At 35.9% G+C, this 57062-nt stretch carries 60 protein-coding genes, 1 tRNA gene and 3 pseudogenes (2 of these 64 cut by a window edge); 28 read left to right on the top strand and 36 right to left on the bottom strand.

Features of this window, described 5'->3' with window-relative positions:
• The 3 genes in view from fahA to hisC are tightly spaced (at most 8 nt apart) and all read left to right on the top strand, a layout consistent with a single transcriptional unit that may run on beyond the window.
• A protein-coding gene (gene fahA / locus ACFSQJ_RS16965) for a fumarylacetoacetase (protein ID WP_377768128.1) crosses the window boundary here: on the top strand, positions 1-67 show its 3' portion. 1160 nt of this gene lie to the left of the window's left edge; only the last 67 of its 1227 coding nucleotides appear in the window; the start codon falls outside the window, past its left edge; its stop codon occupies positions 65-67.
• 8 nt (positions 68-75) lie between these two features.
• Entirely contained in the window at positions 76-951 is an 876-nt protein-coding gene (locus tag ACFSQJ_RS16960; protein WP_377768115.1) for a flavin reductase family protein, read from the top strand.
• A complete protein-coding gene (hisC, locus tag ACFSQJ_RS16955) occupies positions 951-2042 on the top strand; it encodes a histidinol-phosphate transaminase (protein WP_377768114.1) in 1092 nt (363 codons plus the stop codon). The genes ACFSQJ_RS16960 and hisC overlap by 1 nt, the downstream gene beginning before the upstream one ends.
• 46 nt (positions 2043-2088) lie before the next feature.
• On the opposite strand, the gene ACFSQJ_RS16950 is transcribed toward hisC, so the two are convergent.
• From ACFSQJ_RS16950 to ACFSQJ_RS16940, 3 genes are all read right to left on the bottom strand, one after another.
• Positions 2089-2580, bottom strand: a complete 492-nt coding sequence (locus ACFSQJ_RS16950; RefSeq protein WP_377768113.1) for a lipocalin family protein — start codon at positions 2578-2580, stop codon at positions 2089-2091.
• Positions 2581-2652: 72 nt separating this feature from the next.
• The gene (locus tag ACFSQJ_RS16945) at positions 2653-5277 is read right to left on the bottom strand and encodes a DUF5916 domain-containing protein (protein WP_377768112.1); all 2625 of its coding nucleotides are present in this window, start codon (positions 5275-5277) and stop codon (positions 2653-2655) included.
• A gap of 91 nt (positions 5278-5368) precedes the next feature.
• On the bottom strand, positions 5369-8032 hold the full coding sequence (locus ACFSQJ_RS16940) for a DUF5916 domain-containing protein (protein WP_377768111.1): 2664 nt from the start codon (positions 8030-8032) through the stop codon (positions 5369-5371).
• 237 nt (positions 8033-8269) lie between these two features.
• Between ACFSQJ_RS16940 and rplM the strand changes: the two genes are divergently transcribed.
• The 4 genes from rplM (at position 8270) to tsf (ending at position 11348) form a co-directional block, all read left to right on the top strand.
• Positions 8270-8725: a 50S ribosomal protein L13 gene (gene rplM / locus ACFSQJ_RS16935; protein WP_377768110.1), complete on the top strand. Its 456-nt coding sequence runs from the start codon at positions 8270-8272 to the stop codon at positions 8723-8725.
• The gene (gene rpsI, locus ACFSQJ_RS16930; RefSeq protein ID WP_377768109.1) at positions 8725-9111 is read left to right on the top strand and encodes a 30S ribosomal protein S9; all 387 of its coding nucleotides are present in this window, start codon (positions 8725-8727) and stop codon (positions 9109-9111) included. Before rplM ends, rpsI begins: the two co-directional genes overlap by 1 nt.
• Before the next feature lie 240 nt (positions 9112-9351).
• A complete protein-coding gene (gene rpsB / locus ACFSQJ_RS16925) occupies positions 9352-10452 on the top strand; it encodes a 30S ribosomal protein S2 (RefSeq protein ID WP_377768108.1) in 1101 nt (366 codons plus the stop codon).
• Between the two features lie 71 nt (positions 10453-10523).
• Complete coding sequence (gene tsf, locus ACFSQJ_RS16920; RefSeq protein ID WP_377768107.1) at positions 10524-11348, top strand: translation elongation factor Ts; 825 nt, start codon at positions 10524-10526, stop codon at positions 11346-11348.
• A 67-nt stretch (positions 11349-11415) separates the two neighbouring features.
• Here the strand turns inward: tsf and ACFSQJ_RS16915 are convergent, their stop codons facing one another.
• Genes ACFSQJ_RS16915 through ACFSQJ_RS16900 form a run of 4 tightly spaced genes read right to left on the bottom strand, consistent with a single transcriptional unit; the run spans position 11416 to position 14473 of the window.
• Positions 11416-12228 (bottom strand): DUF4097 family beta strand repeat-containing protein, encoded by an 813-nt coding sequence (locus tag ACFSQJ_RS16915; RefSeq protein WP_377768106.1) that lies wholly within the window; start codon positions 12226-12228, stop codon positions 11416-11418.
• A gap of 1 nt (position 12229) precedes the next feature.
• A complete protein-coding gene (locus tag ACFSQJ_RS16910; protein ID WP_377768105.1) occupies positions 12230-13099 on the bottom strand; it encodes a DUF4097 family beta strand repeat-containing protein in 870 nt (289 codons plus the stop codon).
• A gap of 21 nt (positions 13100-13120) precedes the next feature.
• Positions 13121-13915, bottom strand: coding sequence for a HEAT repeat domain-containing protein (locus tag ACFSQJ_RS16905; RefSeq protein ID WP_377768104.1), 795 nt, complete (start codon positions 13913-13915; stop codon positions 13121-13123).
• Positions 13916-13918: 3 nt separating this feature from the next.
• Positions 13919-14473 carry an RNA polymerase sigma factor gene (locus tag ACFSQJ_RS16900; RefSeq protein ID WP_377768103.1) on the bottom strand — a complete coding sequence of 185 codons (555 nt, stop codon included), beginning with the start codon at positions 14471-14473 and terminating at the stop codon, positions 13919-13921.
• 150 nt (positions 14474-14623) lie between these two features.
• Between ACFSQJ_RS16900 and pyrH the strand changes: the two genes are divergently transcribed.
• The 6 genes from pyrH to ACFSQJ_RS16870 all read left to right on the top strand — a co-directional run bounded on the left by pyrH (position 14624) and on the right by ACFSQJ_RS16870 (position 22002).
• Positions 14624-15331, top strand: a complete 708-nt coding sequence (gene pyrH, locus ACFSQJ_RS16895) for a UMP kinase (protein ID WP_377768102.1) — start codon at positions 14624-14626, stop codon at positions 15329-15331.
• Positions 15332-15374: 43 nt separating this feature from the next.
• Positions 15375-15929 carry a ribosome recycling factor gene (frr, locus tag ACFSQJ_RS16890; RefSeq protein ID WP_377768101.1) on the top strand — a complete coding sequence of 185 codons (555 nt, stop codon included), beginning with the start codon at positions 15375-15377 and terminating at the stop codon, positions 15927-15929.
• Positions 15930-16008: 79 nt separating this feature from the next.
• Positions 16009-18405, top strand: coding sequence for an efflux RND transporter permease subunit (locus tag ACFSQJ_RS16885; protein ID WP_377768100.1), 2397 nt, complete (start codon positions 16009-16011; stop codon positions 18403-18405).
• A 65-nt stretch (positions 18406-18470) separates the two neighbouring features.
• Entirely contained in the window at positions 18471-19904 is a 1434-nt protein-coding gene (asnS, locus tag ACFSQJ_RS16880; protein WP_377768099.1) for an asparagine--tRNA ligase, read from the top strand.
• A gap of 38 nt (positions 19905-19942) precedes the next feature.
• The gene (gene rpoN / locus ACFSQJ_RS16875) at positions 19943-21400 is read left to right on the top strand and encodes an RNA polymerase factor sigma-54 (RefSeq protein ID WP_377768098.1); all 1458 of its coding nucleotides are present in this window, start codon (positions 19943-19945) and stop codon (positions 21398-21400) included.
• Complete coding sequence (locus ACFSQJ_RS16870) at positions 21400-22002, top strand: hypothetical protein (protein ID WP_377768097.1); 603 nt, start codon at positions 21400-21402, stop codon at positions 22000-22002. Before rpoN ends, ACFSQJ_RS16870 begins: the two co-directional genes overlap by 1 nt.
• On the opposite strand, the gene ACFSQJ_RS16865 is transcribed toward ACFSQJ_RS16870, so the two are convergent.
• From ACFSQJ_RS16865 to ACFSQJ_RS16820, 10 genes and pseudogenes are all read right to left on the bottom strand, one after another.
• Positions 21997-22704: a porin family protein gene (locus ACFSQJ_RS16865; RefSeq protein WP_377768096.1), complete on the bottom strand. Its 708-nt coding sequence runs from the start codon at positions 22702-22704 to the stop codon at positions 21997-21999. The two genes, ACFSQJ_RS16870 and ACFSQJ_RS16865, sit on opposite strands and share 6 nt — an antisense overlap.
• A 73-nt stretch (positions 22705-22777) precedes the next feature.
• Complete coding sequence (locus ACFSQJ_RS16860) at positions 22778-23155, bottom strand: ExbD/TolR family protein (protein ID WP_377768095.1); 378 nt, start codon at positions 23153-23155, stop codon at positions 22778-22780.
• 119 nt (positions 23156-23274) lie between these two features.
• Positions 23275-23882, bottom strand: a pseudogene (locus ACFSQJ_RS16855) (ExbD/TolR family protein).
• Between the two features lie 185 nt (positions 23883-24067).
• Entirely contained in the window at positions 24068-24550 is a 483-nt protein-coding gene (locus tag ACFSQJ_RS16850) for an ExbD/TolR family protein (protein ID WP_377768094.1), read from the bottom strand.
• 10 nt (positions 24551-24560) lie between these two features.
• Positions 24561-25187 carry an ExbD/TolR family protein gene (locus tag ACFSQJ_RS16845; RefSeq protein ID WP_377768093.1) on the bottom strand — a complete coding sequence of 209 codons (627 nt, stop codon included), beginning with the start codon at positions 25185-25187 and terminating at the stop codon, positions 24561-24563.
• 11 nt (positions 25188-25198) lie between these two features.
• Complete coding sequence (locus tag ACFSQJ_RS16840) at positions 25199-25639, bottom strand: hypothetical protein (RefSeq protein WP_377768092.1); 441 nt, start codon at positions 25637-25639, stop codon at positions 25199-25201.
• 26 nt (positions 25640-25665) lie between these two features.
• Positions 25666-26391, bottom strand: coding sequence for a MotA/TolQ/ExbB proton channel family protein (locus ACFSQJ_RS16835; protein ID WP_377768091.1), 726 nt, complete (start codon positions 26389-26391; stop codon positions 25666-25668).
• A 77-nt stretch (positions 26392-26468) separates the two neighbouring features.
• A tRNA-Ser gene (locus ACFSQJ_RS16830) sits at positions 26469-26556 on the bottom strand.
• A 154-nt stretch (positions 26557-26710) separates the two neighbouring features.
• Positions 26711-27742: an asparaginase gene (locus ACFSQJ_RS16825; RefSeq protein ID WP_377768090.1), complete on the bottom strand. Its 1032-nt coding sequence runs from the start codon at positions 27740-27742 to the stop codon at positions 26711-26713.
• A gap of 8 nt (positions 27743-27750) precedes the next feature.
• Positions 27751-28518, bottom strand: coding sequence for a TatD family hydrolase (locus tag ACFSQJ_RS16820; RefSeq protein WP_377768089.1), 768 nt, complete (start codon positions 28516-28518; stop codon positions 27751-27753).
• 128 nt (positions 28519-28646) lie between these two features.
• On the opposite strand from ACFSQJ_RS16820, the gene ACFSQJ_RS16815 reads away from it, so the two are divergent.
• Positions 28647-29090, top strand: coding sequence for a retropepsin-like aspartic protease (locus ACFSQJ_RS16815; protein WP_377768088.1), 444 nt, complete (start codon positions 28647-28649; stop codon positions 29088-29090).
• A gap of 52 nt (positions 29091-29142) precedes the next feature.
• Here the strand turns inward: ACFSQJ_RS16815 and odhB are convergent, their stop codons facing one another.
• Entirely contained in the window at positions 29143-30360 is a 1218-nt protein-coding gene (gene odhB / locus ACFSQJ_RS16810) for a 2-oxoglutarate dehydrogenase complex dihydrolipoyllysine-residue succinyltransferase (RefSeq protein WP_377768087.1), read from the bottom strand.
• Between the two features lie 26 nt (positions 30361-30386).
• Positions 30387-33188, bottom strand: a complete 2802-nt coding sequence (locus ACFSQJ_RS16805; protein ID WP_377768086.1) for a 2-oxoglutarate dehydrogenase E1 component — start codon at positions 33186-33188, stop codon at positions 30387-30389.
• Between the two features lie 118 nt (positions 33189-33306).
• On the opposite strand from ACFSQJ_RS16805, the gene ACFSQJ_RS16800 reads away from it, so the two are divergent.
• Positions 33307-33822 (top strand): alpha-ketoglutarate decarboxylase, encoded by a 516-nt coding sequence (locus ACFSQJ_RS16800; RefSeq protein WP_377768085.1) that lies wholly within the window; start codon positions 33307-33309, stop codon positions 33820-33822.
• On the opposite strand, the gene ACFSQJ_RS16795 is transcribed toward ACFSQJ_RS16800, so the two are convergent.
• The 4 genes from ACFSQJ_RS16795 to ACFSQJ_RS16780 all read right to left on the bottom strand — a co-directional run bounded on the left by ACFSQJ_RS16795 (position 33819) and on the right by ACFSQJ_RS16780 (position 37772).
• Positions 33819-34181, bottom strand: a complete 363-nt coding sequence (locus tag ACFSQJ_RS16795; protein ID WP_377768084.1) for a hypothetical protein — start codon at positions 34179-34181, stop codon at positions 33819-33821. The two genes, ACFSQJ_RS16800 and ACFSQJ_RS16795, sit on opposite strands and share 4 nt — an antisense overlap.
• 16 nt (positions 34182-34197) lie before the next feature.
• Positions 34198-35469, bottom strand: a complete 1272-nt coding sequence (locus tag ACFSQJ_RS16790) for a metal-dependent hydrolase family protein (protein ID WP_377768083.1) — start codon at positions 35467-35469, stop codon at positions 34198-34200.
• A 90-nt stretch (positions 35470-35559) separates the two neighbouring features.
• Entirely contained in the window at positions 35560-36576 is a 1017-nt protein-coding gene (gene galE, locus ACFSQJ_RS16785) for a UDP-glucose 4-epimerase GalE (protein WP_377768082.1), read from the bottom strand.
• A 38-nt stretch (positions 36577-36614) separates the two neighbouring features.
• Positions 36615-37772: a DegT/DnrJ/EryC1/StrS family aminotransferase gene (locus tag ACFSQJ_RS16780; RefSeq protein WP_377768081.1), complete on the bottom strand. Its 1158-nt coding sequence runs from the start codon at positions 37770-37772 to the stop codon at positions 36615-36617.
• A gap of 89 nt (positions 37773-37861) precedes the next feature.
• Here ACFSQJ_RS16780 and ACFSQJ_RS16775 point away from each other — a divergent pair, with 89 nt between their 5' ends.
• The 12 genes from ACFSQJ_RS16775 (at position 37862) to ACFSQJ_RS16720 (ending at position 47851) form a co-directional block, all read left to right on the top strand.
• The gene (locus tag ACFSQJ_RS16775) at positions 37862-39097 is read left to right on the top strand and encodes a 3-deoxy-D-manno-octulosonic acid transferase (RefSeq protein ID WP_377768080.1); all 1236 of its coding nucleotides are present in this window, start codon (positions 37862-37864) and stop codon (positions 39095-39097) included.
• A 33-nt stretch (positions 39098-39130) separates the two neighbouring features.
• Positions 39131-40513, top strand: coding sequence for a sugar porter family MFS transporter (locus ACFSQJ_RS16770; protein ID WP_377768079.1), 1383 nt, complete (start codon positions 39131-39133; stop codon positions 40511-40513).
• Positions 40514-40604: 91 nt separating this feature from the next.
• The gene (locus ACFSQJ_RS16765; protein WP_377768078.1) at positions 40605-40760 is read left to right on the top strand and encodes a hypothetical protein; all 156 of its coding nucleotides are present in this window, start codon (positions 40605-40607) and stop codon (positions 40758-40760) included.
• A gap of 152 nt (positions 40761-40912) precedes the next feature.
• Positions 40913-41035, top strand: coding sequence for a hypothetical protein (locus ACFSQJ_RS16760; protein WP_377768077.1), 123 nt, complete (start codon positions 40913-40915; stop codon positions 41033-41035).
• 463 nt (positions 41036-41498) lie between these two features.
• Positions 41499-42713, top strand: coding sequence for a site-specific integrase (locus tag ACFSQJ_RS16755; protein WP_099543772.1), 1215 nt, complete (start codon positions 41499-41501; stop codon positions 42711-42713).
• Positions 42714-42870: 157 nt separating this feature from the next.
• A complete protein-coding gene (locus tag ACFSQJ_RS16750; RefSeq protein WP_099543774.1) occupies positions 42871-43242 on the top strand; it encodes an ArsR/SmtB family transcription factor in 372 nt (123 codons plus the stop codon).
• Between the two features lie 127 nt (positions 43243-43369).
• Positions 43370-43855, top strand: coding sequence for an asparaginase domain-containing protein (locus tag ACFSQJ_RS16745; RefSeq protein ID WP_099543776.1), 486 nt, complete (start codon positions 43370-43372; stop codon positions 43853-43855).
• A 9-nt stretch (positions 43856-43864) separates the two neighbouring features.
• Positions 43865-44782, top strand: a complete 918-nt coding sequence (locus tag ACFSQJ_RS16740) for a helix-turn-helix domain-containing protein (protein ID WP_099543779.1) — start codon at positions 43865-43867, stop codon at positions 44780-44782.
• Positions 44783-45039: 257 nt separating this feature from the next.
• On the top strand, positions 45040-45876 hold the full coding sequence (locus ACFSQJ_RS16735) for an RteC domain-containing protein (protein WP_099543781.1): 837 nt from the start codon (positions 45040-45042) through the stop codon (positions 45874-45876).
• Positions 45877-46197: 321 nt separating this feature from the next.
• On the top strand, positions 46198-46482 hold the full coding sequence (locus ACFSQJ_RS16730) for a helix-turn-helix domain-containing protein (protein WP_099543784.1): 285 nt from the start codon (positions 46198-46200) through the stop codon (positions 46480-46482).
• A 3-nt stretch (positions 46483-46485) separates the two neighbouring features.
• On the top strand, positions 46486-47205 hold the full coding sequence (locus ACFSQJ_RS16725) for a hypothetical protein (RefSeq protein ID WP_099543786.1): 720 nt from the start codon (positions 46486-46488) through the stop codon (positions 47203-47205).
• Positions 47189-47851, top strand: coding sequence for an ATPase (locus ACFSQJ_RS16720; RefSeq protein WP_099543788.1), 663 nt, complete (start codon positions 47189-47191; stop codon positions 47849-47851). The genes ACFSQJ_RS16725 and ACFSQJ_RS16720 overlap by 17 nt, the downstream gene beginning before the upstream one ends.
• Positions 47852-47857: 6 nt before the next feature.
• On the opposite strand, the pseudogene ACFSQJ_RS16715 reads toward ACFSQJ_RS16720, so the two are convergent.
• The 13 genes and pseudogenes from ACFSQJ_RS16715 to ACFSQJ_RS16655 all read right to left on the bottom strand — a co-directional run.
• Positions 47858-48136, bottom strand: a pseudogene (locus tag ACFSQJ_RS16715) (cation transporter); the annotation flags it as partial.
• Positions 48137-48208: 72 nt separating this feature from the next.
• Entirely contained in the window at positions 48209-48586 is a 378-nt protein-coding gene (locus ACFSQJ_RS16710; RefSeq protein ID WP_099543790.1) for a YHS domain-containing protein, read from the bottom strand.
• 18 nt (positions 48587-48604) lie between these two features.
• Positions 48605-49045 (bottom strand): hypothetical protein, encoded by a 441-nt coding sequence (locus ACFSQJ_RS16705; protein WP_240531703.1) that lies wholly within the window; start codon positions 49043-49045, stop codon positions 48605-48607.
• A 33-nt stretch (positions 49046-49078) separates the two neighbouring features.
• A pseudogene (locus ACFSQJ_RS16700) lies at positions 49079-49977 on the bottom strand (dihydrolipoyl dehydrogenase family protein); the annotation flags it as partial.
• A gap of 73 nt (positions 49978-50050) precedes the next feature.
• Positions 50051-51784 (bottom strand): mercury(II) reductase, encoded by a 1734-nt coding sequence (gene merA / locus ACFSQJ_RS16695; RefSeq protein WP_099543797.1) that lies wholly within the window; start codon positions 51782-51784, stop codon positions 50051-50053.
• A gap of 52 nt (positions 51785-51836) precedes the next feature.
• Positions 51837-52445, bottom strand: coding sequence for an organomercurial lyase (gene merB / locus ACFSQJ_RS16690; protein ID WP_377768076.1), 609 nt, complete (start codon positions 52443-52445; stop codon positions 51837-51839).
• A gap of 60 nt (positions 52446-52505) precedes the next feature.
• The gene (locus ACFSQJ_RS16685) at positions 52506-53135 is read right to left on the bottom strand and encodes a DUF2652 domain-containing protein (RefSeq protein WP_099543801.1); all 630 of its coding nucleotides are present in this window, start codon (positions 53133-53135) and stop codon (positions 52506-52508) included.
• Between the two features lie 54 nt (positions 53136-53189).
• Positions 53190-53417, bottom strand: a complete 228-nt coding sequence (locus tag ACFSQJ_RS16680) for a hypothetical protein (protein ID WP_099543803.1) — start codon at positions 53415-53417, stop codon at positions 53190-53192.
• Between the two features lie 82 nt (positions 53418-53499).
• Positions 53500-53832 carry a heavy-metal-associated domain-containing protein gene (locus ACFSQJ_RS16675; protein WP_099543805.1) on the bottom strand — a complete coding sequence of 111 codons (333 nt, stop codon included), beginning with the start codon at positions 53830-53832 and terminating at the stop codon, positions 53500-53502.
• 17 nt (positions 53833-53849) lie between these two features.
• Positions 53850-54800: a YncE family protein gene (locus ACFSQJ_RS16670; protein WP_165776544.1), complete on the bottom strand. Its 951-nt coding sequence runs from the start codon at positions 54798-54800 to the stop codon at positions 53850-53852.
• A 38-nt stretch (positions 54801-54838) separates the two neighbouring features.
• Complete coding sequence (gene merTP, locus ACFSQJ_RS16665; RefSeq protein ID WP_339842046.1) at positions 54839-55435, bottom strand: mercuric transport protein MerTP; 597 nt, start codon at positions 55433-55435, stop codon at positions 54839-54841.
• Between the two features lie 10 nt (positions 55436-55445).
• Positions 55446-55817, bottom strand: coding sequence for an ArsR/SmtB family transcription factor (locus tag ACFSQJ_RS16660; RefSeq protein WP_099543812.1), 372 nt, complete (start codon positions 55815-55817; stop codon positions 55446-55448).
• A gap of 236 nt (positions 55818-56053) precedes the next feature.
• A complete protein-coding gene (locus ACFSQJ_RS16655; protein ID WP_089369762.1) occupies positions 56054-56686 on the bottom strand; it encodes an N-acetylmuramoyl-L-alanine amidase family protein in 633 nt (210 codons plus the stop codon).
• A gap of 189 nt (positions 56687-56875) precedes the next feature.
• Between ACFSQJ_RS16655 and ACFSQJ_RS16650 the strand changes: the two genes are divergently transcribed.
• A protein-coding gene (locus tag ACFSQJ_RS16650; RefSeq protein WP_089369763.1) for a hypothetical protein crosses the window boundary here: on the top strand, positions 56876-57062 show its 5' portion. Its footprint extends 101 nt past the window's final position; only the first 187 of its 288 coding nucleotides appear in the window; its start codon is at positions 56876-56878; its stop codon lies beyond the right edge, outside the window.

Raw genomic sequence — 57062 nt, 5'->3', positions numbered from 1 at the left:
CGCTGAAAAAGATGGCAAACGAGTTGGTTTTGGAGAGGTATCTGCCAAGATTTTACCAGCTAAATAAAAACATCGATGACAAAAACCATAGACCCTATCGCTATTCCACAACCCGAGTTGCACGCCTACTTACTTTCAGCGGTAGCACCGAGACCCATTTGCTTTGCCAGCACTATCGATAAGGAAGGTAATGTGAATTTGAGTCCGTTTAGTTTTTTCAATGTTTTTAGTTCTAATCCGCCCATCATGATTTTTTCTCCTGCACGAAGTGGTAGGGACAATTCTTTAAAGCATACGCACATCAATGTCAAGGAAGTACCTGAAGTAGTTATCAATATTGTAAACTATCCTATTGTTGAGCAGATGTCTTTATCTAGCACTGCTTATGACAAAGGGGTGAACGAATTTGTAAAGGCCGGTCTTACCCAAGTTGCTAGTGAAAAAGTGAAACCCCCAAGAGTTGGCGAAGCTCCGGTAGCTTTTGAATGTTCCGTAACTGAAGTCATCGAGCTTGCAGATACCCCGGGCTCTGGAAACCTCATACTTGCAAAGGTAGAACTCATCCATATCAATGAAAAATACCTAACGGACGATAAGCTAGACACCACAAAATTAGATTTAGTTGGCCGTATGGGAGGTAGTTGGTATACCCGTTCAAGTGGAGATTCACTCTTTGAGATTCCGAAACCAATACGTACTAAAGGAATAGGTGTTGATGCATTACCTGAAAATATTCGTAACAGTTCTGTACTCACAGGTAACAATCTTGGGCGTTTGGGCAATGTGGAAGAGTTACCAACCCTTACAGAAATCGAAAAAGTTGCTGATCACGAAGACATTAAAGACCTGACCAAAAAATCGGAATTACATAAAATAGCGAAAGAAGTTTTAGAGGCGGGCCATACAAAACAAGCTTTGAGCATATTAATGCATGCAGAAAAATTTAATTGATGAGCAAAACAATTGAATCTATATTCAAACCACACTTAAAACCAAAGGAAGTTTATCAAGGGGGTAAAAATCCGCCCACTTCCAATGGAAAAAAAATATATAAACTATCTTCTAACGAAAATCCCCTAGGACAGTCTCCAAAGGCAACTGAAGCTTTGTTAAAGGCAGCTAAACATATTGATGTTTATCCAGACCAAACGGATATTCGATTGCGTGAGGCGCTTGTAAAAGATTTTGATGGACAATTAAATGCAAATCAATTTATCTGCGGAAACAGTGGTTCAGAAATTATTGATATGCTTCTTAGGGCTTTTGTCAATGAAGGTGATGAAGTAATTTACTCCAACCCTTGTTTTTTACCCTATGCCGTATTTTCTAGATGGTACGGTGCAAAACAGGTAGATGTTCCTTTATTGAATACCACTTATGATTTAGATTTAGAAGGCATTTTAAATGCAGTTACGGACAAAACAAAAATCATTTTTCTGACTAGTCCTAATAACCCAACTGGAACCTATATTCCAAAATCGGTTCTAGATGATTTCTTTACTCGAATTCCTAAAGATATTGTTATCGTTTTTGATGAAGTTTATCGTCATTTTGCCGATGCTGAAGATTATATTTCGGGTTTACCTTACGTAACGGAAGGACATAATGTGGTCGCTGTAAATAGCTTTTCCAAGACCTACGGTTTGGCGGGCCAGCGAATAGGTTATTGCTATACCACCCAAACCATTGCCAATTACGTTCGGCAAATTCATAAACCTTTTCTTTTACCTATTACTTCAATTGAAGCAGCAATAGGCGCTTTAAATGATACCGACTTTATCGCCGAAACCGTAAAAACCGTTCAAGTCGGCAGAAAGTATTTGACCGCTGAATTTGATAAGCTGGGAATTAAATACTGGCCAACACAAGGAAACTTCTTTATAATTGACCCGCCCTTACCAGAATTTGAATTTACCGATATGCTTATGGAGCAAGGTATAATGGTAAGACCTGTTTCTCAATTTGGAGCTCCAGGAAAAGTTAGAATTACCATTGGAACGCAAGAGGCCAACGAGGCATTGGTAAAGGCTTTAAAAAAATAAAGCCCATTGTTTCCAATAGGCTGTGTTTTTCTTAATTATCTTAAAACTATTGCCTCGTAAAGACTACCTCAGCACCAGCGTAATTCTCTGCATTGATAGCCTCACCCAATATAATTAAGGTATTTCCGTATAATTCTATAGTTATGGTCTCTTCTTCTTGATTTTCATTGATGAAAGTCAATTGATCTCCCACTAAAGTCCATACTGTGGTTTCAGTATCACTTTGTGCCGGGCAAGGAACATCCAAGCCCATAGCACCAACATTGACCTCAATGTAATTTACCTTATTATCGGCAGAAGCTGTTCCATCAGTATTAAAAGTAAAACTTACCAAAACGCAACCTTCTTCAACTAATCGGTCTACAATTTCATCGGCCAAATTCAACGAGGTATCATTGGGGTCTTCTGGAAAACGTACATCTGTCATATTCCAGGTACCCACTAAGGCCGAACCCTCCAACATCTCATTATCTTCACCATCCGTAGAGCAGCTGGCTAAAGTGAATACAGTTAAAATTGCTATTATACCTTTTTTCATGTCTGTTTTTTTAATTCGTATTGTTCAGAACGAAAAAAAGAAAACAATAGTGTATAGTAAGTAAATTACTGATTATAAGATAAATCGGTAAGTGGCTTTAAGCAAAAAGGTGTTGTCTCTTTTCTGACCTAAAATTTGATTATCCAGACTACGACCTAAAGAATCGGAAGGGTCACCAAATCCCGTAACACCCTGAGACCAGACTAAAAATACTTCGGAACCTGGAATGTATTCCCAACGAACCACCAAATTGGAACGAAACTGGACAAATGAAAAATCTGGGTCATTAAACTCATAATCCGTAACGGAGTCCAAATCTTCGTCAATTAGAAAAGTATTGTCTGTTGATTGTGAAATTTGGTTAGCGCTATAAAGACTTATTCGTTCATTAAGGTCTTCGGCAGCAGCATTATTTACAAAATTAAAATTGGTGTATGTTCCCCTTGAAATAAAAGGCTGCCCATAATACTGAATACTTAAATTTGGATTGATACTATAATTAAAACGCAAGGTTGTACTGAAGGTCCGTTGATCTATTTCACCTAAAATATAGCGTGGTGTACCTAGAAAATCTCTTTCAGTGATATACTGTGTTTTGCTTGGGTTCTCTTCGTATTCAAAATTAAGTGAAAGACTAAAAGCGTCAAAAGGCTGGTATCGCGTTCTTAAAACATATCTCACCAAAGAAAAATTATCTTGTTGAGCTTGACTATTAACATAACCGATGGTAGCATTAAATTTTTTGCTTCTATCCGTTCCGGCAAAAACAAAAAAGAAATTTTCTTCATTAAAACGCCAGCGTGGGCCACCGCGTAAAATCGTATTCAAGAAAATACGAGGTTTGTGTGTTGCGCCACCTTCTGTAAACCAATTATTTGCATAGTTTATAAAGCCTCGAAAATCATATTGAACTCTATTATAGTTGCCTTCAAAATCAAAGGCGCTACTCTGACCTAATGTCAAACTAGCCGTGCGCAGTAATTTTGTCGGTTTTAAAAAAAGATACTGAAGATTGGCGAACTGCCTAATATCATCGGCCTGTCTTAAAAAACCAACGTCGTTTAATTCTAGCTCTGGAGAGCGCCAGAAACCACCAGTTTCAAATCGCCAGTTTCCGCCACCCGATTTACCAAAATTTAGCTTCCCTCCAGTTCCGGTAAGCGAAGTTCTTGTTGGGTCAACTTCAACGTGAGTGGCATCTGTTCTCTGAAATAGATGAGCCAGACTTTGTTGCGTTCTTAATATTGCTTCTGGGCTTCCGGTGACATGACTTGTAACAATATTACCCTCTATATAGTAATTTCTATTCTGCCAACTGTGTCTAAAATCCAATCCTCCGGTATACGCCGCTTCGTGCAAAAAGTCTAAATTACCTTCTAACTTGCGATTGGTTGCGGTAAAAATTCCTCCAACAAAAGAATTTCTTTCATTAAAATCTTTTTGAAGTCTGCCCACCAAATAATTGGTAAAAGGTTCAACCAATTCCTCTCGACGGTCGCCGTTTGAATCAACTTCTGCATAAACTTTACCGGTCACGCTTTCCAATAAACCAATGGACCAGCCGTTTTTGGTCTTTCCTGAGAATTTAGCTGCACCTAGAATTGCTGTATTATTAGGCACATTAGCAAATTCCCCCGCATCCAAATTTGGAAAACCTTGTGGATTTCTGCCTATACGACGGCTGTAAAAAACATTGTCATTACCATTTGCAAATTCGTAATCAAAAATATTCTTGTTTTCTACAAAAAAAGGGCGTTGTTCTCGAAAGAATATCTGAAAACCATCAAGCGCAATCGCTCCAGGGTCTGCTTCTACCTGACCAAAATCTGGATTAACCGTAAGGTCTAAGGTCAAGTCGTTGGTGATTCCGATTTTGGCATCTAGACCGCCGTTTAATCTAAAGTCAGATCCATCTCTAAAAGGGTTTCCTTCTTCTGCCGGGTAAGTATCATATTGTTTCACAACAAAAGGCTGAATTTCTAATTGTTTCTGAGGCTCAATATCTATTAACCCATGCAGCTCACCAAATTCACTAACAAAGCCCGATAAATCTTGGGGTACGCGCTGCCATACAGAGCGTTCTTGAGCCCTGAAAAATAACCGGGTAACCTGTAGCCCCCAGATTTGTTCTTTGGCTTTTCCGAACTTTAACTGGCTGAACGGAATTTTAGCTTCCGCCGTCCAACCTTGGCTATCAATGTTTGAAGCGGTATACCAAATCGGGTTCCAACTATCATCAAAGTTGTTTCCATTTTCAGATACAAACTCATCGCCTTTAACCCCCGCAGCCGTTGTTGTAAAAGAAAATGCCGTTCTCTTATCATGATAACTATCGATAATTATGGCTATTCTATCACCAGCAAAATCATCGCGTCGTGACAATCTTCGCTCTATTTTATCGGGTTCTGAATCGTAACATCTGTATGCAACATAGAGGAATTTATCGTCATACAGAATCTTAAACTTTGATTGTTCGCTTGGGGGCGTATTTTCATCTGGTTCTCTTTCGACAAACGCTTCGGACCAATCTACCAAACCCCAGGCATGGTCATTTAAAGTGCCATCTATTATTGGTGCATTGTTACCTTTTATGGGCTTGGTGGTATAAACGAATTTGGGAACGGGGGCAATCGAATCTTGTGCTTTTGTGCTAAAAAAAGCGCACATAGCAAAAAGTGTAAAGAGCGTTTTTTGCATGATGAAATTGGTCTGGCTTGATGAATACCCAAAAATAAAGGGCTTCAATGATAGAAGCCCTTAGTTTAATTTTTAATTAACAGTATTACTGTCATAAAACAAATCGATAGGTTGCCTTTAACAGGAAGATGTTTTGTGGTTTTTGTCCGAAAATATTGTCGCCCAAGCCTGTAAATAAACCTTGACTTGGATCACCTGATTGCGATACATCTTGAGACCATACTAGAAAAATTTCTGAGCCAGGTATATACTCCCAACGAACGACTAAATTTGAGCGAAACTGTACAAAAGAAAAATCTGGATTACCAAAACTGAAATCGGTTACTCCATTCAAATCTTCATCAACACTGTAAGTGCCATCTGCTAAAGAAACTTGATTGTTGTCATATTGCACAAAACGATTTTCAAAACGTTTTGCCGTAGCATCATTTACATGCTTAAAATTAGAATACCTACCTCTAGAAATAAAAGGCTGCCCCCAATATTGAATAGTTAGATTAGGATTAATGGTATAATTTAACCTAAAGGACATGCTTAAAGTGCGTTGTTCAATTTCTCCATTTAGATATCTGGGCGCCCCATTTACATCAAGATTACTTACAAATTGCAACTTATCATTATTGATATTATAGGAAGGAAAAGCGGAAACCCGAATAGCATCTATAGGCTGATAGGTTACACCTGCCCGTATAAAATATGAGTTAAAGGAATTATCTACTGCTTTACGACCATTATGAAAAACATTAAAGCGCACTTTTTTTCTATTGTCCGTATTGATTCCATTCCAAAAACTACCCCATGGCGATTGTCTTAACCGGGGGCCTCCTCTGAGTGCAAAGTTTGAATATTGAACAGGAGCATAGTTAAACCCTGCATTAGTGAACCAGTTATTTTTCCAGTTTTGCCAACTGTTGGTATTAAATTGAAGATAGTTATGATTACCTTCAAAATCCCAAGCGGTCCAATGGTTGTAATTAATACCAACCCGTCTAAAAGTACTGTCCGGCTTTAAAGTTTGATATCCTACCCAAGTGTAGTGTCTAATATCATCTGCCTGTCGCTGAAAACCTAAATCATTCAACTCAAGTTCTGGTGAGCGCCATGTGCCCCCAGATTCAAAACGCCAATGTCCATTACCAATCTTGCCGATTTTTACATCTCCTCCTGTTCCTGTTAGTGTTGTTTTAGTCTCATCAACTTCAACATGATCAGCGCCTACTCGCTGAAACAATCTAGTTATTGATCTCTGTGTATTTTCAATGGCTTCTTCACTTCCTTGAACGTGGCTCAAAATAATATTCCCGCCAAAATACCAATCACGATTGTTCCATTGGTGTTTAAAATCCAAACCTCCGGTATAAGCGGATTTATGCAAAAAATTCAACCCTTCAGTAAGGTTATCACGATTGGTTGCAGTAAAAACTCCCCCAACAAAAGAATTTCTATCATTAAAATCTTTTTGTACTCGCCCAACAAAGTAATTGGTTAAAGGTTCTACGACTTCTCTTCTTCGTTCTCCATTATTATCTATTGTAGCATACTTTTTGGCCGTGACACTTTCTAAAACACCCAAAGCCCAACCATCTTTAGTTTTTCCGCTAAATTTTGCAGCACCTATTATTTGGGTATTATCTGGAATTTCAACAAATTCTCCATCAGCGGTATTAGGAAAACCCTGAGGACTACGTCCTATTCGACGCGAGTAAAACACATTATCCGAACCAAATGTGTTTCCCGCTTCAGATTGAGAAATATTAAAGTCAAAAATGTTCTTGTTCTCTACAAAAAATGGACGTTGCTCACGAAAGAAAATTTGAAATCCATCTAATGCAATAGCAGAAGGATCTGCCTCAACCTGACCAAAATCGGGGTTTACCGTTAAATCTAAAGTCAGGTCGTTTGTAATACCAATTTTTGCATCAAGCCCAACCGTAAGATTGGTTTCATTTCCATCTCTAAATGGGTTTCCTTCCTCAGCTTCATACGTCTCACCACTCGCAACAGTGTATGGCTGAATTTCCAACTGTTTTTGGGGCTCAATATTTTTCAATCCGTGTAATTCTCCAAATTCACTTACCCAACCCGGCTGATCAACTGGCTTGCGCTGCCATAAAGAACGTTCTTCTCCCCTAAAAAATCGTCGTGTTGATTGTAACCCCCAAACTTGATTGTCAGAACTACCAAATTTTAATTGACTTAACGGAATCTTTAATTCCGCAGTCCAACCCTCACCATCTATATTAGTTTTGGTATACCAAATTGGGTTCCAGCTGCCATCCCAATTATTACCATTGTTAGAAATAAATTCATCTCCCTTTACCCCTGCTGCCGTAACCGTAAAAGAAAATGCAGTACGCTTGTCATGGTAACTATCAATATTAAATTCTACCCAATCTCCCTCAAAACCATCTCTTCTAGAAAGTCTTTTTACGATTTCATCAGGTTCATCATCATAACATCGTACACCTATATATAGATATTTGCTATCATATAAAATTTTAAATTTTGTCTGATAACTGGGAGGTGTATTTTCATCAGGCTGATTTTCAATGTAATCACTTGTCCACTCCACAATATTCCATGCGTTGTCATCTAAAAGACCATCAACAATCGGAGTCTTTTCTGAACCTAATGGTTTTGTTAAATAAATTCTTTTGGGAATAACTTCTGTAGTATCTTGCGTTTGTTCGTTCTCTTGAGCATATAGCCAGCAAGAAGATAGAACAAGGGCAAGAAAAAAGGTTGGATTTCTCACGACGTTCGTTTTTTGATTAGATGTGTAGTAAAGACTTACCTAATCTCGAACAGTTACAGTAAAAAGGAGTTTTAATGTTTTTTTAACAAAAATCTTTTCAATCCTTTTTGATGACATTTTAATTATTCTAAAAATTAAAAAATATTCTTTCTCAACCATTTGCAATTCAATCTAATAATTGTACATTTGCAGCCCGTTATTCGGGAACGATTACAAAATTTAATACTATTTCGAGAAGTGGATACATTAAGTTATAAAACGATTTCTGCCAATAAGTCTACCGTTGATAAGCAATGGGTATTGGTTGATGCTGAAGGACAGACATTAGGTAGATTGGCGTCTAAAGTTGCCAAAATATTAAGAGGGAAGTACAAACCAAACTTTACTCCTCATGTAGATTGTGGTGACAATGTAGTTGTTATCAACGCTGAGAAAGTTCAAATGAGCGGAAATAAGTGGAACGATAAAACCTATTTAAGATATACAGGTTACCCAGGTGGTCAACGTTCAACAAGTGCTTCTGAATTGTTGGAAAAGCATCCTGAAAGAATTATAGAGAAATCTGTGAAGGGAATGCTTCCTAAAAATAAATTAGGTGCTGATTTATTCAGAAACCTTAAAGTATATGCTGGAGCTGAGCATGGTCAAGAAGCTCAAAAACCTAAAGCAATTAATTTAAACGACTATAAATAATGGACGTTATTCATAAAATTGGGAGAAGAAAAACAGCCGTAGCTCGTGTATACGTTTCTGAAGGAAAAGGAAACATTACCGTTAACAAAAGAACGCTAGAGGAATATTTTTCTACTGCAACATTACAATACAAGGTAAAACAACCTTTTACACTTACTGAAACTGATGGAAACTACGACGTTAAAGTAAATGTATACGGTGGTGGAATAACTGGGCAGGCAGAAGCCGTTCGTTTAGCATTGTCTAGAGCAATGTGCGAAATAGATGCTGAAAACAGAGCTGTTTTAAAACCAGAAGGTTTGCTTACTAGAGATCCAAGAATGGTAGAGCGTAAAAAATTCGGACAGAAGAAAGCTCGTAAGAAATTCCAGTTCTCTAAACGTTAATACAAGATTACAAGGCATCCTTTTTGGGTGCCTCTATTATATTTTCTAACAAAGTTCATTGAAAGTTTTTGCCTGTTGGCAAAAGCAATTAAAAAATCCCAAAAGCCAATACCATTGGCAGCTTAATACAAGCTTTGGGTAAATTAGTTTAGCATCTAAATGATAAAGGCTTCCTTAACTCCTGTTTTTGGATACCACTTTTTCATTGCTAATTCAAAAGAACGTAAACTAAATTTAAAAATGGCGAAAGTCGAAGTAAAACAATTATTAGAAGCAGGTGTGCATTTTGGGCACCTAACAAGAAAGTGGAATCCAAACATGGCTCCTTACATCTACATGGAGCGTAACGGCATTCACGTTATCAATCTTTACAAAACGGTTGCAAAATTAGATGAGGCCAATGAGGCTTTAAGAAAAATTGCGGCATCTGGAAGAAAAATCCTTTTTGTAGCTACCAAAAAACAAGCGAAAGACATCGTTGCCGAAAAGGTTTCTAATGTAAACATGCCTTTCATTACAGAAAGATGGCCTGGTGGTATGTTGACCAATTTTGTTACTATCAGAAAAGCTGTTAAAAAAATGGCCTCTATTGATAGAATGAAGAAAGACGGAACATTTCTTACCCTTTCAAAGAAAGAGCGTTTACAGGTTGATCGTTTAAGAGCTAAGCTAGAGAAAAACTTAGGTTCTATCTCTGAGATGACACGTCTACCTGGAGCAATTTTTATTGTTGATACCATGCGTGAACATATTGCCGTGAAAGAAGCTCAAAAATTGAATATTCCAATTTTTGCCATGGTGGATACCAATTCTGACCCAAGACCTATCGATTTTATTATTCCTGCAAATGACGATGCCGGTAAATCTATCGAGGTTATCATGGGTGCTGTCACCGAAGCTGTAGCAGAAGGTCTAGCAGAAAGAAAAGCCGAAAAACAAGGTGATAAAGAAGGTAAGGAAGAAGCCAAGCCAAAAGAAAAGGCTGCAGCACCAAAAGCTGAAAAAGAAGTAAAAGAAAAAGTTGAAGCTGCTCCGGCAAAAGAAGAGCCAAAAAAGAAGGCTCCAGCGAAAGTCAAAGCCGACGACCTAACGAAGGTTGAAGGTATAGGCCCAAAAGCAGCCGAGGCACTAGTTGCAGCAAGTATCGCTACATACGCTGATTTAGCAAAGGCTAAACCAGAGGCTATAAAAACTATTCTTACAGATGCTAGCCCAAGGTTAGCCCACTTAGAACCTGCATCTTGGCCAAAACAAGCAAAAATGGCGGCCGATGGAAAATGGGACGAACTTAAAGAGTGGCAAGACAATACCAAAGGTGGTGTTGAAGATTCTGAAGAGTAGTTCAACAATTACGAATAACAAGATGGCCAATGTGGCCTCTTACAATACATAAATTTTAAAAAAGTATACAAATGGCAAAGATTACAGCCGCTGAAGTAAATAAATTAAGAAAGACTACCGGAGCTGGTATGATGGATTGTAAAAATGCATTAGTCGAAGCTGACGGTGATTTTGACAAAGCAATTGAAATTCTTCGCAAGAAAGGTCAAAAAGTTGCTGCAAAAAGAGCCGATAGAGATTCTTCGGAGGGAGCAGCAATTGCAAAGGTTGATGCTAACAATAGTAACGGTGTCATAATTTCATTGAATTGTGAAACCGATTTCGTAGCAAAGAATGAAACTTTTGTAACCTTAGCTAACGAACTAGCCGATTTAGCCTTAGGTTTTGACAACAAAGATGCTTTCATGAACGCTTCTTACAACGGAATGACCGTTTCTGAAAAATTAACGGAACAAACTGGAGTAATCGGTGAGAAAATTGAAATTGGAAGTTTTGAAAAATTAAGTGCTCCTTTCGTTGGGTCGTACATTCATGCGGGAAACAAAATTGCAACATTAGTAGGCCTATCTGCTGCAGTTGATGGGGCCGCTGAAGCTGCAAAAGATGTTGCTATGCAAGCAGCTGCAATGAATCCTGTTGCATTAAATGAGGAAGGTGTTGACCAATCTGTTATTGATAAAGAAATTGAAATTGCAAAAGATCAATTACGTCAAGAAGGAAAACCAGAAGCAATGTTGGAAAATATTGCGAAAGGTAAATTGAAGCGTTTCTTTAAAGACAACACTTTAATAAATCAGGCCTTCATTAAAGATAATAAGCAAAGCGTTGCTCAATATGTAAAATCTGTTGATTCTAGTTTAGAAGTTACAGGTTTCTCTAGGGTCGCTCTAGGATAATTTCCTTTTATTTATAGAATAAAAACCCTGACCAGTAGGTCAGGGTTTTTTTGTTTTAAAATTTAGTTTATTCCGATTTTATCATAATATCTCCATTCATCGTTTTAAATAGAAGTTCTGCACCGCCACCATTTATAGTTCCAGTTACCCATTTATCAACATTAACCTTATAAACTCCAGATGAGGTTCTATTTTCCTCTTTTTTTACATTTCTAGTCATTTTAACTTCATAATCCGTATAAATCTCTCCATTATCTGTTTTAGCTTTAATATTTGCAGCTAGGTTAGAAGGAAAAGTAACATCCAAATCTCCATTTAAACTAGTAAAAGCCATAGGGGCCTTAGAATATCCCTTAGTAAAAGAGACCACTATATTTTTATTTAAGGCATCTGCAATAACAGACCCACCAATGTTTGTTAAGGTAATAGCTCCGTTTAAATTGCTAATTTCCATTTCTCCGTCTACACCCTCGACACTTATATTACCATTATTTGTGGCTCTAAGATCTAAGGAGAAATTCTCCGGAACTTTAATCTTAAAATCTACTTTTTTATTAATAGTTTTTGATTTTACTACAACTTCATTATTAAATTCTTCTACAGTAAACTCGAGTGAAGTATCACCAATCTTTCGCATACCGTTTTTGATCTTTACTGGCTTACTACTTTTTGGCCCCACAGTCTCTATCACAACATCATTACCTTTATGTGCAATAACACTAATCGACCCGTATAATAACCCGATTTTTAATTGTCCATCTTTCCCCGGATTGGTTAATGGAATGGTAACTGCTTCTTTATTTTCTGTTTGCGCAGAAATACTTGTTATACTTAATAGGAAGATTAAGATTGTTACTATATATATATTCTTTCTCATCATTTTATTTTTTTAAAGTTGCATCTCCGTTTAAAAGATTAAAATCTAATTTTATTCCACCATTACCAATTCTATACGATTGATTTGAACTCATATTATACTTTACACCCTTCCCTTTTTTAGTTTTTGTTTTTATCAATTCTGGTTTTAAAGTTGTTGTGTCATAATTGGTATACATATCTCCATTTAGACTTTTAAATGAAACATCGGCATTAAGGTTTTTCTTAAAAGTAACATTGATATCACCATTTAATGAGTTGTATTTAGAATCCTCAGTCGGGTTCTTATAATAGCTTATATTAATATCTCTATTTAATGCATTAACATCAGTCTTACCGGCTACATTTTCTAAAGTAATTGCTCCGTTTAGGTTGTTAACAATAATTTCATCGCCTTGAACATCTTTAGCATAAATATCCCCATCATTCATAGTTGCTAAGCTCACATTAGTACTCTTTGGAACTTTCAACTTAAAGTCTAAATAGTATTGGTACTTAGGTTGTTCCCATCTACCATTATTTTTATGATTTTCATATCTACCGATAGCTGTATTAAAATTATTCCAAGGAGATTCTAGATAAACATATATACGAGCACCTACTTCTTCAACCCTAACTTCAATATCTTGCTTTCCTTCTTCTAAACTATCTTGATTTCTAGCAGAAATTGTCTTTTCTACTTCAATTTTAACACTAGTCCCATCATAACCCTCAACGGAGATAGGACCATTTACATTTTGTACTACTAACATATTATCTGATGAGTTTGAAGAAAAACTTAACTCTTCCTTAATAGTTTCAGTAGACTTTTGTGCTGTCATTAATTGACAACATAAAAACCCAAATACCAACATAATTGTTTTAACTGTTTTCATGATTGTTCGTTTTTTGATTGTTTATATAATATGATTAATTGATTCTTCTAATTTTTGTTTTACTGTAGTATCTATATCTGGCTTTTCTAATAACTCCTTCATTGACTCGATAGATGTTTTTTCCTGTAAGGCAACCATTAAATCTGCTAATGCAATTTGAACTAATGGAGAATCTTGTCGTTCTATAGATTTTACGAGTTCCATTCTAACCTCTGGTGTTTCCGCATATTTTGCCAAAGACTCTATAGCTACTAAGCGAACATTAATATTAGGATCACTGTTTAGGGTAGTAAATAAGGCTTTTATAACACGTTGGTTTGCAACATTCAATTTTGCAGCTTCATTTACAGCTTGGAGTCTTTTATTTGCAGATGGCTGCTCAAGTAAAGTAAGAACAAGTTGCTCTCTTACTTCTTCCGTTTCATCATTTGCAACAATATTAGTTACAGTCTGCGTACTATCAGAATTTAAAAAATATCCTATTGAAAGTCCTATTCCTAGTAGCAGCAACCCGTATGCAAACTGCGGCTTCATTAAAAATGAAAGACTATTGGCAAGTTGATTAAACCAACTTAAGTTTGATTTTTTTTGCTTTTCTGTTTCTGAATTCAACATATCAAAAAACTGAACATCCATAGCTTCAGATGGTTCAGGAGCATTTATAGCATTAGAGGTTTCCCATAGTAGCTTTAAATCTTCATATTCTTTCTGATATGATGGATTGGCACTAAGAAATTTTTCAAAGACAACTTTATCATCTAAACTTATCTCTCCCCTTAGATAATCAATCGCTATTATTTCAAATTCTTCTTTCATAACTTATCTAGTTTCCAACTGTTGAAATATTCCTTTTAATTCCTTTAAAGCTCTATGAGCCTTTACTTTTGCCGCACCCTCGCTACAACCTATAATTTCCCCTATTTGGCTGAATTTTATTTCTTTAAACTTGCTCAATAACAAAATTTCTCTCTTCTCTGGGTCCATTTTACTCATGGCGATTTTTAAATTAGAAATATCATCATTTTGTATCATAACCAACTCAGCATTCTCCCCATTATCCAATTTATACGCAACCGATTCTAGATTATAGCTATTATGCTGCTTTTTATTTTTTTTATAATGGTCGTAATTCACATTCCTAGCAGTTTTAAACATCCAAGCTACAAATGACCCATCTCCAGTATATGTGTGCTTATATTTGAGCATCCTCACAAACACATTTTGCACTAAATCTTCGCTTAAAGCCGCATCTGAATTCATATTATAAAAAAAGCCAAATAACCTTTTCTTATGACGTTCATATAACAAGCCCAACTTCTGAATATCTCCAGATTTCACTTCTAACATTAATGCGTTGTCGGTTAGCGTTTGCATTATAATTTTAAGGTTTTCAAAAGGGTAAACTGCTATTTTTTAAAAAGGTTACAGAAAATAGGGTTTTTTATTTTCAATTATCGAAAATTCAGCTTTAGAGCATCAAAAATTATTTTGATTATTTTTGTTCCGATTTCATAAAAACGATAGATGCAATACAAAAGAATTCTTTTAAAGTTAAGTGGCGAAGCCTTAATGGGAGACCAGCAATATGGCATTGACCCAAAAAGAATTGCAGAATATGCAGAAGACATCAAAGCTGTAATGGCAAAAGGGGTAGAGCTAGCTATCGTTATAGGGGGTGGAAATATTTTTAGAGGATTGGCCGGCGCAAGTCAAGGTATGGACCGTGTTCAAGGCGATCATATGGGCATGTTGGCAACCGTAATCAACAGTTTGGCTTTGCAAAGTGCTCTTGAAATTCAAGGGGTAGAGACAAGGGTACAAACTGCTATAAAAATCAATGAAGTTGCAGAACCCTTTATTCGCAGAAGAGCAATGCGACACCTTGAAAAAGGCCGCGTTGTAATTTTTGGTGGTGGAACTGGAAATCCTTATTTCACAACGGATTCTGCAGCAGTACTAAGAGCAATAGAAATTAAGGCCGACGTTATTCTAAAGGGCACACGTGTAGATGGAATTTACACTTCAGACCCAGAAAAAGATAAGAATGCCACTAAATTTGACAATCTATCCTTTCAAGAAGTACTTAGCAAGGGGCTAAAAGTTATGGATACCACAGCATTTACGCTAAGTCAAGAAAATGAACTACCAATAATTGTTTTCGATATGAATACCAGGGGTAATTTGATGAAAATTGTTTCAGGAGAAAGTATTGGAACACTTGTAAATGTGTAGTGCTGGCACAATAATTGGTTGATGAATTAAAAAGAATACGATTATGAACGAAGACGTAACATTTATAATTGACACTACTAAAGAGGGTATGGAAGCTGCCATGACCCATCTTGAAAAAGCTTTTATAAAAATTAGAGCCGGTAAGGCCAGCCCTGTAATGCTCTCAACTGTTATGGTTGAGTATTATGGCTCCCCTACTCCGTTAGGTCAAGTTTCAAATGTAAATACCCCAGATGCCAGAACCATTTCGGTACAGCCTTGGGAAAAGAGTCTACTTCAAGACATAGAGACGGCAATCATGAATGCCAATTTAGGATTCAACCCTATGAATAATGGTGAAATGATTATTATTAATGTTCCGCCTTTGACCGAAGAGAGAAGACGCGATTTGGTAAAGCAAGCCAAAAGTGAAGCTGAAGACGCTAAAGTCAGTGTTCGCAGTGCTCGCCAAGAAGCCAATAAAGAACTTAAAAAATTGGATATTTCTGAAGACCTCTTAGCCAATGCCGAGGTTGATGTACAAGCCTTGACAGACAACTATATCAAAAAAATAGATAGTGTATTTGAAGTTAAGGAAGCAGAGATAATGAAAGTATAATTTCTTCGTCTTTAGATCTCGAGCCTTTCCTTAGGTACGCAAGCAATGATTTTCTACCTTTGCCAACAATTAAATTGAAATGCTAAAAAAGCTTTTTCAAGGATTTTGGGCAGGTCTTGCACGAATCATCCTTCGCAATAGAATATTAATTTTACTGGGTATTGTAGCCGCCACAGTTTTTTTGGGGCTACAATGGAAAAATATGCGCTTCTCAAACACTGAAGCAAATATTTTACCTGACGACCATCCTGAAACTGTACAATACGAAGCTTTTGTCAAACTATTTGGTCAAGAGGACAATGCCATTGTTCTTGCTATCAAGGACAGCTTACTGTTTTTACCTGAAAATTTCAATCGCTGGAACAAGCTTAGCAAGCAATTTGAAGCTATCCCAGAAACTGATTTTGTTATATCCACAGAAAATTTAAAGGAATTGGTCAAAGACAACGAAAAACAAGAGTTTTTCCTAAAGCCATTTCTTGATTCGCCAGCAAAAACAAAAGAGGAAGTTGTTGCTTTAAAGGAACATCTCTTTAATAACTTGCCATTTTATGAAAACTTGCTTTTTAACAAGGAAAGTGGCTCTGTTAGAATGGTTGTCTACATGGACAAAGACATACTAAACGAACCTGTTAGAAACGAATTTATTCTAAACGATTTAGAAGGTCTTGTGGACGACTTTGAGAAAGAAACCGGATTAGACGTGCGGGTTTCGGGCATGCCTTACATAAGAACCTGGAATTCAAAAATCATAATAGATGAAATCGGAATTTTCATTCTAGGAGCCTTATTAGTTACATCTATTATATTTTTCTTCTTTTTTAGAAGCTTTAGAGCCACCTTTATTTCAATGTTCGTTGTAATTATAGGGGTAATGTGGGCCTTCGGCATACTCGGTTTATTTAAATATGAAATTACCATTCTTACGGCGCTCATTCCGCCTTTAATAATCGTAATTGGTATTCCCAACTGTATTTTCTTAATCAATAAATACCAGCAAGAAGTAAAAAAGCATGGCAATCAAGCGCTTTCGTTACAACGGGTAATTTCCAAAATTGGAAATGCTACTCTAATGACCAATGTCACTACGGCATCAGGATTTGCAACCTTTATCATATTAGATAGTGACCTGCTTAAGGAATTTGGAATTGTAGCTTCCATAAACATCCTTTGCATTTTTATGTTATCATTACTGATAATACCCATACTCTATAGCTTTATGCCTTTACCAAAGACAAAGCATTTAAAGCACTTGAACAAAAAATGGATTGATTTGTTTGTGAATTGGATGGAGCGCATAGTTAGAAACCATCGTATAGCGGTCTACATAACTTCCGTCATCGTTTTGGTGTTGAGTATTGTTGGTATATATCAAATCGAAATCACTGGCAGCAGAATCGAAGACCTGCCAAAAAATACAAAATTTGTGAACGATGTTCGCTTTTTTGAAGAGGAGTTCGATGGCATCATGCCGGTCGAAGTTGTAGTGGATACCAAACAAAAAAACGGTATTTTAAAACCTGCCACACTGCTTAGAATGGACCAATTGGCAACGGAAATTAGTGAGACCCCCGAACTCTCTAAATCTGTCTCGGTGGTTAATTTGGTTAAGTATTCCAAACAAGCATTCTACAATGGCATTCCGAAATACTATCAGCTTCCAACTTCTCAAGAGAATACCTTTATCATGGATGTGGCACGAAAATCTGCCGATAATGGAAACTTACTTGAAAGCTTTGTAGATAGTACTGGGCAAACAGCAAGAATGACCACTTTTATGCGCGACGTAAAAACAGAGCGCATGGAAGAAATCGAATCCGATTTAATTAAATCCATAGCCAAGATATTCCCTAAGGAACGCTACAATGTTTTTATTACCGGCAAAGCCCTTTTATTCTTAAAAGGGACAAAGTATTTGGTCAAAAATTTGTTGTTATCCCTAGCCCTGGCCATTGGTTTAATTTCATTATTTATGGCCTATCTGTTTCGTTCGTTTAGGATGATATTGATTTCACTGGTGCCGAATCTATTGCCCTTGGTTATTACAGCGGGCCTTATGGGTTATTTAGGAGTACCTATAAAACCCTCAACTATCTTGGTATTTAGTATTGCTTTTGGCATTTCGGTAGATGATACGATTCACTTTTTGGCAAAATACCGACAAGAGTTGATAGCCAATCGTTGGCAAATTAAAAAATCGGTTTATAATGCATTGCGCGAAACCGGGGTTAGTATGTTCTACACCTCGATTGTCTTATTTTTCGGTTTTTCGGTTTTTATCGTTTCTAGTTTTGGAGGAACCAAAGCTTTGGGAGGCTTAGTTTCGGCTACTTTACTCTTTGCAATGTTGTCTAACCTAATTCTACTTCCATCTCTTTTACTCTCTTTAGAGAAAAACATCGCCAACAAAAAAGTATTCAAAAAGCCTCAGATAAATATTTTACCAAAAGAAGACGAAAGTCCTAAAAGTAAATAGAAGCTTTCAACTTCACTTTCTTTAGGCAAAAACCTATCTTTGAACCCTAATTTATACGCTTAAGAATGAAACTCATTTCTGTCAAAGAATTGCTTGAAACACAACCTACTTCACAAGAAGTAGAAATTAACGGATGGGTAAAAACCTTTAGGAGTAATCGCTTTATTGCCCTAAACGATGGTTCTACCATAAATAACATCCAATGCGTAATCGATTTTGAAAATTTTGATGAAGAATTAATCAAAGGAATCTCAACTGGCGCTGCTATTAGAGTAAAAGGAGCGCTTGTAGAAAGTCAGGGTAAGGGACAAAATTTAGAAATTCAGGTATCATCATTATTTATTCATGGAAAAGCAGATGCAGATAGCTACCCGATACAACCTAAAAAGCATTCTCTCGAGTTTTTACGTGAAAAAGCACATTTAAGAGTTCGCACGAATACGTTTTCGGCTGTAATGCGGGTTCGTTCGGCACTATCTTATGCTGTACACACCTATTTTCAACAAAACGGATTCTATTACTTTCACGCTCCAATTGTAACCGGTTCAGATGCCGAAGGCGCAGGAGAAATGTTTAGGGTGACTACCTTAGATGCTAAAAACCCTCCCCTAAATGATGATGGCGCCGTAAACTACAAAGAGGATTTCTTCGGCAAAGAAACCAACCTAACTGTTTCAGGTCAATTAGAAGCAGAAGCTTACGCTATGGGGCTCGGTAAAGTATATACCTTCGGTCCGACTTTTAGAGCAGAAAATTCGAATACTTCACGTCATTTAGCTGAATTCTGGATGATAGAGCCAGAAATGGCTTTCTATGATTTGGATATGAATATGGACTTGGCCGAAGATTTTATAAAATGGGTCATCAACTATGTTTTAGAAAATTGCCAAGACGATTTACAGTTCTTGGAAAAACGGCTGTTAGATGAAGAAAAATCAAAACCTCAGGCAGAGCGAAGTGAGATGCCTTTGATTGAAAAATTAAGATTTGTAGTAGACAATAATTTTAAGCGTGTATCTTACACTGAGGCCATTGAAATATTGAGAAACTCAAAGCCGAATAAAAAGAAAAAATTCGACTATATTATTAATCAATGGGGTGCAGATTTGCAAAGTGAGCATGAACGTTTTTTAGTAGAAAAACACTTTAAATGTCCTGTTATTCTATTTGATTACCCTGCTAAAATTAAGGCTTTTTATATGCGTTTAAATGAAGATGAGAAGACAGTTCGGGCAATGGATGTTCTTTTTCCAGGAATTGGGGAAATTGTCGGTGGCTCGCAACGAGAAGAACGCCTTGAAGTACTACAACAAAAAATGGCAGACCTAGGTATTGAGGAAGAAGAACTCTGGTGGTATCTAGATTTACGTAAGTTTGGTACAGCAGAACATAGTGGCTTTGGTCTTGGTTTTGAGCGTCTAGTGCAATTCTCAACGGGAATGGGCAATATTAGAGATGTTATTCCTTTTCCAAGGACACCGCAGAACGCGTCTTTTTAAATTGAATTCTTTAACTTTATAAGTAAGGAAAATCACATATGCTCAAACAACATTTACAGTTTAAGCTTTCACAAAAATTATCGCCTCAACAAATTCAGTTGATGAAGCTGATTCAACTGCCTACACAGGCTTTTGAACAGCGATTAAAACAAGAATTGGAAGAGAATCCGGCGTTGGAAAGTGGTAAAGCTGAAAATGAAGACATAGAAGACCCTTATGACGATACCTTTGATGATACTACCGACAGTGAATCTATAAGCGCAGAAGACATCAACATAGACGATTATCTCAGTGATGATGAAGTACCTGATTACCGCACCCAGACGAGTAATTACAGTGCTGATGACGATGAAAAGAGTATTCCCTACGCTGCGGGCACATCATTCAATCAATATCTATTAAGCCAACTCAATACAGTTTATTTATCAGATGAAGAATGGGCAATAGCTGAATTTCTTGTGGGTAGTGTTGATGAAAGCGGGTATATAAGAAGGCCCTTAACGGATATTATGGATGACCTGGCCTTCACACAAAATATTTATACTGAAGAAGATAAGATAGAGAAGGTTTTAAAAATAGTTCAAGAGCTAGACCCGCCCGGGGTAGCGGCCAGAACTTTGGACGAATGCCTAATCATTCAATTAAAAAGGAAAGAACCGACTCCTTCAATCGAATTGGCCATTTCAATTCTTGAAAGGTCTTTTGAACAGTTTACCAAGAAACATTACAGCAAACTTCTTTTAAAATACGACATCAAAGAAGAGCAACTAAAAGATGCCATTGGCGAAATTGAAAAACTCAATCCAAAACCAGGAGGTTCTTATTCGGGCAATAATAGAATGGTAGAACATGTTGTACCTGACTTTTCTATCAAAATTGTAGATGGTGAATTAGAACTGACCTTAAATGGCCGTAATGCACCAGAGTTACATGTCTCAAGAGATTATAGCAATATGCTACAAGGCTATAAAGACGCCAAAGAGAAGTCTAAATCACAAAAAGATACTGTTGTCTTTATCAAGCAGAAGTTAGACGCTGCAAAATGGTTTATAGACGCAATTAAACAGCGACAGCAGACCTTATTTGTTACCATGAATACTATTATGGAATATCAGAAAGAGTATTTTTTAACTGGTGATGAACGCAAACTAAGGCCCATGATACTAAAAGATATCGCCGATAAAATCCATATGGATGTATCTACGGTATCACGTGTGGCCAATAGCAAATATGTTGACACTCCTTACGGAACAAAATTGATCAAAGAATTTTTCTCTGAATCAATGAAAAATGAGCAGGGAGAAGATGTTTCTACAAGAGAAATAAAAAAGATTTTAGAAACGGTTATTGGCGAGGAAGAAAAAAAGAAACCATTGACCGATGATAAATTGGCAAAAATTCTCAAAGAAAAAGGCTATCCAATTGCAAGGCGAACGGTCGCCAAGTACCGCGAGCAACTAGGCATACCTGTGGCTAGGCTTAGAAAACAAATCTAATGACACGTTTTCTAAAAGTTATCTCTTACATTTTTCATCCTCTTTTCATACCTATCGGCGGAACCCTTGCCTATTTTGCTATTGCTCCATATAGTTCTTTAGCGCAACAAAGCGGAAATATTTTACCAATTTTCATCTTAACCGTAATTATTCCGATAATCTTTTTTCTGATTCTTAAGAATTTAAAGCTCGTAACCTCAGTTTTTGCGCCTACAATTCAAGAAAGAAAATATCCATTACTCATTAGCATTGCTCTATATCTGATGATCTTATATAAAGTAATACCCCAGAATTACATTAGCGAGCTTTATTTTTTCTTTGTAGGATTGCTCACCGCTTCTGTTTCGTTGTTCGTATTACTACTTTTAAAGTTTAAAACAAGCATTCATCTTCTTGGCATGGGAAGTTTGCTTTTATTTTTGGTTGGGTTAAGTATTCATTTCGAAGTTAATATTACTATAGCTATAGGAATGGCTACACTCTTAAGTGGTCTAGTAGCAACATCTAGGCTCTATTTAAAAGCACACACTATACCCGAATTGGTCATAGGCTTTATTGTTGGGGCGTGCTCTCAATTGTTTCTATTTAAATTTTGGCTATAGAATATAGAAGATAACCCCAACCCTTAAAGGCTGTATTTCTATAGCTTCATTATTTAAAGTAGCGTTATTTTCAAGTAATCGATTTAAACTATAATACAAGTGAACATTCCAGGTGTTATACCCAAAATTGAGTGTTAACCCATATTGCCATTGTGAAATATCATTATTTTGAAAGCTAATATTGCTGTTTTTGTTTTCAGAAATAAACTTTGATTTTCGTGAAAAGAGATAAGCTGCTTTTACTCCTCCGTAAATTCTCCAAAACTTGTAATCGGTAGCATTAGAAGTTCTCCATCGTAGTTCAAAAGGAAACTCAACTGCGTGTGTTTCAAACTTAGTACGATTCAAACTATCTGCAGCAATTGGGAGTCTATAATTAATATCAGAACCTAAATCTTCTGCTATAATATTACTGTAATAAGAATTAGTCCCATAACCTACACCTAACCCAAAACCAAAATTTCGCTTTGTATTTATGGGGATATCTTTAATAAAACCCAACTGAAGTCCGTACGATAAGTTTCTCTGTATGACCCCTTCTGGTTTGTTTAGTAAAACATTATAAGCTAAACCAGCATAGAACTGATCTTCTAGATATCTAGAAGCTACTATAGGTTCAACTTCGGTGCTATTTTGACTTTGCACCTTTAAAAATGATAAGAAACAACTAATTATGATTATTACTGCTCTAATTATTCGCATACAGCAAAATAAAACAAAAAACGCTCCAGATGATAAATCTGGAGCGTTTTTAAACTAAATTTTAGCCGAGTACCTACTGCTGTAGGTTATTAAAGGCATCACCTTCGAAAGTGGTATAGTTTATCTTAAGAGCTTTTACTTTTCTAAGTTCTTCCTTTATATCATTTACAATTCCCATACTAACTTTTTTATCCACCTTCAATGATACTATTGCGACTTTTTGTAATTGCTCTGGCATCTTCGCTAATTCAGATAACACGTATGAGCCCACTTCATCAACAGTAGCAAATTTTCCATTCAATTGTATTTTAGCTTCGGTTCCTGCCATTCCGGCGTATTGTTTGTTTGGCTTACCTACTATAATTTCTATAACCCTATCGACCTTTTCAAGTTTCTCGATTTCAGTGGCATTGGGCAGCGTATTATCTACAAATAAATTTGTGTTTTTCATGGTTGTGACCGTCATAAAAAGAACAGTAATATAAATACGATATCTGGCAATGACGCTGTCGAAACTTTAGGTTGATTAGCGATGTTTTTTCTATTCATACGTATCATACAGGTGGTTTTTTAATTATTAGTAATCTGTGCTTCTGATATTTTCTTCGGAAATAAAAGCCTTACGGACTCTATTTTATTTTTCATTTCTGCCTTTTCAATGAGTGAAATATTAGCCGCTTCATACTTTTGCATTAGCTCAGCATAAGATACCTTATACATTCTCAAAGCTTCCCTATCTCTTAGTTCATTATATGCTGCAACCAATTCGTTTTGTACAGCTACATAAACTCCATAATTCGTGCCGCGGGTATTTGATAAAGATATTACCGCTTTTTGGGGGTTATCAGATGACCTTGAATCTTGTTTTCCTTTACAATAGCTACAATGTCCATCACCTAATTTAATACCTCCATTATCCAAAAAGGCAATCGTTTTGGCCCTTAAATCTTTTATATCGGACAATGCCCCTTCTACTAATAGTTTATTATTAGAATTTAAGCTAACCCTAAATAAGTTCTTCTCTTTTACTTTTGAATCCTTTAAGTCATCAGGTAATATTCGATTAAGACCGGCGTCATTTTCGATTGTAGTAGTAACTAAAAAAAGATGAGCAATAAAAATGCAATGTCGGCCATGGAACCGGCATTTACTTCTGGCTGAATTCTATTTCTTGCCATAAGGAAAAGTTTATAGTTAATATTGAACTACAATTACCAAACCTTAAGTGAAGAATAAAAACTTAAATGAGTGAATGCGGCTTTTGAATGAGTAAAAGAAAATACAGAAGTTTATAGCAACAAAAAACGCTCTAGATTTATCATCTAGAGCGTTTTAAAACTAAATTTTAGTCTAATACCTACTCCTACTGCAGGTTATTAAAAGCATCGCCTTCGAAAGTAGTATAATTTACTTTAAGGGCATTTACTTTTCTTAATTCTTGCTTAATGTCTGATATCAAGCCCATATTGGCCTCTTTATCAACTTTTAAAGCAGTTGTCAATACATTTTGTAATTCTTGTGGCTTTTTGGCACGCTCGGCCAAAATATAAGAACCTACTTCATCAACACTAGCGAACTTATCATTCAATTGAATTCTAGTTTCTGTACCATATACACTTGCGTATTCTCTAGTTGGCTTACCTGCGAAAATATAAATCACACGGTCTTTCTTTTCCAACTTCTTAATTTCAGTTGCATTTGGTAAGGTATTCTCTACCATTATTGAGCTATCCTTCATAACTGTAACCGTCATAAAGAAAAACAATAACATAAAAACAATATCAGGAAGTGATGCCGTTGAAACCGCAGGTAATTCTCCGTCCTTCTTTTTTGCAAATTTTGCCATCTATTCTTTTTTATTGGTTCTTAGAAGTTTCAGCTTCCGATAGTTTTTGTGGAAACAACTCTTGAATTCTTTTTACTTTATCCTTGAGTTCATCTCTAACACTGCTCGGGGTTTCCGGATTCAAATATTCGGCTTCCATTTTAACAAAGTCAGTACCATACAAACGTTGTGCCTCCCGGTTACGTAAATCGTTGTAGGCCCCGACCAATTCATTCTGAACTGTGATGTATGTGCTATACTTTGTTTCTCTATCGTTCTTAAGGGATATAATCGCCTTATCAGGATTATCTGAAGAACTAGCATCTCTTTTACCCTTGCAATAGTTGCAATATTCTGGGCTTCCAGAAGGCGCTCCTCCGTTATCTAAAAAAGCAATTGCAGCTTCCCTTAGATTCTTAATATCCATTATCTCTTCTTCCACCAGTAGTTGTCCGTTTCTATTGATGTTAACCGTAAAAATATTTTTTTGCTTAATTACAACATCAATATCTTCTGGTGGCTCCATTGGAGGAAGCATTCTATCTAGCCCTGCATCTGTTTCTATGGTTGTAGTAACCAAGAAAAAGATAAGTAGCAAGAAAGCAATGTCCGCCATAGAACCAGCATTAACCTCTGGTGCTCCTTTTCTTCTAGGCATAACTTATATTTTTACTTAACGAATATTTTTTTAACTCCTGACCAGACCATTAGTGCCACGGCCACTACCGTAAGAATAAAGAAGACATTTAATCCCATTCCTATATTCTTTACCGTACTTTCGGTTGCACCTTTGTCAGCCATTGCGTCAGCAATCGATTTAGCCTCATCTCCTGAAGATAATCCATAAGAAATAGCTACAATTACCGCTAATCCACCTAAAGCGAAAAGCGCTTTTTTGAGTCCGCCCGGCGTAGTCATCATTTTCTTTAGACCAAAAAACAATGCCAATGCGGCGGCAGCTATTAGAAGAACCCATGTCAAAACAAACATTAGGTCAATCGCTCCGCTGTTAATAGCTTCGGGATCATCGCCTGACGGCATGAAGAAGAAGCTTAGGACAGCCCCTATAACTCCGATAACTATTAATACAATCTTTAATATTTTTTGCATGATTCGATAGTTTTAAATGTTATCAATTATTTTTTATGGGCAGCCAACATATCAATCAAAGAGATTGATGAGTCTTCCATATCATTTACGATACCATCGATTTTAGCAATAATGTAGTTGTAAAAAATTTGAAGGATAATTGCAGTAATCAGACCAAATACAGTAGTCAATAAGGCTACCTGAATATCACCTGCAATCAGTGATGCACTTAAGTTACCTACAGCAGCAATCTTCTGGAAAGCCTGGATCATACCAATTACCGTACCCATGAAACCAAGCATGGGTGCAATAGCGATAAATAAGGATAACCAAGATACGTTCTTTTCTAATTGACCCATTTGAACCCCACCGTAAGCTACAACAGCTTTTTCGGCAGACTCTAGTCCTTCACCAACCCTATCCAATCCTTGGTAAAAGATAGAAGCAACAGGACCCTTTGTATTTCTACAAACTTCTTTAGCAGCTTCAACACCACCTGATGCCAATGCATCTTCAACTTGTTGTTTTAATTTAGAAGAATTGGTACTTGCCATATTAAGGTATATAATACGCTCAATTGCAACTGCCAAACCTAAAATTAAACATAATAATACGATACCCATAAAAGCTGGTCCACCTTGTATGAACTGTTCTTTCAATACTTGAGTAAAACCTTTGCTTGCTTCAGCAGCAGCTTCTTCTTGAGCCATGGCTGTTGTTGTACCTAAAATAAACATTCCGGCAATAGCCAGAGAAGAGGATATTTTTTTCATCGTGTTCAAACTTAAATTTAGTTAGTTAATAATGTTAAAGATATAAAAATTTAATAATTAAAAAATTAATTGTTCAGCAGAGAGGAAGGGATTCGAACCCTCGATACACTTTTGGTGTATACACACTTTCCAGGCGTGCGCCTTCGACCACTCGGCCACCTCTCTATGATTCATCCGTTATTAAAACTACTTTTTAACGGTCGGATGTAATTCATCATTTTCAATTTATCCAACATCTTAAACCGTCACGGCTCATTTCATAGTTAGGTCGCCCAATAAACAAAAAAATAATTAGTTAAAGAAATTTGAGGAGTTAATTTTACTGCATTTCCCCTCGTAAAGAAGTCTCAAAAATAGTCTTGAACAACTTATCGGAAACACCACTGCCCAAAAGATACATCGCTTTCGTAATTGCCGCCTCAAATGTAATGTCCTTACCATTAACGAGTTGAATCTTTTTTAGCATTTCACTTGTTTCATAATGACCCATTACAACACTACCCCCTGCACATTGTGTTATGTTGATTACATGCAAACCGCTGCTTATTGCTTTTTTCAACTTAGCAATAAACCATTCGTCGGTTGGCGCATTACCTGCACCATAGGTTTCTATCACTAAGACCTTTAGGTTTTCGCTTGAAAGAACTGCATCTAAAATTGGTTCACTAATTCCTGGAAATAGCTTTAGTGCCCCAACCTGATTGCTCATTGTTTTGTGCACCTTCAATTTTTTCCTGTTTCCTTTTAGGTCTAGCAAAAAAGTAGAATTCACCTTTAAGTTGACTCCAGATTCTGCGAGTTCTGGATAATTGGGAGAGCTAAAAGCCTCAAAATGTTCTGCGTTAATTTTCGTGGTTCGATTTCCCCTATAAAGTTTGTACTCAAAATATAACCCTACTTCTCGTATTACCGGTCTATTTCTTTCTTGTAAAGAGGCAATTTGTATTGACGTAATTAAATTTTCTTTGGCGTCTGTTCTTAAATCTCCAATGGGCAATTGTGATCCCGTGAAAATTACCGGTTTGGTCAAGTTCTCTAACATAAAGCTTAAAGCGGAAGCGGAGTAACTCATCGTATCACTTCCGTGCAATACCACAAAACCATCATGACTATCATAATTTTCTTCTATTATAGAAGCAATAGCTACCCAGTACTTAAGATTCATATTTGAAGAATCAATTGGGGTTTTAAATGAGACGCTACTTATGTTGCAGTCTAATTGGGCCAGTTCTGGTATATGCTTTAGTAGCTTGTCAAAATCAAAAGCTTTTAAAGAACCGGTCTTGTAGTCTTTGACCATACCAATGGTACCACCTGTATAAATCAATAATATGTTTACCTTTTTCTGCATTACTATTTTTAAACTCCAAACACTTCCTTAGAATTGGCAGTGGTTCTATTGGCAATCTCCGTCTTGCTCAGATTGTAAATTAAAACCAATTTTTGCAATACCTCTATAAGGTAGGCACTTTCATTTCGTTTCCCTCTATATGGAACCGGCGCCAGATAAGGTGAATCAGTCTCAAGAACAATATGTTTTAAATCGATTTGATTTAAAAATTGGTCGATCTTTCCATTTTTAAAAGTAGCTACTCCACCGATACCCAACTTCATGCCATAAGAAATTGCTTTGTGGGCCTGTTCTAATGTACCCGTAAAGCAATGGAAAATTCCAAATAAGTCAGCTCCCTGCTCTTGTTCCAAGACTTCAAAAATCTCGTCAAAAGCATCGCGACAGTGAATCACGATAGGAAGTTTATACTTTTTTGCCAACTGTATTTGATAAGCAAAAGCTTCTTGTTGTTGCGTTAAAAACGTTTTATCCCAATACAAATCAATACCTATTTCGCCAACTGCATAGAATTGCCTTTCTGATAACTGCTCCTCCACATGCCTTAACTCTTCTTTATAGTTTTCTTTTACATGTGTAGGATGCAAACCCATCATTAAAAACACATTCTCTGGATAAGCTTTTTCCAAATCATACATCGCTTGGGTATATGATGAATCTATCGCCGGAATAAAAAAACGATTTACCCCTATATCGATTGCCCTCGCTATAGCCTCATGTCTATCTTCATCAAAAGCCTCGCTATATAAATGGGTGTGGGTGTCCGTTAAAATCATATCGCAAAAATAGGTTTATCTTTATGAAAGCCCATGGCAGTATTTAATTTAAAATCGTAGATCCCTACCATATAGAATTGAGAAAATAAAAAAGATTGGGTAAAATTTTCAAGAACAGAATTGCTTAGATGAAATCACTTAAAAAATATTTAGAAACAAAAAAATACACACGCATACCTTTAGTACTAACTGCTACTAATCATTTTGAAGTTTCTGCGAAAATCAATGGCGTTTCCGGTCGTTTTATTTTGGATACCGGTGCATCCAATACTTGTATAGGAATGGACAAAATTGAATTCTTCCATTTAATATCAGAGGCTACAGAAGTTAAGGCCGCCGGAGCCGGAGCCACCGAAATGGAAACATTAGTTTCTAATAAAAACAAAGTACAGCTTGGCAATTGGAAAAAGAAAAAACAGAAAATCGTACTTTTTGATCTTGTGCATGTTAACGAAGCTCTAACTGCTCATAAAGCCTTACCTGTAGATGGTATTATAGGGGCAGATATTCTTAAAAAAGGAAAAGCGATTATTGATTATGACAAGAAGTGTTTGTATTTAAAGATGAAATAAAAAGGGTTTCATTATAAAACGAAACCCTTTTTTAGTACTAATTTCTTAGCCTTTATAACTCCAAAGCCTTTTCAACATTTCCATTCATCAACAATTCTTTCGGACTTTCCAAAGCTTCTTTTACCGCTACCAAAAACCCAACTGACTCTTTACCATCAATAATTCTATGATCATAAGAAAGGGCAACATACATGATTGGGGCGATTGCAATGGCGCCATCTTTAGCGATTGGACGCTCCACAATATTGTGCATTCCTAAAATTGCACTTTGCGGTGGGTTAATAATTGGCGTTGACAACATAGAACCAAAAACACCACCGTTAGTAATTGTGAATGTACCTCCGGTCATTTCATCAACCGTAATCTCACCTTCCCTAGCACGAATGGCCAGTCTTTTCACCTCAGCCTCAATGCCCCTAAATGTTAAGTTCTCTGCATTTCTAATCACAGGAACCATTAAACCTTTAGGTCCGGATACGGCAATACTGATATCACAAAAATCATAGGAAATCATTTCTTTACCGTCGATCATAGAATTCACAGCTGGATACATTTCTAATGCTCGAACTACAGCCTTGGTAAAGAATGACATAAAGCCTAAGCTGACCCCATGCTTACTTTTAAAGGTTTCTTTATATTGTTTACGCAGTTCAAAAATCGGCGACATATCAACCTCATTAAAGGTCGTCAACATTGCTGTCTCATTTTTTGCAGACACCAAACGTTCGGCTACTTTTCTGCGTAGCATAGACAGCTTTGAACGAGACTCTCCTCTATTACCACCTGTTGGCGTGCCCATTGAAGGAACAGCTTTTACCGCATCTTCTTTGGTAATTCGACCGTCACGCCCTGAACCAGAAACCGATGAAGCGGACACCCCCTTTTCATCCAATATTTTCTTGGCAGCCGGAGAAGGTGTGCCTGAAGCATAGGTCTCTTTTTTTGCTTCTACAGCTTTCGGGGCCTCTTTCTTAGGTTCTTCTTTCTTTGGCTCAGCTTTAGTTTCGGTTTTTGCATCACCTGCAGGCTTTTCGGCACTTGTATCAATTAAACAAACTACTTCACCAACGGCTACGGCGTCACCCTCTTCTGCTTTAAGTGTTATGGTACCACTTTCTTCCGCAGGTAGCTCTAACGTTGCTTTATCTGAATCTACCTCAGCGATAGCTTGGTCTTTCTCTACATAATCTCCATCTTGTACTAGCCACTCTGCAATCTCTACTTCGGTTATAGACTCTCCCGGTGAGGGAACTTTCATTTCTAAAATCATCTTACTTTCCTTTATTTCGAGTTTGTTTATTTTTTTCTTACAAAATTATCTTTTGTTTTGTCAAAAACGTAATCTATTACTTCTTGATGTCTACGTTTTGAACGAACGGCACTACCTGCCGCAGGCGCACCGTAAAATCTTCTAGAAGCTACCCTAAAGTCCTTTGCTTCTTCTAAATGCATTAATAAATGGCCCCAGGCCCCCATATTTCTAGGTTCTTCTTGGGCCCAAACTATTTCTTCCGCTTTATTATACTTTTTAATCACCTTTTGTAAAGCTGCTACTGGTATCGGGAACAACTGCTCTAATCTAACCAGCGCAACATCATCTCTTTTAGATTCTTCTTTTTCGGCAAGCAAATCATAGTAAAATTTCCCTGTACATAACACCAAAGTTTTGGTTTTGCCCGAAGTAGCCGTTGGGTCGTCAATCAATTCTTGAAAACTACCGTTTGCCAATTCTTCTTTTGTAGAAACCACTTTTGGGTGCCTCAGCAAACTCTTCGGAGTAAACACAACTAGCGGCTTTCTGAATTCAGCTTTCATTTGTCTTCGCAACAAATGAAACATATTAGCCGGTGTAGTGACATCGGCAACATACATATTATCCTTGGCACATAGCTGTAAATAACGTTCCATACGCGCAGACGAATGCTCTGCTCCCTGACCTTCATAACCATGAGGCAATAATAGGACCAATCCGTTCTGAAGCTTCCATTTATCTTCGGCAGATGATAAATATTGATCGATAACAATTTGGGCTCCGTTGCTAAAATCACCAAATTGAGCTTCCCAGATAGTTAATGTTTTTGGGTTTGCCATGGCATAACCATAATCAAAGGCCATTACCGCATACTCTGACAATAAGGAATTATAGATATGGAATTTACCGTTTTGTTGGTCTCCTAACTCGTTCAATAAAGTCACTTCTTCTTCATGCATTTCGGTTTTTATAACCGCATGTCTATGCGAAAAAGTACCACGTTCAACATCTTGACCGCTCATACGCACATCATACCCCTCTTCAATAAGTGAACCGTAGGCCAACAGTTCTCCCATAGCCCAGTCTAACTTATTGTCTTCAAAGTACATTTTGTGACGCCCCTGCACCAAACGTTCTAATTTTCTCAAGAACTTTTTACCTTCTGGCAGTTTGGTAATACTGGCAGCTACCTTATCCATTTTTTTAAGAGAATACGAAGTGTTTATCGGCTTCAGCATAGCATCTTCTTCCATGAGCTTGAAACCTTCCCACTCATCTTGCATAAATGGCGTTATTCGTGTCTTCTCTATTTTACGGGAATCCATCAAATCTTCTTCAAGATTCTTTTTATATTCCTGTTCCAGATTCTTAACATATGCCTCATCGATAACACCTTCCGCAATTAACTTTTGCGCATAAATGTCTCTTGGGTTCTGATGTTTAGAAATAGATTTATACAATAATGGTTGTGTAAATTTAGGCTCATCACCTTCATTGTGTCCATACTTTCGATATCCTAACAAATCTAAAAATACATCACGCTTAAAACGCATTCTATATTCCAAAGCAAATGTTGCCGCATGAACAACTGCCTCGGCATCATCAGCATTTACATGAAGGACTGGGGAAAGAGTTACCTTTCCGATATCTGTACAATAAGTAGATGAGCGTGCATCTAGATAGTTTGTCGTAAAACCGATTTGGTTGTTTACCACAATATGTATGGTACCCCCGGTTTGATACCCATCTAAACGGGCCATTTGAATAATTTCATAAACTACGCCTTGTCCTGCAAAAGCTGCATCTCCGTGAACAAGAATCGGTAAAACTTCTGAATTATTATCTTGATGAGAGGCGTCTTGTTTTGCTCGAGCGATACCTTCAACGATTCCATTGACCGTTTCTAAGTGCGATGGATTTGGAGCTATATTCATGTTCATCATCTTACCAGAATCTGTTTCTCGCATAGATGTCCAACCCAAATGATATTTTACATCACCATCAAAAATAGTTTCTTCATAATCTTTACCATCAAACTCACTAAAAATATCTTTCGGTGATTTTCCGAAAATATTCGTCAATACGCTCAAACGGCCTCGGTGCGCCATACCCATGACTACCTGTTTTACACCGGCATTTGCTGCTTTTTCTATAATCATATCCAAGGCAGGAATTAGAGACTCTCCGCCTTCTAATGAAAAACGTTTTTGCCCTACATATTTGGTATGCAAAAAACTTTCAAAAGAAACAGCCTCATTTAGCTTTCTAAGGATGTTTTTCTTTTCATCGGCTGAGTAGCTCGGATGATTGTCATTCACATTCAACCAGTCTTGAATCCATTGAATGCGGTCGGGGGTTCGGATGTACATGTACTCCACGCCTATTGCATCACAATAGATACTTTCTAAATGTTTTATAATGTCCTTAAGACTGCTCGCACCAATACCTATAATACTGCCTGCATCAAATACGGTATCCATATCCTCTTGAGAGAGCCCAAAATTGGTCACATCAAGATTTGGCTCGTATTTGCGTCTTTCCCTTACCGGGTTAGTTTCCGTGAATAAATGCCCGCGCGAACGATATCCGTCAATTAAACGAATAACATTGAATTCTTTTTGTAATGATTGCGGAATTTCTACTTGTTGCCCATTGATTAAGGCAGACCCTGCATTTTCAGCAGGTCTTATGTCAAGCTCATCCAATGAGCTTTCCATACCAAAATCAAAACCTTGAAAAAAAGCCCTCCAACTGGGCTCAACACTATCCGGGCTTACTAAATACTTGTCGTACATCTCCGAAAAAAAGGAAGTATGCACTGCATTCAAAAAGGAATATTTATCCATGAATTACTTTCTGTATCTTTAGCATAAATTTTATCAAAAATACAATATTTACAACAGCTAACGGAGCAAGAAAAGGTATTATTGTTAAAAATGAAAGTTTAAAACAAATTCTCTTAAAATGGCCTTAAAAAAAGTTCTTTTTTTACTTTTCATTAGCACTTTAGTGCAACATACTATTGCCCAAACATCACCTAATTCCAATGATTTTTGGAGGAACGTACGTTTTGGTGGCGGACTGGGTTTTGGCCTTAGCAATGGTGGGTTTAACGCTTCGGTTTCCCCTAGTGCCATTTACCAATTTAATGAACAGTTTGCGGCGGGAACCTCATTTACCTTTAATTATGCCAAATTCGATAATGATAAACGTTTGGCCTATGGGGCGAGCGCTTTAGCGCTATACAATCCCGTGCCATTTCTACAAATCTCCGCTGAATATGAGCAACTACGTGTTAATCTTAGCCAACAGGTAGGAGCTACGACTTTTGAGGATAATTATTGGTCTCCGGCCCTATTCTTCGGTCTCGGATACACCAATAGAAATGTCACGATAGGTCTTCGTTATGACGTATTATACGATGAAAATAGAAGCATTTACTTGGATGCCTGGATGCCTTTTGTTCGTGTGTTTTTCTAACTTTTTTTACTATAAATTCTTTTGAAATAGACCTTTTGATATATTCTTTTTAAGACTAGAAAAACTACTTGCTCCGATACATCGACAGCATCGGTGGGTTTTATAGTAGCGAAGGAAGCTTCTGGCACATCAATGGAATACATTAGGTTTAAATAGCCTTCAAAATCTTCCAATAGTAATACATAGATTTTTTCTTTTAAAGTTGTTTCCAAAGCACCTGAATCTACGTCAGTTCCTATTAAAAAAGCGATGTTCACATGCTCAAAATCTTTCCGAAGTTGTTGCACCAATTCATCGTAAAGCCCATTTTCGATGGCTCCACTCAACATTTGCCCTGTATTTTCTGGATTAAAATCCATAATGGCTTATAACTCCCTATTGTTTGTATATTTTTCCATCCTTCATTACAAAAACCACCTCTTCTAGCGTTTTTACATTTTCAACAGGGTTTTCATTTACCGCAATAATATCAGCTAAAAATCCTTTCCTTAACTGGCCTAAATTATCAATCCCCAGCAGTTTTGCGTTGGTAATGGTTGCTGCCTTTAAAGACTCTTTGACAGGAATACCCGCTTCCAATAAATAGCCAAACTCAATGGCGTTTTTTCCATGTGGAAAAACCCCGGCATCGGTACCGAATCCCATGGGGACCCCTTTCTTATAAGCCTTGGCCATGGTCGACTGGTGAATTGGTCCAATTTCTAATGCTTTACGAGCCACAACAGGCGGAAAGAAACCTGGTTGTTTTGCTTTCTCGGCGACCTGTTTGCCAGCACTTATTGTTGGTATTAAATAACAGTTATACTTCACCATTAATTCCATCGTTTCTTCACTCATAAAAGACCCGTGTTCAATGGTATTTACTCCACCCAGAACAGCCAATTTCATACCTTCATCACCATGTGCATGTGCTGCTACGGACATACCATAATTTTTTGCAGTGCTAGTTATTGCTTGAATTTCTTCCAAAGTAAATTGTGGGTTATGCCCGCTTTTAGCAACGCTAAGCACACCGCCGGTTGCAGTAATCTTTATGACATCCGCCCCATTTTTATAGCGTTGTCTAACCGCTTTTTTGCCATCTTCTGGTGAATTGACAACCCCCTCTTTTGGACCAGGGTCTCCCATTAGTTCTTTTCTTCTGCCGTTTGTTGGATCAGCATGGCCTCCCGTGGTAGCCAGAGCCATTCCTGATGTAAAAATTCTAGGGCCATCCACCAATCCTTTGTTAATGGCATTTCTAAGTGAAATATTAACTCCCGTTCCACCTAAATCTCTTACGGTGGTAAAGCCTGCCATTAAAGTCCTTTTTGCGTAAACCGTACTCTCCAGGGCCACATCAGCTTCATTTAGCGTAAACTCCTTCATATAACTTCCCTTGTTATACTCCGACTCCATATGCACATGCATATCTATTAAACCGGGTAAAACAACCTTATCCTTTAAATCTACGACTGTATCATTACTTCCTCCTTTAACAAATCCATCTTCAACTGTTTCAATGATATTACCAGAAACAATTATTGTCTTTTGAGAAAGCATTTTTTCGTTGGACACATCTATAACCGTTCCGCATTGCAAATATGTTTTTTGAGCTGCTAGTGATAAGCAAGAGAAAATTGAAATAAGTAGAAGAAATTTTTTCATAATTGGTTGGTCTAATTTTAGTCTTTTAAAAGTACTAAAATAAAATAGCCCAACTTATTAGTTGGGCCATTCCTAATAAATGTGTTTTTATCAGTTTCTGATTTTCTGCTCCCAGTCCCATGCAGATTTCATTGCTTCATCTAAGGTCGATTGCGCTTTCCAGCCTAAGACAGTATTTGCTTTTTGAGTATCGGCATATGCCTCTATTACGTCACCTTCTCTTCTCGAGACCACTTTATAATTCAATTTTTTACCCGAAACACGCTCAAAGCTCTTGATAACATCTAAAACGGAACTCCCTGTACCTGTACCAAGATTGAAGACTTCATAATTTTCTCCATTTTCATCTTTGACCAAACGCCGCAAAGCCGCAACATGCGCCTTGGCCAAGTCAACAACATGAATATAATCTCTGATACATGTTCCGTCTTCCGTAGGATAGTCATCACCATATACCGATAATTGCTCTCGCATACCAATACCTGTTTGAGTAATAAATGGAACTAGATTTTGTGGCACACCTACGGGCAATTCGCCTATCTCAACACTTGGGTGAGCACCTATTGGATTAAAATAGCGAAGTGCTATAGCCGATAAATGTGGCGTGACCTTACAAGTATCTCTAATAATCTCTTCACCAACCTGTTTTGTGTTTCCATAAGGTGATTCAGCTGGTTTTATAGGAGCATCCTCTGTAATAGGCATACTATCTGCTTGACCATAAACCGTACAAGAAGAACTGAATATCAAACTAGCTTTTCCCTTTTTGGAGAGTTCTTGGAGCAAATAGGTTAAAACACCTAAATTATTTTCATAGTACAACAAGGGTTTCTCAACGCTTTCACCAACAGCTTTTGACGCTGCAAAATGAATAACTCCCTCAATATCTGTATGTCGAGAAAAGAAATTTTCAACCTTAGATTTATCTCTAAGGTCAAATTGCTCAAAAACAGGCTTTTTGCCAGTAATGTTTAAAATTCCATCCAGTACTTTTTCCTCGGCGTTAGAGAGGTCATCTATTATCACAACATCAAAGCCTTCTTTTTGCAGTTCAACCACGGTGTGGGAACCGATAAAACCTAAACCTCCGGTGACAAGAATCTTCATATACTATTTTTACAAGGAACTAAAGTTATAACTTTAACTTACTGTTTATTTACAAACTCGATAATCATAGCCGTAATATAGCCTATCTGCTCATCATCCAACTCCGTATGCATCGGTAAAGAAATAACTTCTTCAACCAATTGATTCGTTACAGCAAAGTTGGCTTCGATATAACGCTCATCAACATAGGCTTTTTGACTATGCAATGGAATAGGATAGTATACACCGCATGGCACTCCATTATTATTTAAATGTTGCACTAAGGCATCCCTTTTACCATTCGTGATTTTTAGGGTATACTGATGAAACACATGACAATCACAGGTGTCACAAATACCATCACAACCATTAACAGTTTTGGGCACTACAATATGTTCTTGATTCTTAAAGGCTTCTGAATATTTTCTAGCAGCGTTTCGCCTTTTAGCGTTATAACTATTCAATTTCGGAAGCTTTGCCCTTAAGACTGCAGCCTGAATTGAATCTAATCTAGAATTTACACCAACAACATCATGATGGTATCGTTTGTACATCCCATGATTTACAATACCTCGAATGGTATGGGCTAAATCATCATCATTGGTAAATATTGCGCCACCATCACCGTAACAACCCAAATTTTTTGAGGGGAAAAAAGAAGTAGAGGCCACATGACCTATGGTACCGGACATCTTCTTAGTACCATCTTTAAACCTGTGTTTTGCACCAATACCTTGGGCATTATCTTCGATAACAAAAAGGTTATGTTTTTTGGCCAAATCCATAATGGCATCCATATCTGCGCACTGACCAAACAAATGCACTGGAACAATTGCCTTGGTTTTGGGTGTAATGGCTTTTTCTATGGCATCGATAGAAATATTGAAAGTATCTGGCTCTACATCTACTAAAACTGGAGTCAATTGCAACAAAGCGATTACTTCAACAGTGGCGGCAAATGTAAAATCTGCAGTAATGACTTCATCACCAGGCTTTAAACCCAAGCCCATCATACATATCTGTAAGGCATCCGTACCATTGGCACATGGAATTACATGCTTTACCTCAAGATAATCTTCCAGTTCTTTTTGAAAAGCTTGAACCTCTGGGCCATTTATAAATGCAGAAGATTCTAAGATATTTGATATTGATGAATTTACCTGGTCTTTTATTCCTTGGTATTGACCGCCAAGGTCTACCATTTGAATTTTTTTCATCTAAACGAATTAGACTACAAAATTAAGAAATTAAGCCACTGCAAATCTTCATTGCCATAAGAAATGTATTTTAGCACAAACTTATTTTTGTGCACGCCTTGTATTCCTTTTTGGTTCATATAGCTTGGTTTTTTCTAAAACTGATAGCATTAATAAAACCAAAAATCAAACTTTTTGTAGATGGTCGTAAAAATGTCTTTTCAGATTTAAGTGATTCCATCACCTCTACGGACAAAGTCATTTGGATGCACGTAGCATCTCTTGGTGAATACGAACAAGGACTTCCTATTCTTCAAAAGCTTAAAAGGCTTTATCCAAACCATAAACTGTTACTAACATTTTTCTCCCCATCAGGCTATGAAGTAAAAAAGAACACTCCCTTTGCAGATATTGTCACCTATCTTCCTTTGGACACCATTACCAATGCTAAAAGATTTATCAAACAGGTCAATCCAAAAATGGCCATATTTATCAAGTATGAAATTTGGCCAAATTATCTAAATACCTTAAAGAAAAATAAAGTGCCCACATTTTTAGCGTCTGCATTATTTTCTAAAAAGCAGGTCTACTTTAAATGGTATGGTAGCTTTATGCGAAAAAGCTTAAAAGCGTTTGACCACTTCTTTGTGCAAGATTCAAACTCAAAAAAAGCTCTAAATTCAATCGGTTTCAATAATGTTACCGTTAGTGGTGATACACGATTTGATAGGGTATCTGAAATTCTCGATCAAAACAACGAACTTGACTTCATGAATGCTTTTAAGCAAAATAAGTTTTGCGTTGTTGTCGGAAGCAGTTGGCCGGAAGATGAAAAAATCATTGCCGATTTCATAAACACTTCTGCAGAAGACATCAAGTTTGTAATAGCACCACATGATATTAAAAATGAGCACTTAAAAAGTCTAACAGAACGTCTTACTAAAAAAACTGCCTGCTATTCTCAGAGAGAAAGTAAGCCTTTAGAGAATTACGACGTGTTAATTATTGATACCATCGGGCTACTCACAAAAATTTATAGTTATGCTGATATGGCATACGTTGGAGGTGGTTTCAAAACCGGACTTCACAATACCTTGGAACCTGCCGTATTTGGAATACCAATAATCATTGGCCCAAATTATAGTGGCTTTAAAGAAGCTGAGGATTTGGTCAACAGCGGAGGCGTTCTATCTATAAAAAACGAAGTAGAATTTCTTAAGACCATCAATAACTTGCTGACGAATGAAAGCCTAATGAAATCTACAGGTAAAATTAATTCAAAGTATGTAAGTAGCAATACCGGAGCTACCATCAAGTTCTTGAACCATATCGATCCAAGAATTTAATTTTTCCTAGATTTAAACAAATTAAAACCAACCATGGATAAACGTATTTTAAGAATTTCGCTTACCGCAGCATTAGCAGGCTTTCTATTTGGTTTTGATACCGTAGTAATCAGTGGCGCCAATCAACCTATAAAAGAATTATGGGGTACGAACTGGTTTTTAGGAGAAACTCCGTTTACTTTTCACGGAATTTTTATTATGTCAATGGCCCTTTGGGGAACCGTATTGGGTTCTTTGTTCGGAGGTATTCCTTGTGATAAAATTGGGCGTAAAAAAACGCTACTTTGGATAGGCATACTCTATTTTCTGTCAGCAGTGGGTTCCGCTCTAGCGGTAGAACCTTATAGTTTTTCGTTTTTTAGATTTATAGGTGGGGTTGGGGTTGGTGCCTCTTCGGTAGCCGCTCCAATTTATATTTCAGAAATTTCTAAAGCTAGTAATCGTGGTCGACTTACGGCCATGTACCAGTTCAATATCGTGTTTGGAATACTGATTGCCTTTATCTCAAACTACCTCATCGGTCTACTTTTTACCCCGGATAATGCCTGGCGTTGGATGCTGGGCATTGAAGGCTTACCCGCACTTATTTATACCATTATGGTGCTAAAAATACCAAATAGCCCAAGATGGCTGGCCTTAAAAGGAAGTGAAGATTCCACTATATTAAATGCCCTGCATAATCTTGGTATTGAAAAAGACCTTGCAATGGCGCGGCTCTCAGAATTGAAAAAATCACTTGAGACTTCTATTTCCAATCAAAAAGAAAAACTCTTTGCAGGAAAGTATAATAAACCTTTACTACTAGCCTTTCTAATAGCGCTCTTTAATCAATTATCTGGTATTAACTTTGTACTGTACTATGCTCCCGAAATTCTAGAACGGGCAGGTCTAGCCTCTGGCGAATCACTGTTGAGTTCTATTTCCATAGGTGTTATCAACCTGGTTTTTACCTTCATCGGTATTGCCCTAATTGACAAACTGGGCAGAAAGCAACTTATGTACATCGGTTCAATAGGTTATATTTTAAGTTTGGCCATGGTAGGCTGGTGTTTTTACAGCGGGGCAAGTTCTTTACTACTTTTAATATTTATTTTGGTTTTTATAGCCTCACATGCCGTTGGCCAAGGTGCTGTAATTTGGGTGTTTATTTCTGAAATCTTCCCCAATAAAGTTAGGGCCTATGGGCAATCTTGGGGCACTGGCACGCATTGGGTATTCGCGGCCCTAATAACCTTATTGACCCCAACCTTTTTAGATAGTGAGATAGGTATTTTTAAAGAAAATCCTTGGCCTATTTTTATTTTCTTCTCTACGATGATGGTACTACAATTACTATTTGTCATTTTCATGATGCCTGAGACCAAAGGAGTATCTTTAGAAGATTTGGCAAAGAAAATGAGGGGCGCTAAAAAGTAGAAATACAATTTAAAATCTTGACCAAACACATATAAAACCAAGCCTTTTATCGAATAAGAGGCTGATTTTTAAGACAGTGTACTAAATAATTATGTACATTGATACAAACTATATGATTATGTCAGAAAAAGCATCAACGGGAACTGGTCTTTTAGACGGCTTTCTGCGATTAATGATTTTCGCTTTAGTCGCAATTTTAATAGCAATACCTGTATGTATTGCTCTAGAATTATTGGGAATATTATAAATGCAGCCATCAATATTTTTGGTTTAAAACTTACTTGACCACAAATATTAAGACTTTTACCACAAAATTGTAGGATTTTACAACAACTTCGATCCTTTAGGGAATAATTAGGCCTAACTTGAATATGAATCATAATTTAAGTAGGTTTTATTATGGAAAATTTATCATTTAAAAATGGGGTAGATTCGTATCTATCACTACTAATTATTGCGCTTAATGGCGTTTTGGCCATTACAGCGATTGGAACTTTACTGGCCTTAGTAGGCTTGATATGATGACTTATTAACCAAATACAATTTAAGTTATTACGTGTTTAGTGAAAAAGCCTCTTCAAATTTGAAGAGGCTTTTTTATGTATGAAGAAATACTCCCTTCGACTCGTGCCTTGCTAAAGACAGGCTTCTCGTCCCCCTAATACCGACAAAACCTTGCCAAACAAAAAAAGCCTCTCGTTTCAAAGAAGCTTCCGTTTTGTGCGGGCGGAGAGACTCGAACTCTCACACCTCGCGGCACTAGATCCTAAGTCTGGTATATATTGCACCAATAAAGCATAAATTATCTCATTTTCAATGATTTATGTTATCAGTCATTTTATTTAAAGTCAATTAATATCAGTTGATATCAACATTTGTTGTACCTATGTTGTACCCAAAAGTTCTAATAAAGACGTATCTTTAAGGTGAATTTTTGACAAAATGTTGTACCTGATTTGACTTTCGTACTCAAAACAGGTTCATAATGTCAACAAGTGCAAAAATAATTCTTCGTAAAAAGCCCAACTCAAAAGGTCTATATCCTCTTGCTATTAGGATAACTAAAGACCGTCGTTCAACGTATAAACACATAGGTCACTATATCGAACTAGAAGATTGGGACACAAAAAATCTTAAGGTAAAGAAATCACATCCAAATGCAGAAAGTCTGAACAATCTATTAACCTCAAAGCTTTCAGAAGCCAGAAAAGGTTTAATTATTTTACAGACCAATAACAAGGATGCAACGGCACATCAAATTAAAAAGGAAATTTACAAGCCAACTTCCAAGCTGACTTTTTTTGATTTTGCAGATGAACATCTTGAAGCTCTGGAAGCAGAAAATAAAATTAATCGCCATTCTACGGATTCAGCTTGGCTCAGTTATATTGAGAAATATTGCAAAGCCCGACACCTTACTTTTCAAGAAATTGATGAGCGTTTTCTCAAAAAGTTCAAAATCTATCTAAAAGGGACTTGCTCGCTTACCGAAACTACTGCTATGAATGTTATGGTTTTAATTCGATTACTTTTTAATCGGGCAATCAAGGATAAGGTAGTAAGTAAAGAACTATATCCGTTTGGGACAGGTAAATTTAAAATCAAGTTTCCTGAAACTACCAAAACGGGACTTACAGGAAAAGAAATACAAGCCCTTGAAAATGTTTCCGAGCTTTCGGGTATGGAAAAACATTCCTTAAATGTTTGGCTGTTTAGCTTCTATTTTGCCGGAATGCGTGTTTCGGATGTTCTATTTACAAGGTGGTCCCAGATTTATGATGGCAGACTACATTACAGAATGGGTAAGAATTCAAAATTGTTATCCTTAAAAATACCCAGTAAGGTTGAAAAAATTTTATTGCAGTATATAACGGACAGAATGAATGATGATGATTTTGTGTTTCCAGAAATGAAAAAAGCAGATTTAACCGATGCGAAAGATATTTATAGAAAGAAGAAAGTCGCAAATAAAAAGTTCAACGACCATCTAAAGAAAATTGCGAAAAGAGCAGGTATTCAAAAAAAGGTAACAATGCATATTGCACGTCATTCTTTTGGCAATATTGCCGCAGATAATATCCACCCTTTAATGCTTCAAAAGTTATATCGTCATACAGATTTAAAAACCACCATTAATTACCAAGCCAACTTCATCCATAAAGATGCAGATGATGCCTTGGATAGTGTAGTCAACTTTTAAGCGACATAATTATTCGTAATTTTAATCTTCACATCAGTTTTAACTGAAAGCATTCGTCACATTTCAAATTTTTAAAAAATCGTCAAAAAAATTAAAATATATTTAATTATTTGCTTAGATAATTATATAATTTTATTTTTACATCAAATGTTGAATTATGAAACTTGAAATAACCTGTACAAGAGCTGAAGCCGACCATAAGCAGATATCACGTTGTCGAGAGTCTTTGGATAAAACTTCAAAAACAATTAGTGAAATGGGTAAGATTTTTTCCCTCGCAGGTAATGAAACAAGGCTAAAAATTCTTTTTCTTCTCAACCAAGAAAAAGAACTATGTCCCTGTGATTTCTCAGATATTTTAAAAATGAGTGTTCCTGCAATTTCTCAACATATTCGTAAAATGAAAGATGTCGACCTAATTACTTCTAGACGTGAAGGGCAGACACTCTTTTATTCTATTAATGCACAAAGAAGTAGTATGCTGATGAATATTTTAAATAATATTCAATCTGATAAGATAGCTGTATAATAAAAAAACTGTGCTTACTATTGATTTTTAAGTTGCAGATTCAAAAAATCACATTGCCAGTACAGGTGATGATACTATTTTAAATAATCGGTATACCCTATTAAACCAAATTAGAACCTAATAAATTATGATACATATTATAACAACGGGTGGAACCATAGAGGGGCTAGATTATAATAAAAAAGAAAATGCTCCTAATGAAGTAGGTATATCGATTAAGACTTTTCTTAATTCGGCCAATGTAAAATTCGATTATACTATTGAAGAAGCATTCAATAAAGATAGTCGCTTTATTACAGATGATGACCGTCGGCTTTTGGTTGATAAAATTAAAGCTACGAGAACAGAAAAAATAATATTAACCCACGGTACTTTCACTATGGAAGATACCGCAAAATATATCGGAAAACTTAACCTAAAGAAAACGATAGTCTTGGTTGGCTCATTTGTTTTAGGCACATCCAATAATACAGATGCTCCATTTAATTTAGGTTACGCAATATGCTCAGTTCAATTTCTAAAACCAGATGTATATGTAGCAATGAACGGCACCATATTTCATTGGGAAAACGTAACAAAAAATTTAGAAACCAACAAATTTGAGCAGCAATGAAAAAGATAAATGTTTGGAACATCAATACATTGGACTACTTTTTTCTATCTTTTATTGGATACGGTCATTGTATTGTTCACGCTCTACTATTCTACCCGAAAAGACTCAAGTGGCTATAAACGATTTTTATCGTTGGGTATTTTATTCATTACTTATAATCTATCAGGTGGATTCTTGCCTGTAAAGGATTTTCCTGGCCCTCTTATTCTTCAATACATCATAACCTATGGCGTTGCCATAGCTTTATGTGTTTATATAGTTTACTACCTCTATAAAGAATATGATATCATAGTATTAAAGTACAATTCTTCCATTAGGAACTTGGCTATATTAACTTCTGGTAGTTTTATTATTCTCTTCTTAATTCCCTATTTCTTTACTTGTTCATTAGATTCTTCAAGGTTACTTTTTACAATACCTATTTCGGTTCTTGCCTTTGTTTTTTTGGGGATGTTTTATGAAAGAATTTCACATCCAAATAATCCAAATGAATACATATTACGTCGTAATAGGTTATCGATGATTAGCGTTACAAGTATTGCATTGTTACCTATATTGACCTTAATCGGGGATTTTCAATGGTTGACTTTTACCGTTATGAATGCGGCTTTTTATGCCATAACCATTGTTGAAATTGACAGACACCTATACTTCTTGGAAAATAAGACCAAGATGTACGAAGTATTTGCTATGAGTAAAGAACAGGCAATTCACTCAGCAGACACAAAAATAATTTATGAAAACTTGACAAGAAGGGAAATAGAAATTACCTTGTCCATTCTAAGCAATCTCAGTTATAAGCAAATAGCCAAGGATTTATTCATTGCTGAAAGCACCGTCTCCAAACACGCTTCAAATATCTACAAAAAAACAGGTGTAAAAAATAGAAGACAATTTATTAATCGATATCGAAAAAAGTCGAAGTAGCGTTGTTCCTAATACCAGAGCGATTACCGTAGGAAAATACGGTTCATTCCGTAGATATCTACGGAATAAAATATCCTTCATTCAAAATTATGTTATTATATTTCAGTAGCTCTTTAGATGTCCCTTGTCGTAAAAAGTTCTCCTAACAAAGTACCTGTCCTGCGCATTCGCTAACTAAAGAGCTCTAACAACAACTAATCCACCCAAACTAAGACTGCGCCCAATATTGTTGGGCTTAACTGTATTTATGGCTGCAAATGGATTTAGAAATGTTAGGCAAAAATCTTCTCGTGACATTAGACGAGATAAGTCTCGAAAATCTACCGATTTTGGAACAATCCTATCGTTCTATTCAGTTAAGTAGAAACTTGCTTACTGTTTTTAAAAGAAACATTCTGACCAATGATTTTGAAAGTGTTGAGAATGAAATAATCTTCTTCAAAAAAATAAAACAAGTGCCATTGGTTAAACTTATATATTTCTCAGAAATTCATTCTTTTGAAATTCAATTTCCCAAAGCAGACAGAGCTGCACAATTAAAATTTGTAAAAAAGAAGATTAGTAAATTAAATCGCTTTTTTCTTTATAACCTTGATTTCGGCCAATACGTTAAATCTGGTGCAACCCACTTTGACAAAGCTTATTACACCAGAAAGCATCTTGATATTTATCATATTACTACTTCCAAATTCTATTTTCAAGACCCTGATTTTTGTACACCGAGAGATATGCTTTTAGGAAAGTTCAAGGCTTATATATCTCTTATCAACTATATGGACCAAAAGAAACATTCTATTAAAAGTAGAGTGAACGGAAATAGTGTGACTATAAAACCTACAGAAAAAATTCCTTGGCCGTTCACAAATACAGACTGGGTTGAACTTCTATATTCACTAAGTGCTGCTGGAATGACGAAACAAAAGGGTCTAAGTATTATTAAATTATCTAAAATTTTGCAAGAAGTATTCGACTTTACTCCAAAGGAAATCTACAAAACATTTCAGGACATCAAAAATCGTAAAAATAGCCGAACATTATTCCTCGACCAATTGACGGCTTCCCTTCTTTCGGAAATGGACAAAAGCGAGGAATAGTCGCTAGTTGTTATCATTCGTTCCTTCTTTTATATGTTAAAAAAAGACCGTACTAAGGTTGACCTACGGTAATTGTATTCCGCAGTTGTCTTTCATAAATTTTGATACAATTTCAAGGTCTGTTAGTTACGAAAGCACGCTTAAACACTACTAAAACAATTGAAATTTCAAAATGTTAAATTTTAACCGTAGTACGGTTGTACTGGGGAATAAAATCCATTAAAGCTATTCAAATTTGTAGAACGAAAGTCAAATCAGGTCAGGGGCTATCAAATTAGTTGAAAGTGATTAGGTAGTCCCTTGCCATAAAACCGTTCTATTATGCCAGCAAGTATTATTACAACAGACGACCTTCGAGACTTCAAATTAGAATTGCTCGATGACATTAAAAAAATATTATCTAAACAAGATAATGGGAAACTCAAAAAATACCTCAAATCTTCTGAGGTTATGGATTTACTTCAGGTAAGCCCAGGTACCTTACAAAACCTTCGCATCAATGGCACTCTACCCTATACTAAAGTTGGTGGTATTATCTACTACGATGCCGAGGAAATACAAAACATAATGACTTCCAACCGTGTTCAGCACGGTTCAAATTCCTAAATAATGAATTATATAAAGCTACTCAACGCGGCTTTTGAAAAGTTCTATTTTGATGACCGCCTAAATCCCACCCATATTAGTCTTTATATGGCGCTGTTTCAAGAATGGAACAGTAGTCGTTTTGCAGACGAGTTTTACGTGAATCGTAGAGATTTAATGCGCTGTGCTAAAATAGGTTCAAAATCCACATACCATCGCTGTGTTACGGATTTGGACTCGTGGCTTTACCTATGCTATTTTCCATCTAACAATCCATACAAAGGAAGTAAAATCAAGATGTCCATTATTGGGACAGGTAGTGAACCAAATTTGGGACGGTACAATCCCACATTAGAACAGCTTGCGGAACAGTACCATCCCATACGTGAACCTGTTGTGGGACAGCACCATCCCATAAATAGACAAGTATTAGTATCTAATACAAACAATACCAAACAAGAAAACTATATAAAACAGCCAAAAGGCAGGCAGGCGGTTATTGATTTTTTTGAAGAAAATGGTTTTGATGTAGATGAGGGAAAAAAGTTCTTTGAGCACTATGAAACTCGGAACTGGCAAACAAGTGATGGTCAAGCAATTCGTGATTGGCGAGCTCTAGCCACAAATTGGATGGACAGAACAGAATTGTTCGATGATAAAATTGATTCAAACAAAAAACAAGCGTCCCAAATCAAGGACAACTTGCGAACCACTAAAAACAAAGATTATGGACAACCCCTCTAAAATTACCGAAGGTGGTGTGGAATATTCGCTCGGAAAATTTGATGGTAAAAGTGTGCTCTACGATTTTCCAAAAATCTTAATTTACCTGAACGCTAAAGGTAAACTGCTTTTTGGCAAAAAGTTCAGAATTTATGACGAAGATAGAGAGATACTTCTAAAGCTCTGTTCATATTTCATCAAGGATAAAGCCAATTGCACAACCTATGGAATTGACATCGATAAGGGCATCTTACTTTCCGGACCCGTTGGCTGCGGAAAAACTAGCTTAATGAAATTATTGAGATATATTGTTCCGATGCAAAGACCTTATGAAATGATTCCTTGCAGAAATGTGACCTTCAGTTTTAACCATCTTGGTTTTAAGACCATTGAAGAGTATGGAAACACAAAACTTTTCTGCTTTGATGATTTAGGCATTGAACCTGCCGGACGATTTTATGGTAAAGATTTAAATGTAATGGGCGAAGTACTCTTATCTCGATATGAACTCTTCCTTGATACTAAACAGAAAATCAAAACCCACGCAACCACCAACCTCAATGCTGAAGAATTAGAAGTACGCTATGGTAACCGCGTTCGCAGCCGAATGCGAGAACTGTTTAATTTGATTGCTTTTGATAAAGAAGCTGGGGATAAGAGAAAATAGAATGGTTCATTTGCCTAATTTCAAAATCCGAAACGCACCTTTAATTACCAAGACAAAAACTATTGTTCTAATAATCAAATCAGGCTTATTTGAATTTAACCAATTTACCAAAACTCCTGCGGTTATAACTCCCAAATTGATAATAACATCGTTCGAGGTAAAAATCATACTCGCTTTCATATGTATCTCTTCTTTACTGTTTGACTTTTGTAAAATTTAAAGACATAAGCCGTTCGCAATAAGTGCAAAAATTGAAACATTAATTATTGTAGAAAAATCGGGAATAATGATTAATGTAGGACTAATTATAGATTTATTGTTTTTACAAACTTCGAATGCCATTTCAATAATTTTTACTTATGTACCAATGCAACAACCATCATGACCTAATATTCCTTCATTATGTATCTTCCCTTCAAGACGATTAATGTAAAATACTGGGGCTTTTTTATAAAGGTCCATACAATGTGGACAATGACAAAAATATACATCCTGTCCATTAACATTAAGTTTAGTAGCAGATGTAAGAGTCTTTTCAGCTAAACAAGTAGGGCATACTATCAAATCTTTTGTTTCTTCAATATATCTTTCGGGATCCTTTACAAACAAATCGGTACATCCATCACAACAGAAATAAAGTTCATTTCCGTTATAAGAACCTTTACTGGCTTTATTTTCACTAATTCCCAATCTTACCAGAGAACACCCACATGTAGGGCAAATATTTGTTTTCATAATTAAATAGTTTATTTTTTATGTTCCAGCTGGTTTATGGACACCCCCAGCCGCAGAATTAACGCCTTCTGCCAAAGTGGGATGGATGTGAATACTTTTTGCAATATCTCGAAATTTGATGTTATTATTCATTGCTAAAACAAATTCATGAATTAGTTCACCTGCACTTTCTCCGATAATTTGAGCGCCAAGAATAGTGTCATCTTTTTCATTAGCAATAATCTTCACAAATCCTCTAGATGTGCCCATCGCTAATGCACGAGCAACACGACTAAAAGGTTGCTTGCCTATTTTAATGGCAAAATCTTTATCAACAGCTTCTTTTTCTGTTAAACCAACAGATGCAATTTCCGGGTCAGTAAATATTGCATAAGGAATTATTTTTTTAATGATTTCTGACTTTTTTGTAATTGCTTGGTATAGTTGCTCGGATTCATCTCTTGCAGCATGTGTAAACATTGGATTTCCAGTTACATCTCCAATAGCCCAAATGTTTGGTTGCGTTGTATTATAATTATTGTCAATTTTGATAAATCCTCTTTCGTCCAAGTCAATTTCTGTATTACTAATATCCAGAAATTTAGCTGTTGATATTCTGCCTGTTGCATTTAATAAATGAGAAACTTCTATAGATTTACTGATTTCTTTTTCTTTGAAATCTACTTGTATTCCTCTAACCTTTTTAGAGATTTTGCTTGTTTCTGCATTCAAGTAAACTTTAATGTTTTCAAATTTAAATCCTTTAAAAGTTCTTCACTTATTTCTTCATCTTCTCTATTGATAAGACGGCTTGACCTTTGTATTATATGAACATTTGTTCCAAAACGAGAAAACATTTGAGCAAACTCAACTGCTATATATCCACCTCCTAAAATGGCTAATGATTTTGGAAGTTCCTTAAGGTTTAATATCTCATCATTTGTAAGGTAGTTTATAGTTTCTAAACCTTGTATTTGAGGAATATTTGGAATAGCTCCTGTATTTATTATGAAATTTGAAGCTTCGTATTCCAGATCAGATACTTTTATGATGCTCTTTGACACAAACTTTGCTTCACCCTCTATTAAATCTAAATTTTCATTTTTTTTTACTTGCTTGTAGGCTCCTGACCTAATTTTTTCTATTAAGTCATTTTTACGCTTTACAATTGCAAGAAAATCTATTTTTGGCTGTTCTGAAATCACCCCAAATCGTTCAGAATTTTTTACAATTTGTGCCACTTTAGCAGAATAGAGCATTGTTTTAGTAGGAACACATCCTCTGTTTAAACAAGTCCCGCCTAATAAATCTTTTTCAATTAATGCAGTTGTAAATCCCTTGTAGGCAAGCTTATTGGCAACTGGCATTCCAGCCATTCCACCACCAATAACAATAAAATCATATTTTTTCATAATATTATTGCTCTTTTAAGCTACACTAAAGTCAATTATGTATATTCTTGTTTTCAAAACAATCTCAAATGTTTTAACTAGCGCAACAACTTAATTTAGATACATCTTTTCCAAAAGTTATTGCTGCTAATTTAATACCTTCTCCTAAAGTTAGATATGGATAGAAACTTTCGGCTAAATCTTTTACAGTAATACCAAATTTAATAGCCATACTTAATTGTTGAATTAGTTCGCCACCTTCTGGTGCTATTATTCTTGCACCAATTAATTTATCTGTTTCAGTATTGCGAATCAGTTTAATAAACCCTCTTGTGTCTTGTGCGGCTAATGCTCTTGGAACGTGAGACAACTCTAATTTTGATACTTCAAAAGGAATACCTTCTTTCTCGGCTTCATATTCATCCATGCCAGCACCTGCAATTTGAGGGTCTGTAAATACTACCCATGGTAAGGATGCATAATCTACACTTTGTTTTGATAATGAAAATGCATTATTAACGGCTGTACTGCCTTCGGTTGCTGCTGTATACACAAATGGCGGTGTATTAGTGACATCACCAGCTGCATAAATATTGGAAATATTAGTTTCCATTTTTTCATTAACCACAATATGCCCTCTTTCTGATAATTTTAGGTCTATTTTTTTTAGACCTAATTTAGACGTGTTTGGCGTGGTTCCTGTAGCAACAACAATATGTCCTTTTTCAACAATTTGTGTTGTAGAACCATCAGGACAGTTACAATGAATAATAGTATCGTTGCCCTCTTTTTCAAATTTAAAAGCTCTAAAATTTGGAAGAATTTCAATCCCTTCACTTTTCATTTGTTCAACTAAAACATCAGTAATGTCTTCGGTTTGACTTCGTAAAGGCCTATCGGTAAATTCTATGATACGTACTTTTACTCCTAAACGATTATATGCCATTGCCATTTCCAATCCGATATAACCTGCGCCCATTATGGTCAAGCTTTTGGGTTTTTCTTCCAAATCGAATAAGGACACATTAGTTAAATACCCAACTTCATTTAATCCTTCAATATTTGGAATATTCGTGGTTGCACCTGTTGCTATAACAACGTTTGTTGCAGTGTATGTGTCTTTACCATCAACAATAATGGTGTTGTTATTTACAAATTCTGCCCATCCTTTTAGCATCGTTAAGTTTTCAAAATCACTCACAACATCCATATACTTTTGCTGTTGCAGGGCTGCAACCAATGCTTTTTTGTCTTTTATTATTTGAGCAAAATCAATGTCAGCACCTTTTGGTTTTATTCCTGCAAAATTAGAATGTGTTGTATGGTAAGCCGTTTCAGCCGCACGGATTAAATTTTTGGAAGGTACACAGCCAACATTAACACAAGTGCCACCAAAATCTAATCCACCATTAACCATTAGTGTTGTGAGTCCTAAACTTTCAGCTTTTATGGCTGCTGAAAATGCAGCAGAACCACCTCCAATTACGATTAAATCGAATTGATTTTTTCCTTTGTTGGACGCTTTATCTGTCGTGCTATCCGAAATTGAATCACAACAATCCTCTTTTTCATTGCCTTTAACAACCGTATACTTACCAATGCTATTTACAGCGTTAATCAATTCCTCTTTATTCAACTTGGCAGTATCAAAAGTAAATTCTCCTTTACCAGTTTCGTGGTTCACAGAACTGATTAGAATACCATCTTTTTTATTGATATCCTTTTCGATATGTAATGAACAGCCACTACAGGTCATTCCTTCTATCTGTAATGAAACAGTTTCTGTTTTTTGAGATAACTCGTTTTTCTTTTTAAATAAATTCTTCATATTAAAAATGATTTGTTTTTATGTGGTGCTTAATAAATATAGGTTATTATTTTTAACAACATTTTAAGCCATTTTTATTCGATTCAAACAAATCTTCCAAGGTTAATATCTTGCCACTTGCATTGCTGTCAAGCCATTGTTTTGCGGTTTGTTCGCTTGCAAAAAAAGAAACGTGATTACAGAAGGAGCCTCTGATATTGCAAGAGTCCATTTTTTCAACCAAAGAGAGAAATATTGGATACGGATTAGATGATACCAAATGATCACAGTCAATATTCAACTCAATTATAGAATTGTCAATTGGGTCTTGAGATATAATTTGGGACGAAACATCCAGCCATTCGGTAAACAATATAGCGTCTAATGCACACCAAGTATAAAGTGTTTTGCCTTGCACTATAAACTTGTGGTTAGTAGGTGTGATCGACAAACCAGAAAAGGCTGTAATTTGGTTATTTTCATTTAGCTCTCCTAATAATTCCAACAGTGAATCAGCTTTCTCTTTAGTTGCATCGATAAGTGCATAAAATGTTGTTTTTGGCAGTGGATTGCCTTTAAGTAATTCCCTTTGGACATTCACGATAAAATTATTATCATCAAGTTGAATTTCAGATAACATGGTGTTTAATTGTTTGTCCAAATATTGCTTTGCTGTTTTCATTTTGTATATAATTTAGATTATGTTTATTTCATTTTCCGCACGAAGAAAATGCTGATCATTTTAACAAGTCGTACCTTGTCTGTTCTTTAAACTTAATGCCTTCAAATCGAAATAAGTAATACCAATATCACCGATGTCTTCTAAATTGAAAATGTCGTTGACCAATTCCGTATGGTTATCAAGATGAGTGCCTATAAGTGGAAATTGATTGCTAAAATTTTCCGTGAAAAGTATGTACTCATTTGAGCTAATTTTGTTTTTAAGAAGCCGATGTGCTATTATTAAATCTTTACCAAAGAGTTTACAATAGTCTTTTACCATTACAGAACCAAGTTGTCCAAAATGGAGTACAAATTTTAATGAAAGCTTATACAGTTTTTGGCAAGACCCACACATACATTTCGATAGTTTAAATTCATCTATTCTCTGATGGAATTTGTCGAACATCAATTGACATTGATTAATGATTTCCGTTGCTGAATATGGAAATTCATAACTGTAAAATAAAATAGCATCGCCTTCGATTTCAGACACTTTAAAATTTAGTATATTATTTTCTAAAATTGATTCGAGCAATAGTGCAATTTTTTCCTGACTATGCCTAATTTCAGAAGTGGCAATGTATTTGGTAAACCCACTAATATCTGGTATAAGAATAAGTGCTGGGTTACTGGTGTGACAAACTTCCATTTTGATATCTTTTTTTAAATTAAGTACTGTATTTTCAGTCCATTTAAAAGCTAACTAGCGATTATCATTTTGAGTTTTAAACCCTATTTTCTTTTTAAATTTTATAACTAATTTTTCTTGAGGTTTAAGAAACTCTTCAATAATTTTTTTACAGTCACTGATGGGCTGTCCAATAAGTTTATCAATTAATTCTTTTGGTGGATTTTGCAATTCACAATCTCCAATTTCTATGCAACAATCCAAGTGGTCCGGATTGAACAATTCTTTATTTGTGTTTTTCATATTATAAAGTATTTAATTAAATGCTTAAATACAAAAAAATAAAATTGCCCCGAGGAAGTCTCTTCGGGGAATTTTCTTTAGGTCAAACTTTATTTTTGACAACTTCTGCCTTAAACCCTTTCTCTTCTATGATAAGCTTTAAGGCTTTGATACTTGTTTTTGAATCGTCAAACTCAATAACAGCAATATCTCCAGGGTACTCAACCGAATGTTCTAAAACACCATCTACTTCTTTTAATGCATTGTAAATAGCATTGGAACAACCTGCACAGGTGATACCAGTAAGCTTTAAGGTAACCGTTTTAACATCTTTACTAGTTACTTCTTTTTGAACTTCTTTGTTGTTGCTTTGTGCATTTGCTTGAAAAGATATTAAAAACAATGCTAGAACTGGTAATACTAATAATTTCTTCATAACTATATACTTTAAGATTATTTATTGATTATTGATATTGAATTGTCTCCATAATTAGAGACATATAATTTGCTGCCAATAGGTATAACCCCAATCGGTTTATTACCTGTTTTATATGAAATTGATTTCTTTTTGAGTGAAACTGCATCATACACGTATACTTCGGACAAATCAAAACTTACAACGTATAACAAATTTTCATCTTCTGATAAGACAGCTTCTTCTGGTGTTTTTATGTTTTCTATTTCCTTTACAATCTCTCCGTTTTTGGTATCTATAATATGAATTTTGTTTCCAAAGAAATTACTTATATATAATAGCGAACGGTCTTCGTTGCTGTGTATGAGTTCTGGTTTTCCTCCTGTTGTAATAATAGATTGTTTTCCTGTTTCAATATCAATTACAGAAATGCTTCCATCTTCTGTATTGGTAACGAACAGTTTTGAATCATCCTCAGAGATACCTATTCCGTCTGGTCCTTTTCCTGTAGAGAATGTTTTTAATATATTGAGAGTAGTAGCTTCCAATTGAAATACTTTATTGTCATCTATAGCTATTACATATATTAAATTTCCTTTTTTATTTGCAGTAATTCCACCTATATGAGTTTCAAATAGTTTCTCTTTTATAATCGTATGATTGTCAGAATCAATTATAACAACTTGCTTATCATAACCGCTCGCCGCAAGTAAATTACTTTCTGCTAACTGAGCAAAACCCCAAGGATACCTTATGCCTTCTATGTTTTTTAATACTTTATCTGTTTGGGTATCAATAACTGAAATTAATGTGTCCTCTACATTTGCAACATATAAAAAGGATTTATCAGGTGTTAAAAATAGCGCATCAGGTCCTTTGCCTACATATACAACCGAAGAACTGGTATTATTATCAACAGTATTACCCTCAATAATAGTCGTATCAGCTACTCTTTGTTTTTCCTTACAAGAAGTGAGTAATATGGTCATTATTAATAGGTAAAGAAACTTTCTCATCAATACCACACTTATTTGTTTATTACTTTATACCCTGTAGAATTAATTGCTTTTTCAATTTGTTCTTTAGAGGTTTTTGTATTGTCAAATTCCACTTCGGCATTAGCATTCTCATAAGAAGCAGCTACATTAACAATACCTTCTAATTCATTAACGGCATGTTTAACATGTTCCTCACAAGACGTACAGGTCATTCCCTTAACATCGAAGTTAACTGTTTGAATATCAGATTGGCTTACAACAACTACTTCCTTTTTATTGTCTGGGTAAAAAATTGAAGAATAATAAGGAAATGCAATTGAAACTACAGCAAATAATGTTATGCCAATTAAAAAGCCTTTGGTTTGATACCATTTTGGTTTTGCATCAACTTCGCAACAGTCATCGGCTTTTTTGGGCTTTAAGTAAGTATACCAGGCATACCCAATAGCTATTACAGCCAAACCTATTAAATAAGGCCTAAAGGGTTCCATCCATGATAATGCTGATGCACTTCCTCCTACACCTGCTATTAATGCAATAACTGGTGGTATGCAACACGATGATGCCGCAATAGCAGCAAACAGACCTGTATATGCTGCATTTTTTGATGTGTTTTCTGTTTTCATTTTTTAAAAATTATGCGATTTTTTTAATTAATTCTATGGATTTAAAAATACTTTCAAATAGCATCGTTTCATCACTATTTAATGAGTAGTAAAGCGTTTGGCCGTCGCGTCGTGATGTAATAATTCCGGCATCTTTAATTTTACGAATATGTTGAGATATAGCAGGGACACTCATTTTTAGAATGTCTGCTAAATCACAAGGACACATTTCGCCTTCTTCTTCTAAAAGGTAGAGAATTTTTAAGCGTACCTCATTTCCAGCAATGGATAATAGTTTAGAAATTTTTTTAAAGTTTATGTCCATACTTGCCAATGTTGACATACAGTTTAATAACTGTTTATGGTTGGCTTCTGCTCTTGTACAGGTTATTTCAAGTTTCATATTATTTACTTTAGACGCACAAATATATAATTAATTACTTCTTTAAGCAAATACTTAAATAATAAATATCAATTTGAGATAATTTTTAGTTTAGTTACTTTTGATAAAAGTGCTGGCGATATGCAGAAATAATCTAATTTCTGAAAGATTTATATAACAAAATCACTTCTGAAATAAATTGTATTACTATAGCTTTTAAACTTTTGGTTAACTCTAAAAAAATATCTTTCATAATGCTATTGCTGTTGTATGGATAGTAAAATGGCCAATGCCATAAATTTTATATTTGCGAAATTTGACAAATAACCGCCTTCATCTTTATTAGATAAGAAACCCAGCTCCAAGAGAACCGAAGCGCAATTATATACTGTTTCTCGAAGCACCTGAAAATTTGCAAACTTTACACCTCTACTCTCATATCCTATCTCTTTGCAAAGCGTCTTTTCAATTTGATAGCCGACATAAACAGATTCTTTAGAATATTCCGCTTGCTTTTTTGAAACATAAACTTCAATACCCCTAGCATTTGGATTATCCGAATGATTACAATGCAAGGAAACAAACACTTCAGCTTTTAGAGCTTTGGCTAGCTTCGTTCTATCCGATAGCGAAATAAGTGTATCATTATACCTGGTTAAATAAATATCCAGAGGCTTTTCTAAATTATTATTTAGCTTCAAAATGGCATTTGCAATACTCATTACAACATCTTTTTCTTTGATGCCATTTATACCTATTGCACCAAAATCTTTTCCACCGTGTCCAACGTCAATTACAATTCGTTTTTGAGTACTCGTTTCTTGTCCAAAAAAGATACACATTTTTAGAAGCAAAAAGACAAAACTGACGTTTTTGAGCACTTTTTTCATTTTCAATTTTCAGGTTATCAACAACTTTCCTTCAAAAACTCATAGAATTTGATACCAAATAATAGCAATTAAATTCAATTGATTTCAAAAAATATTTTATTCACAAATATTTGATTTTCAGTTATTTATAAACAAATATATGTAAATTTCTAACAACGAAAACAACACGAAAATCTAAACAATTTTATTATGAAAAAATCACACTATTTAGCATCAGTTCTTTCGCTCTTATCCACTTCGCTTTTCGCTCAAATTGGTGGCATAGAAGATTCCGTTAATGATGTTGGCGACACCATCAGAACCATTTTTCCAATTTTATTGGGTGTCATTTTCCTAGTTGGCTTTCTTTTTAATGCAGGGCATTTCTTTGGGGAAA

The sequence above is a fragment of the Croceitalea marina genome, assembly GCF_042684265.1.
Classification (GTDB): Bacteria; Bacteroidota; Bacteroidia; order Flavobacteriales; family Flavobacteriaceae; genus Croceitalea; species Croceitalea marina.
The sequence above is the reverse complement of the archived record's forward strand: the minus strand, read 5'-3'. Positions and strand labels throughout refer to the sequence as shown.

Excerpts from the sequence above, each read along its gene's own strand:
- ACFSQJ_RS16960 (WP_377768115.1), top strand. The coding sequence starts at position 76 with ATGACAAAAACCATAGACCCTATCGCTATTCCACAACCCGAGTTGCAC.
- hisC (WP_377768114.1), top strand. The coding sequence starts at position 951 with ATGAGCAAAACAATTGAATCTATATTCAAACCACACTTAAAACCAAAG.
- ACFSQJ_RS16950 (WP_377768113.1), bottom strand. The coding sequence starts at position 2,580 with ATGAAAAAAGGTATAATAGCAATTTTAACTGTATTCACTTTAGCCAGC.
- ACFSQJ_RS16945 (WP_377768112.1), bottom strand. The coding sequence starts at position 5,277 with ATGCAAAAAACGCTCTTTACACTTTTTGCTATGTGCGCTTTTTTTAGC.
- rpsI (WP_377768109.1), top strand. The coding sequence starts at position 8,725 with ATGGACGTTATTCATAAAATTGGGAGAAGAAAAACAGCCGTAGCTCGT.
- rpsB (WP_377768108.1), top strand. The coding sequence starts at position 9,352 with ATGGCGAAAGTCGAAGTAAAACAATTATTAGAAGCAGGTGTGCATTTT.
- tsf (WP_377768107.1), top strand. The coding sequence starts at position 10,524 with ATGGCAAAGATTACAGCCGCTGAAGTAAATAAATTAAGAAAGACTACC.
- ACFSQJ_RS16915 (WP_377768106.1), bottom strand. The coding sequence starts at position 12,228 with ATGATGAGAAAGAATATATATATAGTAACAATCTTAATCTTCCTATTA.
- ACFSQJ_RS16910 (WP_377768105.1), bottom strand. The coding sequence starts at position 13,099 with ATGAAAACAGTTAAAACAATTATGTTGGTATTTGGGTTTTTATGTTGT.
- ACFSQJ_RS16905 (WP_377768104.1), bottom strand. The coding sequence starts at position 13,915 with ATGAAAGAAGAATTTGAAATAATAGCGATTGATTATCTAAGGGGAGAG.
- ACFSQJ_RS16900 (WP_377768103.1), bottom strand. The coding sequence starts at position 14,473 with ATGCAAACGCTAACCGACAACGCATTAATGTTAGAAGTGAAATCTGGA.
- pyrH (WP_377768102.1), top strand. The coding sequence starts at position 14,624 with ATGCAATACAAAAGAATTCTTTTAAAGTTAAGTGGCGAAGCCTTAATG.
- frr (WP_377768101.1), top strand. The coding sequence starts at position 15,375 with ATGAACGAAGACGTAACATTTATAATTGACACTACTAAAGAGGGTATG.
- ACFSQJ_RS16885 (WP_377768100.1), top strand. The coding sequence starts at position 16,009 with ATGCTAAAAAAGCTTTTTCAAGGATTTTGGGCAGGTCTTGCACGAATC.
- asnS (WP_377768099.1), top strand. The coding sequence starts at position 18,471 with ATGAAACTCATTTCTGTCAAAGAATTGCTTGAAACACAACCTACTTCA.
- rpoN (WP_377768098.1), top strand. The coding sequence starts at position 19,943 with ATGCTCAAACAACATTTACAGTTTAAGCTTTCACAAAAATTATCGCCT.
- ACFSQJ_RS16870 (WP_377768097.1), top strand. The coding sequence starts at position 21,400 with ATGACACGTTTTCTAAAAGTTATCTCTTACATTTTTCATCCTCTTTTC.
- ACFSQJ_RS16865 (WP_377768096.1), bottom strand. The coding sequence starts at position 22,704 with ATGCGAATAATTAGAGCAGTAATAATCATAATTAGTTGTTTCTTATCA.
- ACFSQJ_RS16860 (WP_377768095.1), bottom strand. The coding sequence starts at position 23,155 with ATGAAAAACACAAATTTATTTGTAGATAATACGCTGCCCAATGCCACT.
- ACFSQJ_RS16850 (WP_377768094.1), bottom strand. The coding sequence starts at position 24,550 with ATGGCAAAATTTGCAAAAAAGAAGGACGGAGAATTACCTGCGGTTTCA.
- ACFSQJ_RS16845 (WP_377768093.1), bottom strand. The coding sequence starts at position 25,187 with ATGCCTAGAAGAAAAGGAGCACCAGAGGTTAATGCTGGTTCTATGGCG.
- ACFSQJ_RS16840 (WP_377768092.1), bottom strand. The coding sequence starts at position 25,639 with ATGCAAAAAATATTAAAGATTGTATTAATAGTTATCGGAGTTATAGGG.
- ACFSQJ_RS16835 (WP_377768091.1), bottom strand. The coding sequence starts at position 26,391 with ATGAAAAAAATATCCTCTTCTCTGGCTATTGCCGGAATGTTTATTTTA.
- ACFSQJ_RS16825 (WP_377768090.1), bottom strand. The coding sequence starts at position 27,742 with ATGCAGAAAAAGGTAAACATATTATTGATTTATACAGGTGGTACCATT.
- ACFSQJ_RS16820 (WP_377768089.1), bottom strand. The coding sequence starts at position 28,518 with ATGATTTTAACGGACACCCACACCCATTTATATAGCGAGGCTTTTGAT.
- ACFSQJ_RS16815 (WP_377768088.1), top strand. The coding sequence starts at position 28,647 with ATGAAATCACTTAAAAAATATTTAGAAACAAAAAAATACACACGCATA.
- odhB (WP_377768087.1), bottom strand. The coding sequence starts at position 30,360 with ATGATTTTAGAAATGAAAGTTCCCTCACCGGGAGAGTCTATAACCGAA.
- ACFSQJ_RS16805 (WP_377768086.1), bottom strand. The coding sequence starts at position 33,188 with ATGGATAAATATTCCTTTTTGAATGCAGTGCATACTTCCTTTTTTTCG.
- ACFSQJ_RS16800 (WP_377768085.1), top strand. The coding sequence starts at position 33,307 with ATGGCCTTAAAAAAAGTTCTTTTTTTACTTTTCATTAGCACTTTAGTG.
- ACFSQJ_RS16795 (WP_377768084.1), bottom strand. The coding sequence starts at position 34,181 with ATGGATTTTAATCCAGAAAATACAGGGCAAATGTTGAGTGGAGCCATC.
- ACFSQJ_RS16790 (WP_377768083.1), bottom strand. The coding sequence starts at position 35,469 with ATGAAAAAATTTCTTCTACTTATTTCAATTTTCTCTTGCTTATCACTA.
- galE (WP_377768082.1), bottom strand. The coding sequence starts at position 36,576 with ATGAAGATTCTTGTCACCGGAGGTTTAGGTTTTATCGGTTCCCACACC.
- ACFSQJ_RS16780 (WP_377768081.1), bottom strand. The coding sequence starts at position 37,772 with ATGAAAAAAATTCAAATGGTAGACCTTGGCGGTCAATACCAAGGAATA.
- ACFSQJ_RS16770 (WP_377768079.1), top strand. The coding sequence starts at position 39,131 with ATGGATAAACGTATTTTAAGAATTTCGCTTACCGCAGCATTAGCAGGC.
- ACFSQJ_RS16765 (WP_377768078.1), top strand. The coding sequence starts at position 40,605 with ATGTACATTGATACAAACTATATGATTATGTCAGAAAAAGCATCAACG.
- ACFSQJ_RS16760 (WP_377768077.1), top strand. The coding sequence starts at position 40,913 with ATGGAAAATTTATCATTTAAAAATGGGGTAGATTCGTATCTATCACTA.
- ACFSQJ_RS16755 (WP_099543772.1), top strand. The coding sequence starts at position 41,499 with ATGTCAACAAGTGCAAAAATAATTCTTCGTAAAAAGCCCAACTCAAAA.
- ACFSQJ_RS16750 (WP_099543774.1), top strand. The coding sequence starts at position 42,871 with ATGAAACTTGAAATAACCTGTACAAGAGCTGAAGCCGACCATAAGCAG.
- ACFSQJ_RS16745 (WP_099543776.1), top strand. The coding sequence starts at position 43,370 with ATGATACATATTATAACAACGGGTGGAACCATAGAGGGGCTAGATTAT.
- ACFSQJ_RS16740 (WP_099543779.1), top strand. The coding sequence starts at position 43,865 with ATGTTTGGAACATCAATACATTGGACTACTTTTTTCTATCTTTTATTG.
- ACFSQJ_RS16735 (WP_099543781.1), top strand. The coding sequence starts at position 45,040 with ATGGATTTAGAAATGTTAGGCAAAAATCTTCTCGTGACATTAGACGAG.
- ACFSQJ_RS16730 (WP_099543784.1), top strand. The coding sequence starts at position 46,198 with ATGCCAGCAAGTATTATTACAACAGACGACCTTCGAGACTTCAAATTA.
- ACFSQJ_RS16725 (WP_099543786.1), top strand. The coding sequence starts at position 46,486 with ATGAATTATATAAAGCTACTCAACGCGGCTTTTGAAAAGTTCTATTTT.
- ACFSQJ_RS16720 (WP_099543788.1), top strand. The coding sequence starts at position 47,189 with ATGGACAACCCCTCTAAAATTACCGAAGGTGGTGTGGAATATTCGCTC.
- ACFSQJ_RS16710 (WP_099543790.1), bottom strand. The coding sequence starts at position 48,586 with ATGAAAACAAATATTTGCCCTACATGTGGGTGTTCTCTGGTAAGATTG.
- ACFSQJ_RS16705 (WP_240531703.1), bottom strand. The coding sequence starts at position 49,045 with ATGTTTACACATGCTGCAAGAGATGAATCCGAGCAACTATACCAAGCA.
- merA (WP_099543797.1), bottom strand. The coding sequence starts at position 51,784 with ATGAAGAATTTATTTAAAAAGAAAAACGAGTTATCTCAAAAAACAGAA.
- merB (WP_377768076.1), bottom strand. The coding sequence starts at position 52,445 with ATGAAAACAGCAAAGCAATATTTGGACAAACAATTAAACACCATGTTA.
- ACFSQJ_RS16685 (WP_099543801.1), bottom strand. The coding sequence starts at position 53,135 with ATGGAAGTTTGTCACACCAGTAACCCAGCACTTATTCTTATACCAGAT.
- ACFSQJ_RS16680 (WP_099543803.1), bottom strand. The coding sequence starts at position 53,417 with ATGAAAAACACAAATAAAGAATTGTTCAATCCGGACCACTTGGATTGT.
- ACFSQJ_RS16675 (WP_099543805.1), bottom strand. The coding sequence starts at position 53,832 with ATGAAGAAATTATTAGTATTACCAGTTCTAGCATTGTTTTTAATATCT.
- ACFSQJ_RS16670 (WP_165776544.1), bottom strand. The coding sequence starts at position 54,800 with ATGACCATATTACTCACTTCTTGTAAGGAAAAACAAAGAGTAGCTGAT.
- merTP (WP_339842046.1), bottom strand. The coding sequence starts at position 55,435 with ATGAAAACAGAAAACACATCAAAAAATGCAGCATATACAGGTCTGTTT.
- ACFSQJ_RS16660 (WP_099543812.1), bottom strand. The coding sequence starts at position 55,817 with ATGAAACTTGAAATAACCTGTACAAGAGCAGAAGCCAACCATAAACAG.
- ACFSQJ_RS16655 (WP_089369762.1), bottom strand. The coding sequence starts at position 56,686 with ATGAAAAAAGTGCTCAAAAACGTCAGTTTTGTCTTTTTGCTTCTAAAA.